Genomic DNA, 57,671 nt, shown 5'->3' with positions numbered 1-57,671 from the left:
CCGAGAAGCGCTGGAGCATTTCGAGCACCGCCTCGCGGTTGGTCAGGAAGACGTCGCGCCACATCGTCGGGTCCGACGCCGCGATCCGGGTGAAGTCGCGAAAGCCGCCGGCCGAATATTTGATGACCTCGGACTGCGTCACCTCCTCCAGGTCGCTGGCGGTACCGACGATGGTGTAGGCGATGAGGTGCGGCAGGTGGCTGGTGATCGCGAGCACGCGGTCGTGATGCTCGGGCGCCATCGTCTCGACCTCGGCGCCGAGCCGCCGCCAGAATTCGGAGACGCGCTCGACCGCGGCGGCGTCGGCGCCTTCGGGCGGGGTGACGATGCACCAGCGGTGGCGGAACAGCGTCGCGAACCCCGCCTCGGGGCCGCTGCGTTCGGTGCCGGCGACCGGATGTGCTGGAATGATCGTGGCGTTCGGCAGCGCAGCGGAGAGCGCGCGCGCGACCTCGGCCTTGCAGCTGCCGACGTCGCTGACGATCGCGTCGGCGGGCAGGTCGGCGGCGAAGTCTGCCGCGACCGCGCCCATCGCGCCGACCGGTACGCACAGGATGACGAGGTCGGCGTCGATTACCGCCGCGCCCGCGCTGTCGGCGACGTCATGGCAGATCTCCAGCCGGTCCGCGGTCTCGCGCACGCCGGCGTCGGCATCAAAGCCGGTCACGCGCACGGTCGGCATTGCCGCCATAACGCCACGCGCGATCGACGATCCGATCAGCCCCAGCCCGATGATCGTAACGCGGGCGAACGGCAACATCAGCGTTCGGTCAGCGCACGCAACGCCGCGATCACGCCTCTGGTCTCGGCCTCGGTCCCGATCGTGATGCGCAGCGCGTCGGGCAGGCCCTGCCCCGGTAGCCAGCGGACGATGTACCCGGCGTCCATCAGCCCATGATAGGCGGCGTCGGCGGTCAGCGTGCCCTCGAACAGCACCAGCACGAAGTTTGCCTTGGACGGTACCGCGCGCAGCCCCGCGTTCCCCATCGCTTCGATCTGGTCGACGAACCAGCCGCGCCATGTGTCGTTGTGCGCGCGCGTCGCGTCGACGAACGCGGTGTCGCCGATCGCCGCGACCGCCGCCGCCTGGCCCGCGGTGGTGACGTTGAACGGCGCGCGGATGCGGTGCATCGCGTCTATGACTGCCGGGCAAGCATAGCCCCAACCGATGCGCTCGGCGGCGAGGCCGTGGATCTTCGAGAAGGTCCGCGTCACCAGCACGTTCGCCTCGGTCATCGCCAGCGCGAGGCCGGCATCGTCCTCTTCGGGGCTGAGATATTCGGCATAGGCCTGGTCGAGCACCAGCAGCACGTCGCGCGGCAAGCCCGCATGCAGCCGCGCGATCTCGCTGCGGACCGTGAAGGTGCCGGTCGGGTTGTTGGGGTTGGCGACGAAGACAACGCGGGTACGCTCGGTCACCGCCGCCAGGATCGCGTCGACATCGGTCGCATAGTCGCGGTCGGGGACGATGATAGGTTCGGCACCGACGCGCCGGGTCGCGATCTCGTACACCGCAAAGCCGTAGCGGACATGGATGATCTCGTCGCCAGGCCCGGCATAGGCACCCGCGGCGAGATGCAGGATCTCGTCCGAGCCGGTGCCATAGATGATCCGCGCGGGGTCCAGATTGTAATGACCGGCCAGCGCCTCGCGCAGTTCGGCCGCGCTGGCGTCCGGGTAGCGTTCCAGCGTCCGGTCGGCGGCATCGAACGCGGCCTTGGCGGCGGCGCTGGTGCCGAGCGGGTTCTCGTTCGACGACAGCTTGATGACGGTGCGGCCATCGTCGGTCGTCGAACGGCCGGGGGTGTAAGGCGCGATGCCCAGGATCCAGGGTTTGGGAGCAGGTACGGTCATGACGGTGCTGTAGCGATGCGCCGCGCTATGAACCACCCCCATGGATGGGTATGAGGCGCCATGCCTGCACCCGCGCCCGCCCCTGCTCCTGCCCCAGCCGTAAACGACGATCGCTTCGGGCTGGCGCGCCGCGTGACGCTGCCGGGGCCGCTGCGGCTCGATGGCGGCGTGCTGCTGTCGCCGGTCGACATCGCGTATGAAACGTACGGCAATCTCAACGCCGACGCGTCGAATGCGGTGCTGGTCTGCCACGCACTGACCGGCGACCAGCATGTCGCGTCCGCGCATCCGCGCACCGGCAAGCCGGGCTGGTGGACGCGGATGGTCGGTCCGGGCTGCCCGATCGATCCGGACCGCGATTTCGTGGTCTGCGCGAACGTGCTGGGCAGTTGCATGGGATCGTCGGGCCCGGCGACCATCAACCCGGCGACCGGCGCGCCTTGGGGCATGGCGTTCCCGGTCATCACGATCCGCGACATGGTCCGTGCGCAGGCGATGCTGCTCGACCATCTCGGCATCGGCGTGCTGGCGGCGGTGGTCGGCGGGTCGATGGGCGGGATGCAGGCGCTGAGCTGGCCCGCGACCTTCCCCGACCGCGTCCGTGCCACCGTCGTGATCGCATCGACCGCGCGCCACACCGCGCAGAACATCGCGTTCCACGAGGTCGGACGCCAGGCGGTGATGGCCGACCCGAACTGGCGCGGCGGCGACTATTATGGCGCGGGCGATCCCCCCGCCGCCGGCCTCGCGGTTGCGCGGATGGCGGCGCACATCACCTATCTGTCCGAGGCCGGACTGACCGAGAAATTCGGGCGGCGGCTACAGGCGCGCGAGGCCAAGAGCTTCGGGTTCGACGCCGATTTCCAGGTCGAGAGCTATCTGCGCCATCAGGGGCTCGCCTTCACCGACCGGTTCGACGCCAACTCCTATCTCTATATCACGCGCGCGATGGATTATTACGACCTTGCCGAGGAGCATGGCGGCCTGCTCGCCAACGCCTTTCGCGCGACCAAATCACGGTTCTGTCTGGTCAGTTTCGACACCGACTGGCTGTATCCGACGCCCGAATCGCGCAGCATCGTCCAGGCGCTCAACGCCGCGGGGGCGCCGGTCAGCTTCGTCGAGCTGTCGAGCCCCTATGGCCACGACGCCTTTCTGCTCGAATCGCCCGAACTCAACCGCGTCGTCGACGGATTCTTGAGGGCTGGGGCATGATCGCGTTATCCGACGACAAGGCGCTGTTGCAGGTCGATCGCGTCCATGGCTGGCTCGCCGGCAGCTACTGGTCGCCAGGCATTTCGCGCGACCTGATCGAGCGTGCCATCGCCGGGTCGCATTGCCTGGGCGCGTACCGCGACGGGGTGCAGGTCGGCTATGCGCGGACGATCACCGATCACGCGACCTTTGCCTGGATCGCCGACGTGTTCATCGACGAAAGCTGCCGCGGTGAAGGACTCGGGCGGCGGATGGTCCAGTGGTTCCTCGACCTGCCAAGCTTTAACGGCATGCGCCGCGTCGCGCTCGGCACGCTCGATGCGCACGGCGTGTACGAGGCGCTCGGCTTTCACCCCCTGCTCCGGCCCGAACGCTTCATGGAACGGCTCGACCCCGGCGCTGCCACTCTGTTGCGGACCCAGTCATGACTTTGCGCGCCGATCTGGCCGTGATCGCGGAGAACGTCGCGATCGGATCGCGCGTGCTCGATGTCGGCTGCGGCGATGGCGCGCTGATGGCGGCGCTGCGCGACAATCGCGGCGTCGATGCGCGCGGGCTTGAGATCGACGCGGGCAACGTCGCCGCCGCGGTCGCGCGCGGGCTTTCGGTGATCCAGGGCGATGCTGACATCGACCTCGCCGGCTATCCCGATGGCAGCTTCGACTATGCGATCCTCAGCCAGACGCTGCAGACCGCACGCGCGCCCGACGTGGTGCTCGACGAACTGCTGCGGATCGGCCGGCGCGCGTTCGTCAGCTTCCCCAATTTCGCGCACTGGCGGGTGCGGCTGTCGTTGCTGTGGGGCGGACGGATGCCGGTGACTCGGCAATTGCCCGAAAGCTGGTACGATACGCCCAACATCCACCACGTCACGATCGACGATTTCCGCGCGTTCCTGAAGCCGCGCGGCGTTGCGGTCGAGGGCGCGTGGTTCCTGTCGGGCGACAAGCGGACGACGGCGGCGGCGGCGAATTTCCTTGCCGAACACGCGGTTTTCCTGCTGCGCCGGGCGTGACACTATTGACACCGTTGCGGGATTATTGATCCCGATCAGTAGTCGTGCGGAACGCTAACCACGATCGCGGGTTTGAGCGGCATGAGTAACACCGCGCTGATTGTCGAGGATGAGATCTTCGTCGCCCTCGACCTGGAGAGGATCCTGACCGACGCGGGCTATGCCGTGGTCGCGATCGCCGCGGACCGCGAGGCCGCCATCGCCGCCGCCCCGCAATGTTCGTTCGCGTTCATCGACATCAACCTGCGCGATGGCCCGACCGGTCCGGAAATCGCCGAGCGCATCGCTCGCGAGCATAACGTCAAGGTTGTGTTCGTAACCGCGAACCCAGGCCAGATCGATGCCGGCAGCCCCGCGCTCGGCTATATCCGCAAGCCGTTCAGCGAGTCCGCGATCCTGGCAGCAGCGGCGCTAGCCTGCGACGGCGCGCACCCCGCGACCGAGGACGTCGTTCGGTTGAGGGCCTGACCCTCCCGGTCGCTTTCGCGCGAACCCTGACTACCTACGCTGTACCAGCAGGAGACGATTCATGAATCCGACCGGCAACACGATCCTCATCACCGGTGGCGGATCGGGGATCGGCGCGGCGCTGGCGCAGCGGCTCCACGATGCGGGTAACAGTGTGATCGTCGCAGGGCGGCGGCAGGAGCCGCTCGACGAGACCATCGCTGGCCGCGAGCGGATGAGCGCGATGACGCTGAATATCGACGATCCCGCCGCAATCCGGGCGTTCGCGGACCGTGTCATCGCCGAGCACCCCGCGCTGAACGTCGTGGTCAACAATGCCGGCATAATGAAGCTGGAGGACGTCACCGCCAGCCGCGACCTGGCCGATGCCGAGGCTACCATCGTCACCAACCTGCTCGGGCCGATCCGGCTGATCGATGCGTTCGTCGATCATTTGAAGACGCAGCCGGGCGCGGCGATCGTCAACCTGACATCGGGTCTGGCATTCGTGCCGCTGGTCGCTGCACCGACCTATTCCGCGACCAAGGCGGCGATCCATTCCTATACCGTCAGCTTGCGCCGCGCGCTGGACGGCAAGGTCGCGGTGATCGAGATCGCACCGCCGGGGGTCCAGACCGGGCTTACCCCTGGGCAGGAGACCCGGCCGGGCTACATGCCGCTGGAGGCGTTCGCCGACGAGGTCATGACGCTATGGGCGCAGCAGCCGGCGTCGGGCGAGATCCTGGTCGAGCGGGTGCGGCCGCTGCGCAATGCCGAGGCGGATCACCGGTTCCCGGAAACGCTGGTCCAGTTGAACGAAGCCGCCGAACGCGCGCGTGCGGCGGGTAACAGCTAGCGGACCGTCGGCGTCGAGTGATCCTGGCGCGGGGCGGCGGCTCTTTTAGGAACCGCGGCCCCGCGCTAGACGGGCGCCATGGCGTTGCTCGATATTGCGGTTGCCGGGTGTGGACCGGCGGGGCTGGCCGCGGCCGTGCTGCTCGCGCGCGACGGCCACCGCGTCACCATCTTCGAACGGTTCGACACGCCGCATGCGGTCGGATCGGGGTTGATGCTGCAGCCGACCGGGCTTGCCGTGTTACGCGCGCTTGGCCTCGACGCGACGGTGATCGCGTCGGGCGCGAAGATCGCGCATCTGTCCGGGCAGGCCGGCGCGCGCAAGGTGCTCGACGTGCATTATGCCGCGCTGGGGCGACGGGCGGCGTTCGGGGTCGGGATCCACCGCGCCTCGCTGTTCGGCGTGCTCCACGATGCCGCGATCGCGGAAGCCATCACGATCGAGACCGGGCGGCCCTTGCGCGTCACCGAACTGACGGGCAGCAAGCGTCGGTTGCTGTTCGCCGATGGCAGCCGGTCCGCGCCGTTCGATCTCGTGGTCGATGCGCTTGGCACCCGTACGCCGCTGGCGCCGCCGACCGGCCATGCGCTGGCCTATGGTGCGCTGTGGGCGAACCTCGACTGGCCCGATGACGCCGGCTTCCGCACCGATACCCTCGCGCAACGCTATCGCCGGGCCAGCGTCATGGCGGGCGTGCTGCCGGTCGGGACGCCGCCCGGAGTATCGCGTCCGCAGGCGGCGTTCTTCTGGTCGCTGCGGGTCGACCGGCTGGATGCGTGGCGCACCGCCGGGCTCGACGCCTGGAAGGCCGAGGTTGCGGCGTTGTGGCCGGCGACGCGGCCGTTGCTCGAGCAGATCGACACGGCCGATCGCCTGACCTTCGCCGCCTATGCGCATCGCACGCTGGCCGCACCTGCCGAGCCCGGCATGATCCATATCGGCGACGCATGGCATTCCGCGAGCCCGCAGCTTGGCCAGGGCGCGAACATGGCGCTGCTCGACGCCTATGCGCTTGCGCTGGGTCTGCGCGCGTATCCGCAGGTCGACGCCGCGATCGCGCATGCGGTGGGGCTGCGAAGGCGACATGTCCGCCTTTACCAGGCGATGACCGCCGCGTTCACGCCGGTGTATCAGTCGGACAGCCGCGTCTTGCCGGTCGTCCGCGATCTGCTGGTCGGCCCGCTATCGAAGCTTTGGCCGGGGACGTGGATCCAGGCGGCGATGGTCAGCGGACTGATCGGCCAGCCGCTCGGCCGTCTCGGGCTTGGATCGATGCCCTGAACGCTACGGCCGCGCCGTGACGGCCGCGTCGGTCGGCGGGTCGGGCATCGCGAACGTCTTCGACAGTCCGTGGTACAGCTTCTCGCGACATACCCATTGGCTGGCGGCATCGGCGATGAAGGCGGTCGCGAACATCGGCAGCATCAGGCCGCGGCTGGCGGTGGTTTCCGACAGGATGATCACCGCGGTCAGCGGCGCCCGGACGACGCCGGCGAAATAAGCCACCATGCCGAGGATCACGATCGCGCTTGCGGGTTCGCCGGGAAAGATTTCGCGCAGCAGGTTGCCGACGCCCGCACCAACCGCCAGCGACGGCGCGAAGATCCCGCCCGGCAGTCCCGCGATCGCGGTGGCCGCGGTCGCGACGAACTTGGCGGGCCCGAACCACAGCGGCGCATCGGTCCCGACGATCATCGCGCGTGCGGCGGAATAGCCGGTGCCCCAGGTCAGCCCGGTGAACACGCCGAGGATCGCGACGACGGCCCCGCATGCACCGGCGAACTTGACCGGATTGGCGCGCGTCCAGGCGGTCACGCGGTTGCGACTGCGCGCCATCGCCAGCAGGATGCGTGAGAACAATCCGCCGGCCATGCCGCCGGCGATACCGGCGACGGGCGCGACGAGTATCGCCGATAGAAGGGGCATGTGCGCGCCGATCGCGCCGAAGTAGATATAATCGCCCTGAACCGACTGCGCGACCATGCCGGCGATGACGATCGCGGCGAGGACGAGCAGCGTGACGCGCTGTTCATAGGCCGACGCCAGTTCCTCGATCGCGAACAACAGCCCGGCGAGCGGGGTGTTGAACGCCGCCGCGACCCCCGCCGCGCCGCCCGCAATCAGGACGCCGCCGCGCAACGGCACGCGGACGATGCGGTGGGTCAGCCCCATCACCGCGGCGGCGAGCTGGACGGTCGGCCCCTCGCGCCCGACCGATGCGCCGCCCAGCACCGCGCCGATCGTCAGCACCGCCTTTGCAGCGACCGTCCGCACCGAGATCAGCGTCCGGGTGGCGTCGTTGGGATGCGCCTGCGCCGCGATCACCTGCGGGATCCCCGACCCGCGCGCGAACGGGGCATAGCGGCGGGTCAGCCAGACCAGCGCCATGAAGGTCAGCGGCGTCGTCGCCAGCGGCAGCCAGTGCCAGGTCTGCGCATAGCCGGCAAAGACCTGCGCGGCGCGATCCGCGGCTTCGGCGAACAGCGTCGCGACGAGGCCGATCAGGATCGCGCCGGTGAGGATCGCGGCACGGGTCCGGAACTGCACTGAACGCGGGCCCCGCGTACGCAGCAGCGCGCGGTACCGCGACGGCGTCCAGCGCCTTGCCGGCATCAGACGATGAAACAGAGCGGCCATGACGCGACGTCAGACGTCGAGGTTGGCGACGTTCAGTGCGTTGTCCTGGATGAACTCGCGGCGGGGTTCGACGACTTCGCCCATCAGCTGGGTGAAGATCTCGTTCGCGCCCTCTGCGTTCAGCGCGGTTACGCGGAGCATCGAGCGGACGTTGGGGTCCAGCGTGGTTTCCCACAGCTGTTCCGCGTTCATCTCGCCCAGACCCTTGTAGCGCTGGATCGCGAGACCCTTGCGGCCCGCCGCCAGGATCGCGTCGAGCAGGTGGCTCGGCCGCGAGACCTGGGTCGATCCGCGGGTCGCCGTCGCGGTCGTCACCGTTCCCGGAACGCCCTGCCCGGCATCGGCAGCGTCCTCGCCGCCATCGGCCGTCTCGGGGGCTTCGGTCGCCGGCGCGTCGTCGACGACCTGGACTTTGCCAGCGGGGACGAGGTTCGAGGTGCGCCTGAAGCTTTCGGCCTGTTCCGCGGCCAGTGCGTGCAGCTTGCGCGCTTCGGCCGAGACCAGGAAGCTGGCTTCGACGATGTGGTGGTCGGTGACGCCGCGCCACGCGCGTTCGAAGTGGATGCCGCCCTCCTCGGTCAGTCGCGCGGTCCAGCGCGCATCGCCGTCGTCCGCCTCAAGCCGCCGCGTGACGGTTTCCAGGCTGGTCGTCCGCGTCTCGCGCGACGCTTCGGGATCGAACATGCCGCCCAGCGCCAGCGCCTCGATGATCCCGGCATCGTAGCGCTTGGGGACATAGCGCATCAGCGTGCGCATCCGGCGTGCATGATCGACCAGTTCGCGCAGGTCCGCACCCGAACGCGCGCCGCCTGGCCCCTCGAGCACCATTGCCGAAACGCCCGCCTCGACTAGGTATTCGTCGAGCGCGGCGTCGTCTTTGAGGTACACCTCGGACCGGCCCTTGGTCGCCTTATACAGTGGCGGCTGAGCGATATAGAGGTACCCGCCCTCGATGATCTTGGGCATGTGGCGATAGAACAGCGTCAGCAACAGCGTGCGGATGTGCGCGCCATCGACGTCTGCGTCGGTCATGATGACGATCTTGTGGTAGCGCAGCTTGTCGGCGTTGAAGTCGTCGCGGATGCCGGTGCCCATCGCGGTGATGAGCGTGCCGATCTCGCGGCTCGACAGCATCCGGTCTTCACGCGCGCGCTCGGTGTTGAGGATCTTGCCGCGCAACGGCAGGATCGCCTGGAAGTGGCGATCGCGGCCCTGCTTTGCCGAGCCGCCGGCCGAGTCACCCTCGACCAGGAACAGTTCGGACTTGGCGGGATCGCGCTCCTGGCAGTCGGCGAGCTTGCCGGGCAGCGAGGCGATGTCCATCACGCCCTTCCGACGCGTCAGTTCGCGCGCACGCTTGGCGGCTTCGCGCGCTGCGGCGGCGTCGATGATTTTCGCGACGATCGCTTTTCCGTGCGCGGGGTTCTCCTCGAGCCACTCCGCCATCTTGTCGGCCATCAGCGACTCAAGCGGCTGGCGGACTTCGGACGAGACCAGCTTGTCCTTGGTCTGGCTGCTGAACTTCGGATCGGGCAGCTTGACCGAGACGATCGCGGTCAGGCCCTCGCGCATGTCCTCGCCGGTGAGCTGGACCTTCTCCTTCTTCAACATGCCGGATTTCTCGGCATAGTTGTTGAGCGTGCGGGTCAGCGCGGCGCGGAACGCGGCCATGTGCGTGCCGCCGTCGCGCTGCGGGATGTTGTTGGTGAAGGCGAGGACGTTCTCGTAATACGAGTCGTTCCACTGCAGCGCGACGTCCATCGTGACGTCGTCGCGGGTGCCGCTGATCGCGACCGGCTCGGGCATCAACGGCACCTTCGCGCGATCGAGATACTTCACGAACGCGGCGATCCCGCCCTCGTAGTAAAGCTCGACGGTCTTGCGCTCTTCGTGCCGAGCATCGCTGAGGAACAGACGGACGCCCGAGTTGAGGAACGCCAGTTCGCGGTAGCGATGCTCGAGCTTGTCGAAGTCGAAATCGGTGATCTTAAAGGTGGCGGGCGACGGGAAGAACGTCACGCGCGTGCCCTTTTGCCCCTCCGCCGCGGGGCCTACGACCTTGAGCGGCGCGACCGCATCGCCGAACGCAAAGCGCATGTAATGCTCCTGGCCGTCGCGCCAGATCGTCAGGTCAAGCCATTCGCTGAGCGCGTTGACGACCGAGACGCCGACGCCGTGCAGGCCGCCCGAAACCTTGTAGGCGTTCTCATCCGACGTATTCTCGAACTTACCGCCGGCGTGGAGCTGGGTCATGATGACCTCGGCTGCGGACACGCCTTCCTCGGTGTGGATCCCGGTCGGGATACCGCGGCCGTTGTCGGTGACGCTGACCGATCCGTCGGCGTTGAGGACGATGTCGATCCGGTCGCAATGTCCCGCTAGCGCCTCGTCGATCGCGTTGTCGCTGACCTCGAACACCATGTGGTGCAGGCCCGACCCGTCGTCGGTATCGCCGATGTACATGCCCGGACGCTTGCGGACCGCGTCGAGGCCCTTGAGCACCTTGATCGAGTCCGCGCCGTAATCGCCCTGGTTGGGCAGGTTGGGATTGTTGCTTTCGGGGGGTGTTGCCATGCCCAGTATATAGGCACGCGGGGGCCGAAACGGAAGCGAAATGGCCGTGTGCGGCGGTCGCCCGTCAGACCCGGCTGGGGTCCTGCTGCAACTGCCACACGATGCTGCCCCACAGGCTGCGGGTGTGCAGCGCGACGGCTTCGCGTGCGGCGCGGGCCTGGGGGGTGGCGGCATCGAGCTGATCGAGGCTCGCGACGTTCGCGTCGCGAAGCCGCTCCGCCTGGCCCACCGCGTTCGGATCGCCCGCAAGCACCGACAGCCAGACGCCCTCGACGGCAAGGCGCAGCGCTACGATCTGGGCTTGAAGGTCGGCAACGTCGTCCATGCTCGGTCTCTCCTGGATGAGTGCCTGCCCTCACGACCGCGACCGATGCTGTCAAGCCGGCCGGCGCGAACGCCGACCGGCCCGCGGTCAGCGCGCGAAGGAGTCCGCGCGCTGGCCGAGCAGCGTCACTTCGACGCGGCGGTTGAGGCGCATGCCCGCGGCAGTGGCGTTGGTCGCGACCGGGTCGCGCTCGCCGTGCCCGACGACGCTGAAGCGGGCGCGGACGACGTCCATGTCGTCGAACGCCTGGCGGACGCTGGCGGCGCGACGTTCCGACAGGTCCTGGTTGTGCGCATCGGACCCGCGCGAGTCGGTGTAGCCGTCGATCGCCACGCGGACGCCCGGATTGCCGCGCAGATAGCGCGCGAGCGGGCGCAGCTTCTCGATCGCGCCGGGACGCAGCACCGCGCTGTCGGTCTGGAACAGCACGTCCTCGGACAGCGTCAGCGTGGCGCCGCGCGGGGTCTGGCGAAAGCCATAGTCGCGCATCGCGCCGCGATCCCAGGTGGTGGTTTCCGTGATCACGGTCTCTCCGCCACGTGGTCCACCGCCCCGGGGCCCGCCGCCATGCCCTCGTGCATAACCGTCCCAGTCGAACCGGGCGCGGCGTGGGCCGGCGAGGCGGGCGAATTCGCGGTTGGCGTCGCGCGCTTCCCGCGGGCTGATCCGGCCGTCCCCATTGGCATCGAAATTGGGCATCACGAACGCGCGACCGCGCGGCGAATCCCGCAATTCCGGAAACAGGATCGGCACGCCGGCGCCGGACAGCCGATAGCCGTCGCGCGCCCAGGGCGGGTTGCTCATGTCGTAGCGGGCCTGTGCGAACACCGGCGTCGCGCCGGCGGCGAGCATAACGGCTCCGATGGCCGCACGTGCGATGAAATTGGTCATACTGGTCTCCATGGCCCCCGCCATGACCGGTGGCCTACGGCCCGCCGCTTGAACGCCCGGTGAGCCGCGCCGACAGCCGCGGTTCAGACCGCGATATGTGTCGCGCCCGTACCGACGTCGGCGAACAGCGCCTCTTCGGTCCCGGTCATCCACACCTGGCCGCGCCCGCGGAGCTGGTCGAACAACGCCGCGCGGCGTGCCGGATCGAGATGCGCCGCGACCTCGTCGAGCAGCAGTACCGGCGGCCGTCCGGTGCGCACCGCGACCAGATCGACATGCGCCAGCACGATCCCCAGCAGCAGCGCCTTCTGCTCGCCGGTCGAGGCGAGCCCCGCCGCTTGCCCCTTGTCGCGGTGCGTGACGACCAGGTCGGCGCGGTGCGGGCCGACCAGCGTCCGCCCCGCCGCCGCATCGCGTGCGCGGCCGTGGCGCAGCGCATCGAGCAGCCGCAACGCATCGCCGCTCCATCCCTCGAGCGCGAGCGCGGCCCGCGGGAACACCCCCGCTGCCTGCCCGGCCAGCGCGTCTGAAAGCAGCGCCACCGTCTCACGTCGCGCCGCGTCGATCGCCGCGCCGTGCTCGGCCATCTGCGCTTCCAGCGCGGACAGCCATTCGCCATCGCCATCCTCGGCGAGCACGCGGTTGCGCGCGCGCATCGCCGCGTCGTAGCGCGTGGCGTGCACGCCGTGCGTGCTCGACAGCGCCAGCGTCAGCCGGTCGAGGAAGCGGCGACGTTCGCCCGCGGGCTCGACGAACAGCCGGTCCATCGCCGGGGTCAGCCACAACACGGTCAGCCATTCCAGCAGCGCGTTGGCCCCGGTCGCAGCCCCCTGAATCCGGACCAGACGCCGTTCGGCGGCCCCCGCCTGCGTCCCCGTCGCCAGCGCGACGCTGGAGTCGATCGGTGCCAGCGCAGCGGCAGGCTCGATCGGGGCCAGCAGGTCGGCGGCGACGCCGAACCCGCCGGGCCCGCCCTGCCGCGCGATGTCCGACAACGCCGCACGACGCAGCCCACGCCCGGGTGCCAGCAGGGACACCGCCTCGAGGATGTTGGTCTTGCCGGCGCCGTTCTCGCCGGTCAGCACGACGAACCCCCGGCCGACCGCCAGCGTCAGATCGGCATGGTTGCGGAAATCGGTGAGGACGAGGCGCGACAGCATCGCGGTCGCCTTAGCCGCGACGGGCGGACGCGCCCACCCCCGCGTCGGGTATGGGGCTAGAGAGATATCCGAGGCCCCCACCCCCCGGCTACTGCATCAGCCCGGGACGCCCCAATTGGCTTCCTCGTTCGCAGCCTTCGCCGTGCGGACCAGATGCTCGACATAGTTCTGGAAGATCGGGACCGTGAAGGTGACCAGGGTCGGTTCGCCCTTCGGCTCCTTGAACGTCAGGACGACGAAGCGCTGACCGTCCTCGTCGAGGACAAGTCCGGCCTCCATCGCGCCGGTGCCGCTGGGGGTAATGATGGCCGCTGCCACGGGGAAACCTCGCTGGTCGTAAGCGTGCTGCCATAGCGGCACGCCGGTGTTTGGCCAGCGCGGCGTGCCCCCGGGTGGCGCGATCAGCTCGGCTGCGCTTCGCTTTCCGCTTCGTCGGGGCCGCCTTCGGTCGGCATCATCGCCTTCGTGTAGGCCGCGGATTCGTCGGCAATGCCTGCATCGATCGATGCATCGGCGGTGGCGCCTTCCAGTACGGCTTCCATGAACGCTGCCTGTTCCGCTGCGACGCCCGAGCCGGAGGGCTGGTTGGCGAGGTCGGCGAAGGTCTGCGGCTCTGGCTTGGTGTTCGGGGTATCGTCGGTCATCGCGAGCTCCTTTTCTCGACCCACAACGCCCCGGCCCCGGGATCGGTGCCGTTCGACGAGGCGCAGCGCTTGCCTGGAACCGTCCAGGATGCTGAATTCGCTGGGGCACAACAGGACGCTTGAGGGCAGGACATGGACACACGAACGATCCGGCTAGCGTGCGCGACGCTTACGATGGTCGCGACGGGATGCGCGCAGGCAGCTCCTTTGCGGTCTGGCCTGTACGAGGAAATGGTCCTCTCCGTCGACGCATCGGGTCGCCTGGTGGGCCGCTATTTCATGGAACAGGGCGAGGGCGTGGTTAAGCGCTGCGACTTCACCTTCGTCGGCCAGGTGCGGGGCGGCGAAGCGGCGGTGCGCGTCTTGGAAACAGCGGCCGGCCCCGTGCGGCATCCGGTCGGCCGGGTCACCGCGACGGCGGACGGCGTCACGCTGCGATTGCCGAAGGCGGGCAACCTGCCAGGCTGCGGGCTGGTGATCGGGCCAATGGTCGAGGAGCCCGGCGGAATGCCGCTCAGCCGGACCGGTGCTGGCGGCTGGACAGGCCTGGCGCAGGTACGGAGTCCGCGCGTCGCCTTGCGTGCGACGCCCGACGCAGCACCTGCGCGCGCGTATGTCGTCAGGGGCGACGTCGTCGGCGTGGTGGAGCGTCGGGGCAGATACGTCCACATCCTCTACCCGTCGGAGCGTCGGAAGCGATCGGAGGGCTGGGTTGCGGCGACCGACCTACAGCCGCTCGGGCAATAGCCTGGGCTTTTTGCGTTCGCGCGGAAGGATGAGATGAAGGAATGGTGGGCGATGACGGGCTCGAACCGCCGACATTCTCGGTGTAAACGAACAGTCTGTGACGGTTTGTCTCGTAAACGGCCGATTTCATAAGGGAACGAAGCAGAAACAGCCGTGTACATATCGGGGCTGTGCTGTCCACTTGCTGACCACCCAGTTGGCGTGCACCGATGACGGGTCCGCGACCTCATCGTTGGCTTGGCGCCTCGCGACTGCTCGATCCGAACGCCAACGTTCACCGCAAGGCGTCGTCAGCGGCTTAGATTATGCCATGTTCGATCGGACAGAGGATGCAGCTCACGATATCGGATCACGGGAGCCTTCGCACGGCGGTCGGCTTGTTGCCCACCTTGATGCGTTCATGCGTCCGGATCCATTCGCGAGCGTGCGCATCGATTTCCGCCAGGATGATGTCGAGCGATCCGAGCGCTGCGATGAGATATTGCGGGTCGTACTTCGCGTAGACCGCCGTCATCGGCTGCAGGTCGGCGGGCCGGTGGCCGAGGAGTACGGAGAGCTCCTCGCCCGGCACGCCGCGCCGACGCAGTTCGGTCGCGATGGTGTGTCGAATGGTCTTGGGGATGAGCTCCGCGGGCAGCTCCAAGGCGCGTCGCATGGTACGCCAAGCCCTGCCGCGGGACTTCGGCGCGGCCGCGTCGGGCCGCTCCGACGCTTCGGCTCGCCAGACGTCGAGCATACGAGCGAGCCGACCGGGTGCGGGAATGACAGGATTGTGCTTCTTGGTCCGCGGAGCCCCGTGGGGATGGAGATCGATGAGACCGTCCTTCCACTGCGCGACCGGATCGAACGCGAGAGCCGCCTCCGGCCGGCAGGCAGTACCGATCATCAGCCAGAGCCACCTGCCGAATCCCTTGTCGACCGTCTGGCTGTCGCCATGTGCCGCCTGCGACCCGAAGCCGATCATCGCACCCAGGGTCTCCAGTGACATCCGAAGATCCCGTGGTGGCGAACGATGCTCCTTCAGCACGCCCGGCACCTTCAACGCGACGGCTATCCGCTCGCGATCCACGGCGTGGTTCAGCGAGGCCCGGACGTCGTCGAGATTGCGCTGGACGCTTTCGCCCTTCACGCCTTTCGAGACGGTCGTCATCTCGCGGCCCAGCCAATCGACCGTGAAGCTGTGGGGACTCATCCTCCAATCGATGAAGCGCCGGAAGACCGCCCTCGTCAGAGCCGGGAACCGTACGCGGACTCCTACCTCGTCCTGAAGCAGGAATCCGATGAACGCGCGCAGGCTGCCGGCGATCGTATCCGGATTCCGAGCGTTGCACCCATGCTCGCGCCAGTACAGGAACAGGTGAGGAAGAACCTCCGCATCCTCGACGGCCTGCGGCCTCTTCGCTCGTGCCGTCTCCACGTAGGCATGGATGGCGGCCTTCGCGGCCTCTAGGTCGCTAGTCCGAGTGCTTTTATATACGACCGATCGTCTGTTGGCGGAGTAGATGGCGATCTGCCAGACTTCTGCCGCCCGGCCGTCGCGCCGCCTGTCGAGCCAATGCTCCCCGACGACGTAGGGCGAACCTTCTCTCGACAATTCTTCAGCTCCTCATTCTCGGCGTGTGTGGCCATCTCGAGCGCGCCCAGTCTTGCGAAGGCGTGCAGTTCGGCGTTCGTCAGGTGCACACCGGTACCGTTGCGGAGAGCACGTCGGAACTTCGCCGCGATGCCGGCAGCGGCCGCCTGCGCACTGAATGCGCTGGCGTCCGAAACGGTCTCGACGGCGTCGCCGAACGTCTCGTTCGCTTTCGTATCTTCCTGGGCCATGCCCTCTCCGTTCCGGCCTCCCTTCATCTTTCCCAACTCTTGTCGCAGGCTCTGCCGGACGCTATGTTGTCCCCGTTCCCGCGAGACCGCGGCGAGCACCCCTCGCGTACCGTCGAGGCGCTTGGCGAAACGGCGGCGTGGTGCGCCGCGTCGGCCGACGGGGTCGCCGATGGAAGCGGCGCACCGTCCGGCGATCGCCGATAGGACGCCGTCGCTTGCGGACAGGGTGCGGTGAAGCTCATGAAAAAGCCTTAGCAGCCATGCCGCTGCACAGGCGGCAGTCGCGCAAACTGTCTCATTGAAATTCGGCGAAGAGACTGCTCTAGGTCGGCTACTGGGAAGCCGCCGCAGTCCTGGGCGCGAAGCGGATGGACCGTGCCTGCCGTCGACTTGGGTCAATTCGACGAGCTCGGCTGATGAGCCCCCATTTGGACGGAGACGCGAAGTGGACGCAAAGCCTGATCCGACGCGGCAGGCGGCACGGACGCCCGCCTCATCCGGTCTACTGGCCGCAGCCATTGCAAGCCGAAGGATCGAGCTCGGATGGACCCAGCAGGAATTGGCAGAACTTGCCGGGCTGACGAGAAGGACCGTCTCGCGTGGCGAGACGGGTCTCCCCTTGACGCCCAGAACCCGGCTCGCGCTCGAGAAGGCCCTCGAGACGACGCTTCCAGGAAAGCGGCCTGTAGCGAAGGCAATCCTCCCTCGAACTGCCATCGTAGGAAAGTTTCTTCGCGAGATCCGTCTTGGGTTCCCTCATGGAAAGTCTCCGAAGGGCGCTCGTCGAGATCGAACGACCCTCGCGATCGCGGCTCAGGCGCTCTTCATATCTCCGAGCCAGCTCTCACGTCTCGAGCGCGGACTGGCTGCGCCGAGGAATCTCTTCGCTGTCGAGGGGCCGGAGGGAGATATCGTCGACTTGGAAACCAAAGACTGGAGGTCGGCCATCTATGGACCTCACCTGGCCAAGATCCGCGACCTTGCGTCCGGCGATGGCCGCAAAGGTCGCTTCCGCGACTGACGTGCCCAGCTTCAAAGGGCGCCGCCTGTGTTTCAACGAAGCGCATTCGCGACCAATCGCAGTGGGGACACGCTCTCTGCTCGGGCCGCCATGAACTCTCGACCCGGCCGCGGGAGGATGCTCGTCGGCTCTGGATCCGAAGGCGCCTTCCAGAAAGTGAAGGAGGCGAGCCGGCGGCGAACAGATCCGCTTGCAGCAGTCCCGATTCTACGAACCGCTCGTCCGCTTCGGTCGATGGAGGGCAAGCCAGACCGGAGCGGCACGGCACGCCTCTTCCACTATGCGCGCCGCCACGGGCGCAGCGCAGGGATCGCAGGAACCTGCGCGCGCCAGCGTTCCGACGACCCGGTCTCCACACTATGCAGTTCAGGCTATAGGAGGAGGCTCAGCTCACGAACGGCTGCCGCCCGATCAGGCTCACCGAGCCGTTCCTTGCAGGTCGGGCGGTCGACGAGATGGCGTTCGAGATCGAATTGGTCGTGCACGCTGGCGTGAACGCGCGATCGCGCTTTTGCGAGCATTCGGGAGGCTGAACCCGAACATACGTTTCACCGGCGGCGGGGATGCGTCGTTTCAACGGTCCGCCGCCGCCGCCACTTTGGCGAGTGTTCAGGCATGTTCAGCTGCCGAGTACGTGACGGACGGTAGAGAGCGCCTGGCCGGTCCGGGTTCGCAGTTCGGAGTCGATCGAACACAACGTCTCTATCCGGTTCTGAAGGATCTCCGCTTCACGCTCGTCCAGAATCGATGGTCGACCTACGCGTTTCCTGCAGCCCCGACTTCGATTGGCAAAGTCGCGGAGGAAGTTGTCCTTCCCCCGCATTGTCTCATCCCGCCTCGGGGGTCTTTGCCGTACGAGCCTTGCGAGGCGCTTTGGGAGCGTCGCTCTGGACCTTCTGCCCGGGCTTGCGACCTAGACCGATCGACTTCGCCATCGTGCGACGCGCTTCCGAGTATGCCGGTGCAACTATCGGGTAGTCGGCCTTGAGATTGTAACGGGCGCGATATTCTTCAGGTGTCAGGCCATTCGTCGCCAAGTGACGACGCAACGTCTTGTACGACTTGCCGTCGATCATCGAGATGATGTGATCGGGCGAGGCAAGCGACTTACGAGCAGTGACGGCGGGTTCAAACGTCTGCGTCGGCTCTTCCGGTGCTGCCGGCGCGGAAGCGGTCGAAAGCTGGGAGACCGCAGCATGCATCGAGACCAGGAATGCCGGGACGTCATCCGCGTTCGTGCGGGTGTTTGGATTGGCCAACCACGCCGCCGTCAGCTCCGCAGCCAATTCGATCGCGTTGATTTCTTCGTTCATGACTGTCTCGATTCAATGGGACTGAAGCAACCTAGGTCCATACCCGATCCAATTCAAGTTTCCACTGGGCGATGCGGAGTTGATGCGCAGTTCGATAACGACAAGACCGAAAGTCGAAAGAGGAAGCCGAAGATCCATGCCTGCAAACGCTGGGGAGAGGTCACGGACGCGATCGTGCGAGCTGTGAACGCGAAGAAGGAGAAGGTGGTGTTCACGCTATGGGGCCGGGACGCGAAGAGGAAATCGAGATACGTGACGGGCCGCAGCACGAGGTCTTCGCCACGAGCCGTCCTCATCCGGGGAGCAGATCATGCGGCGCAGCTGCAGCTTCGAAGCCGCGCCAACCCTGACCATGATGCCGTCGTGACGACGTCGTTCGGACAGTCCTCAGCCGGTCACATCGCTAACGACTTTGCCGGACGCCCCATTCTGCGGATGGCGGCAGGCGTCGAGCGGCGCCAGAGCCGTCGAGAACCATCCGAAGGCCTGAGCGGCAGATCCTGCACCTCCGGCGGAATGCTCCTGGATTTCGAGGTACCGTCGTTCGCCAAGTGCGGTTTTCCGATCGAGATCGCGTGAGTGTTCGAGGACGGCCTATCGGACGAACAGCTCATCAGACCTGCCCCGGGCCGGGATGACCGGAACCCCGACTCCGAAGGGGTCCACGGCATCCTCCGCCCTACGCTCGAGCGTCACGGCGCCGCGCACGATGTCGTCACCCGCCGGATGGTGGAAGTGCTCACAGGTCGCGACCTGCTGGCTTCGCCGCCCAGTTGGAACGGCAAATGGCTTAGCGCTATTCTGGGCGCCGCCGACCTTCCGCAGCACGTGCTCAGCCTGAGGCATACGGAGGCGGCGCAGCGGGACACCGCGAAGAACCTGCTCGCCGACGTGGGCCCGCCGGAAGCGCTCGACGCTGCGGTGGCACTGGATGACGACTCCCTTCGTCGCGGGTCAAGATGGCGTCCGCCAGGGGCGCTGGCATACGCTGACCGATACGGAGCAGGGACGCCGTTGCCGAACGGGATGCCCGACCTGCACGCGCAGGCGTTCTTTGCAGATCATGTCGAGACGATCTCTTCGGCGAGGGCAAGCGCGGACGCGATCCGCGGCGTCAGGTCGGCGATGGCGAAGTCCGGGTGAGCAGGCGAGCGCGGGATCGTCGTGACGAGCCATCCGGTCCAGTCCTCGTCCTCCATCCAGACGAATCCGCCGCCCCCCTCCGTCGCGAGAGCCTCGTCCGCCGTCTCCACCGAGAACGCGAGCTGGGTCTGGGACTGATCGAACGCGACGGCGCTGAAGAACGTATGGAGCCCTCTGACATGGCGGAAGGCGAAGCTGCCTTCGTTCCAGCAGGATTCCGGAGTTATCGCGAACTCCTCGTCGAGGGCTTCGTCGATGGTGGCGGGCCGCCACGCCGGACCGAGCCCGGCTCCCCAGGTGGCATCCCAAAGCGCGTGCATCGCGATGGCCCAGTCGTACTTCGTCAGCTCGGCGGCCGCGCGGGCCGCCAGATAGTCGGCGAGCTCGTTCAGCCTGAGGCCGGCCGGAAGACTCCCTGGGCGGGCTTCGAGCAACGCGTCGACGGCCGCCCGCATCGCCGGGTCCGTCAGATAGGCGTTCACCGTGGCGGGGACGTCGAAACTGCGTTCGGCTGCGTCAGTCATGAATGCGATCCCATAGCGTGCGGCGGAAGCGGCGGAACTCGTCGTCATCTGTTTCGTCATCGAGCTCGCGCTCGAACCGCCGAAGCAGCGACGACCAGTGGAGCAGGCTCCAGCGGCGGTTTCGCGCCAGGCGTGCCGTCGTGGTGCGCGAGCGCTTCGGAGCGAGTATCACGAGGCAGCCGGTCGCGGCACGGTCCTGGGTCTTCGATCTGACGACCAGTCCATCGGCTTTTGCGCGAAGTGCATACGCAGCGAGCGGATTGGATCGGAGATCGTGGCCGAACTTGGCTTCGACGACCGTTCCCCACGTTCGTCCATGAGCCTTTCCGGTCACGAGGAGATCGATCCGGCCGCCCCCGACTGGAACCTCCGCGAGTGCGCGGACGTCGGCAAGTGCCGCAGGCCAGCGGATGTCGTCGTCGATGGCCCTCAGGAAGGCCAGGGCACGGGCCGCGCCGCCCTGACGGATGAAGTATGCCAGCCCGCAGGTCGCCTGCGGCTCGGTGATGCGAAGCCAGTGCAGCGGGGCGTCGTGCAACGGGTGGCGTGGCGAGTCGAGGCCGAAGAACCGGGAGACCGCGACGAGGCGTGTTCCGCGGGGTTCGAGCAGCGCTCGTAACGGATCCACCACCCCTAGCGCGTCTCGCGCCTGCAACCCGATACGCTGGCCCCAGCTTCTGAGCGGGAGCAGGCTCCTGCTTCGCAGCCTGGGATCGAGAAGGATCGGGTTTAGCCAGATCGGCGGGAAGGTCATCCGATCGGTGTAGCTCTCGATCGACGGAGGGTTCAACGGCTTTGGGAGGAGCGCCAGCGCCGGGAAGAACTTCGAACTTCGTCGCCGTGCGTGTCGACTTCGGATTGGTTGCGGTCCGATGTCCGTAGGCGGCATTGTGCGGCCCGCGCACGATCGCCTGCATGTCGAGCCAGGCCAGATCGAGCTCCCGGTCCGCTTCCCGGCCCCCCGATCGACGCCGTTGCTTCGATCGTTCCCCTGTCGACCCGAGACCGTTCGCAAGTGACTGGACGATGCATCGGTTGGTAGGACGACCCCATGCGGCGACTACGACGCCGCCGCTCTGTGGGCGCGATCCGCAGCAGAAAATCTCGCGACATCGTTCCGGCGGGACCGTAAGCGGCCGGAAAACCGGCAATCGGGCCGCAAGGGCTGCCGGCCGTCCGACCCGCCGCGCTGCGTCTGCTCCAGTCGGCGAGCGCCCCCTTTCGCGAATGCCGAAGACGGCTCCGGACCTGAACCGACCGATCTCGCGCGAGGACCAGCCGCGCGACCCAGCCAAGATCCGGCAGGCCGACTCATGACGCGCCGGACGCGTCCCATTGATGGCCCTACGTAGGCACGTCATGACCGCCGACGGAGGTTTCCTGGCCTTGGCCAAGCGATCATGTGCACATCAAGCGAGCCTGAAAGCCATGTCTAGCGTGCACGAGGCGGGACTTGCTGTTAAGAAGCCGTCCAGACCTTGAAAGCGCCGAGATTAAGAGTCTTCGTTCGAAATTCCGTTTTCCGAACAAAATAATTCAACGGCGTGCTTTAGACTGTCATGCCAGACTTCATCTTCGGATCCTTCGACTCCCAAGAAATCGCTGGCAGCACCCTGATTTCCAAACGGATCGGTCATACCATCGTTCTCAACATTTATAAAGTTCGCAGATACGATAAGATATCTATCTGATGAAATATCCTTAAATCCAGAGAATCGAATTGCTACAACATCACTCGACCTCGCCCAGACATGGAATTCTTCATAGAACCTATAAGGTGTCATCTACTTTCCAATCTTGTTGAGAGCGGCATCGTAAGTCCTACTTATGATCGAATATCCCAGCAGATTACGGCGGCTCGCCCTTCCACGAAATAGCGAAGCCGTCATAATAGCTGAATCTCAGCATTGGTTTTACCCCCCCCCCCGCGACACCGTCGTCTTTCCGCAGGTTCGCACTCGTCGGGATCCGCCCCAGATTGTCGGCTCTCGGATCGGCGCTGCCCACGCTCGGACTGCTCATACTGCTCTCGGACTGGTCCTTCGACCGGCCCTGCCAGTTCAAGCGCGGAAGATGGCTTGCGGCCGAAGCGGCAGCTGCGGAACCGCATGCTGCCCGCGATCCTGACGGGACACCGAAGGGGCGCCGCGAGAGGGGGGCTTCTCGGCGGGGCACCAAGCGGGTAGGCTCGATAAATGACGTCGCCCAGGCCATCCGGGAGGGTTGTTTGTCGCCGATGGGCGATTGCTACTTCCCGGCGCCGTCGGACAGTTTGGTGAACAGTCCGATCTCCGCGTAACTTGGTTTACATGCGATTGGATCTGTACACCGAACTGATCGGTCGACGGCCGAACGTCCTGTGAACTAAAGCACTTTCAACCCGTCGGTGCGCCTAGAACGGCTTCCACGGCGTCACGCGGCGGCATCCCGCGTCGGGCTATCCTCCTCATCGAGGCAACGCGGCGCGCGAGGGACCGACGACTGAGCGATGGAGCGTCTTGATCCACATCGCGATGGCTGCGAGTGATCGATGCTGCTCCGGCTGTCTTAGGTAGATCGTTGTGTACTGTCCGACCGCGCAGGACCGGTCAACGCGCCGAGCCACCGGCATCATCCCGAACTCGTGACTTCGTGGATGGTCGCCCGAGTGCGGTTTTCCAAGACGTGCAGTTAATTCCAAGTTCTCAATTCCGGGATCTGCTGATGCCGAGCACTTATTGAAGATCAAGGCGGCTCATCAGATTTGCGGGCAACCCCAGCCGCTTCCAGACTTCCGGCTGCGCGAGATCCGAATGTCGTCGGTCGAGCATCCGCGTGAGAGCGGCAATCGCTCGACTCTGCACTCGCTCCGCTTCGATGGCCATCGTCGCGATATGGGCAAGGGCATCTTCGACCATTGGGGTGGAGGTCGATGCGGTCTGCGAGAAGACGATTATCGCGTGCTGGCCGACGGAATCACCAGGGGCGCCTGTCAGAGCGCAATAGTCGACGGGTCCCTTGCCATTGATTATCCTCGCGGCCGCGATCGTGTCCCGCACTGCGGGCGACGTGCTGGCGCTTTCGAGTCTCGGCTCGAGCCGCTTGGCGAATTCGGGTAGAAGAGATCCATCCTGAGCGACCATTGCGAGTGCTGCAACCATGATTCCGTCGCGATTGCTTGCGGCAAGCAGGGACTCGGCCGCAACGCCCAGGTGCGATCCTCGCTGGCCGAGGGACAGATCCGCATCCTCTCCCTGCGCTGCGACGTAATCTAGCAGGGTCGGATCTCCGAGCGCTGCCTCGTCGAGGATGCTCAGAAGATCTGCATCCAACGGGCGGCTCAACTTCGTGGCGGGTCCGAAAAGATGCATCCATTGCCGCGGGGTCAATGGCTGCTCCGTGGCTATCCGCGGCAGGATGAATCCGAGCATCCACCTGAGCAGTTCGAGCGAAGCTCCCTCGGGCGCTTCGAAGGCAGCGTTCAGCAGCATCTCCAGCCAACCGGGTTTCGCCGCGGGGCGATGGGAGAGCGATATGCTTCCGACATAGGGCATTCCGCAGTCGGCGATCCATGCGTCGAACAGGATGCCGCTGCTCCAGAATGCGAGATCTGCTTCGTTCATGCCCTTCTCTGCAAGCCGCTCCTGTCCGTCGATCCATTCCTCCTCGTCGCCGAAATCCCCGTCGTGCAGAGCGGCTACGACCTCCAGCGAAGGTCGTCCGTTGGCAACGATTCTGGCCAGACTCTCCAGCGGCCATGGTAGGTTGACGAGCTTGGCGAGCTGAAGCTCCATCGGATCTTCGAGCATGCTGACGAAGGCCGCCGTCGTTTTTACGGAAGGGCTGGTCAGGTAGTTAGCCACGCCATGGAACAGGGCCCAAGGCCTGGTTGCCGGAGCGTGGAACTCCGGAAGGAGCTTCTCGTCGGCCATCGGCGTCAGGCTAACGGAAAGGTTCGCATCGAAGGTCGGCAGGACGTCGACCGAGATGCTCTCGCTCTTCGTTCGGCCTAGCAGAGGTCTGAGAAAGGGGTACCGTCCAGCTAATTGTTCGACGAATTCCCGTTGGCTCGCGTCGAAACCGTGTCGCCAAGACCGTATTTCCGCGGGGGATGCTTCGTCCAGGTATGCTGAAATCAGTTCGGCGGTGCGGGATGGGACTGGAGGCATTTCTCCGCACATCATCACGTCGAGCCGAGCTTCGCCACACGTCGGCCAATGCTCCTGCGACAGACGATCGGCCCAGTCGTCACGTTCTTCGATGCAGGGCAGCAGGACCGCCCAGGCCGCACGGCGCTCGCTGCTCCGTTCCGTCGTCAGATGCGGAGAGAGCATTTTCCGCGCATCTTCTTCACCCAAGGAGGCTATGATCCCGGAAAGGCGACCGTCGGTTTTCGTGCAGACGGCAAGGAGTTCGAGGGCATGTCTGGACAGGAGCTTCCGATAGAGCGGCTGGTTCGTGCCGAGTCCGTCCGCCAGGAGGTCCAGTGATGTCAGCGCGCCCTGGCGAACGGCGCGCGTGCCGGAACTCTCTTCGTCGAGTTCGCGGTTGATGGCGAGCACGGCGTCCCTGAAGCGGACCGCGTCGGTTGCGGAGAACGCCTTGCTTGCGGCGATCCGGTATACGTGCTGCCAATGGGTCCGTCCGGCGATTTCCTGCAGACGGCAGCGAACCTGTTCGTCGCTGCCGCTCATGAGTTCGGCCGCGGCCATGAACTCCTGCAGCGACCTGACGTCGAATTCTATCTGTCCCTCGATGCGCTGTTCAAGGAACACAAGCCTGTCGGTTGCCGCGAGTATTATCGCCGAGGCCAGGTCTCGAAGGGCACTTCCGTCGTATCCTTCCTCCTCGAGCAGATCGGTGGTGACTAGTTCCAGCCGGTCTCTGCCGATGAAGGCGTGCGCTTTACCGCCGAGTTCCGCCTCGACATGCAGAAGCAGGCCGACACGCCCGAGAAGCCTGACGATGAGTGGCTCCTGCGCACGCACGATGTCGCCGCCCGGCCCGGTCTTTTCCTGTTCCCGCTTCATCACCACGGACAGATATTCCGCGAACAGGGTCCATCGGTCCGTCGGGGCAGTGCCTCGCTGATCGACGAGTTGAAAGAGTATCGCGACTTGGAGCGGGCTGACCATCAGCCTGGCGGTGGCATCGTTTTCGGCAGCAGCGGCCAGCCTGAGCAGAACGGTCTCACGGCGTTCTTGGTCGGGGAGTTTTGCGAGAGCGACCCTTTCCGCATAGGCCAGAGCCTGACGGGGCGTCAGGCGCGACATTTCGAGTCGAAGCCAGAGGGACGGATCGAGATCGTCGTTGTATCCTTGAGGCCTGGTCGTGATCGTCATCGCGATGTCGGCGTTCCGCGCGCCGGCCTCGTCCCAGAAATCGAGTATGGCTGCGATGACCTCTCGTCTCGCGCCCGAAGGCGGAACCTCGTCGAGTCCGTCGAGCATGATGAGGAACGGATACGCTTCCAGCCAATCTCGAAGGATCGCGACGTCGAGCGACGGACTCGATGTCACGGCTGCCATGCTCCGCCCGACGAACTCGAGCAGCGATAGTCGACCGCCTTCCTGCTCCGCCTTCGTGAGCGCGTCCGCGAACAGGGGCAGATCGATCCTCAGCGGATACCGTCGTACGCCTTCCAGCGGCACCTCGAGCTCCGAGAGCCTGGTGGCGATCGCTGCGACCGCCCGGACGGTGTCGGGTGCCAGCGATGCCGGCTTTTCCTCCCGCAGCAGGCGGAACCGCATCACCTGACCGAGGAATTGGGTGATCGTGGTCTTCCCCTGTCCCGGGCCGCCCAGGATTAGGAAACGGTTCGTCAGTGCGAGGTGCGAATCCGGCCGGCCTGTCTCGATCGTACGCGGGTCCAGTTTCAGAGCGACCGCGTCCAGAAGCGAATGCAGTATTCCTGACCCGTCCGTCGTTTGATCGGGCTGTGTCCTAAGACCCGACAGGCCGCGTGCCCTGTCCTTGTCCACCAGGAACGGAAGGTCGATGAAGAGGTCTTCGAGGAACGTCGGGGCGTCGCCGACGTGGCCGGCCTGCTGGAGACGGGTCGTGCGTTGAGAGCGAAGTTCGCGCTGCAGATATAGCAGCATCGTCGCACCGAATTTTGGGATCTTGGCATCGAAGGACCGGTATACCGCAGCGAGGGCCTCCCTTCCGCCCAGCCAGGCGCCATAGCTTCTGAAGAGATCAGGATGGAGATCGAGCAGGGTGGCGATCTTCTCCTCGTGCCAGACGTCGAAGTCCGTGACGCCGAGCGGCCTTAGATACTCGTCGAAGGCGTCCTGCAGCTTCTCCTGGCCGCCCTTCCGGCCAAGGCCCTTAACGCCGGAGAGACGGACGTTCGTCGCCAGCAGATAATGATCCGGGATATCCCGACCGCCCAGTTCGTAGCGTTTTGCCTCCGTCCGTAACTGCCTCACCAGCCATGACGCGTCGTCCTCGGCTCCTTGAGCGCGATGCCGGAACTTGGTTTGCAGCACGGTACGTCGCTGCCATGGCGATAGCGGGTTTGGATATGGGACCGCGCCGACGAATTCCGCCTCGCGCCCTCCATCGGCGCCATCGCCGAAGATCAGAAGCCCCGACCCTAGAACGGCTGCGGCGAGCGCCTGTGTGAACTGTTCGAAGGATCGGGACGAGAAGTCCACAAAGCTGATGTCGGGCATGGCGCACGTTCATCGGGCTGTGCCATACCGTCAACCCCGGCTTAGGGACTACGGCGAGCCCCTCGCAGTCGACGCGAGCATCTCACGCCGCCATTCAGGCGGACTCGGACGTCAGCATGATCGTGCATAGGAAGCATCGTGACTTTACTCGTGAGCAATCGGCATGGCTGATGCGTGCCCCAACTGCGGACGCAGTCTGACACTGGGCGATCGGCTGTGTGCCTTCTGCGGAGCGGATGGCTTGCCGCCGAACGTGAGGCTTGCCTCGCGGGCTGCCGAGGTCGCCGCGCTGGCCGAGCGCGAGGCGGAAGCAACCGAAACTGCAACCCGCAATGGAGCGACGGGTGTGCTCGGACGGCTGCGAACGCGAGCCGAGGACTCCAAGATGGTCATCAACCGGAAGCTGCGTTCCCTGTCACGGTGGGTGAACAGCGAGGACGAGCTCTACCTGAACTTCTATGGTCTCAGGAAACGGGGGATGAAGGCGGTCGACGACCGGTACAATCGGCAGCGCGTATCTGCCGAGAACACCGTCAGCCCCGGATTCTACGAGGATCTGATCGTCGGAGCGCTCACCATCGATGATCAGGGCATGTCGTACTATGGGCCCTGGAGCGTGATCATTCGGGACGACCACATCCGACCTCGCGCGAGCGTCTTCTGGGAGAACCCGTTCCCGTTCCTCAAGCGGATGAAGGTCATCTCGGGCGATGATGCGCCCGAGGGCTTTCGCGCGCCGTGGAGCGCACGCAGCCGGCTGGCAGTGGCGAAGCTCGGAGGCAGGCTGAATGCCGATGACGACGAGGATGCGATCGCGGAGACGTTCATTGGGCCCGATCGAGGCTCGGAACACTGCGATTTCATCGAAGTGCACGTCTATCATGAGCTACATGTCGATGGCATCGAACGGATCGAGGCGCCCGTGCTCGTGCCGTCGGGAGAGCGCACCGAGTGGGAGTTCCTGCGGAAGAAACTGTCGGCCAAAGGCGTTGTCTGCTAGATGCAGAGCATGAAGGCCCTTCTTTCCGGTCAGGCAGGCCTGGCGGTGGTTCTCAGCGCCCCGCCGAGCTTTCGGCCCGTACACGAACCGGCTTTCGACGGCACGGACAACGACATCGCGCCTGCATTCGCCGGAGTCGACGATCTCGAGGAGGTCGAAGTCATCGACGGCGACTTGGAGGCGCTCGACAGGTTGGCGGCAGAGGCATGGGCACAGGACCGCGCGATCTACAGGCTGTACATGCTTTTCAGCGATGAGCACATGGACCGGAGCCTGGAGAGCAGCATCGCGACCGAGTTTTGCGAACTCGTGCGGAAGCACAGTCTGGAAGAGGCGATGCAGTCCTGGCTCGAGGATGTCGACCTCGGACAGCGGCATGAGGAACGGGCGACGGTCCTTGCCGTGCGGTATGAGGATTTTCAGGGTCCGATGATCCGTCTCTACCCCGGGATCGCCGATCGTTTGCGGGCGGGCGACGCCAAGCGGACCATCCGTGCCGGCAGAGCCGTGTCCGTAGAGGCGCCGTTCCAACATGGAAAGGTGCGCGTTCAAGCAGCTTGGGCGACGAGATCGAACGAGGGGGCGGCCGCCCGAAGGGTTCTCTCGTCTAGGGCGCGCCCGAATTCGGTCGCCGAGCGTCGGGCGCTTGCGCTCCTGCAACCCATTCTCAAGGTCGCGCGGCAGGCCATCAGATCGTTCGGCGTCGGGCGTGCTACGACGATGCAGCACCATACCGTCGATCCAGCGGCGTTGCGGCTGCTGATCGAGACGACGGTCCAGGAGGCTAATGACGTCGTGCAGAGGGCCGGGCTGGCCTCGGACGTGCATAGTTATTCGTCGGGTGAGATCCGCAAAATGCTCGGGGTCAGGATCCGTGCCCGGGACCGTTCGTCTGCGAGGCTTCGAAGCAAGGAGCGTGCATAGTCGAACGCCGTGCGTCGCCCGCATCGTGCTATGCGGAACGTGGACAGGCTTGGAGCGTCGACCCGAACTGCGGCCGGATCGTCGCGAAGCCGGACCCGGCACGTCCCCAGATTGCATGAGTGGACTGTCGGATCGTCGGACGGCGTCACTGGCGAACCTTCAGCGAATTCGCCCCCTTCGGCGGCCCTGCATCGATCCCCAGCGAAGTTCGACAACGCGAGCCGGCCGCTGACGCCAAGCGGTCCGCCGGCTGCTCGACGAGCTTTCCCGAACGGCGACCGATGACTATTCGCTCGTTCCCTGTTTCGGGGCGCGGGCTCGTGGCGAGGCGGCCTTCTTCGTCGGCACGGCGTTTCCGGCCGTCGGGTCCGGCCGCCCTGCCGTCGGCTCTGGATCCGCCTCGGTCGACTGGGGAAGCAGAGGCGTCGTCAGGTGTGTCAGCACTACCGTGGCCTTCTGGCTTTCGGCATTCCGCAGATACTCGTTCCCGCAGAGGATCGCATACTTCAGCTGCTTTTCGGTAAGATGGGGGTGTATCACGTCCAGGTAGCCGTGCAGCGTCCTCATGCTCCGCTTGTCGCCTTGTTCGAACGGTGGCAGCGCCGAGAGTCCTCTGAGGACCAGTTGGTCGGAGAGCTGATCAAGGTCTTCCCACATGTCCTGGAAAACATGGCCGAGCCAATGCCACTCACAGAGCCATCTGGAAAAGCCGACTTCCTTCTTCAAGGAAGAAAGGCTCCACTGCCGCTTCGACTTCAGGCGTGCGTCGATTCGTCGAGCGCTGCTGCTGATTATCGCGCCCGCGAGCAGGCCGATCATGAGTACGAGCATCATGATCGGCACGTTCTCGACGATGACGGAAAGGATTCGCTTCGAAGCGCCGATGAGGGCGTCGAGGCCCGATGCTCCGAGATGGCTATCTAGTTGATTCCTCATCGCCCAGCTCAACGCTGCTGTGACCATGAGGGCGAGTAGTGCGACCATGTGCCGCCTGATTGTTCGTATGAGCATACCATGCTCTTTCCCCTAACGATTGTTAACAAACTCCTTGAAGAACACTGAGACTGCTTCGGAATGGACCTATCTCATCTCGTGTCGAGATTCGGTGCTCGGCACGAGACATCCGGCCAGACGACCGTTGCAGGACGTAGTCGTCGGCATGGCGCCTTGGCTCCGGCGCTTTCCCACCATTCGCGAACTCTACGACGAAGCCGTCAGGTTCCTCGTCGCACGAGCGGCGTCGGGAGCTGCACGCGACGCCTTCGCCGCGGCTGTCGAGGCGGATCTGATCGGAGGTGGCGACGCCGGGCGTCTCGGCGGTCTGCTCGATGCGGGCGATCGCGGCGACTTCCTCGGTCGCAAGGCGGCCGGCGCGGCACCCTCTCCGCTCGCAATCTCGCGCTGGCGGCGGCGAGCCTCGTCGTCGGCGGACTTTGGATGCCGCCGTCAGCGAATATGCCGGGCATTCGGTCGTCGCTCGACGTGCGGGAGCAATGCTGGTCCGAGCGGAAAAGGCCGTCATCGACATCGCATCGGAGCTTCCGCCCGACGTACGGGTCGCCGTGAGCAGGGTCGTCGCGGAGTCGCGAACGGCGGTTGGCAGATTCGCCTCCGGACCGTCAAAATGCCCGTCCGCCGGAGAGACCGAGACGCGAGGGGGATGAGCGACGCCATGCGCGAGCCGTCCGCGGCCGCGCATCAGTGAAGCGATCTGGATGCCCCTACAGCCCGAATCGAGGTGAGGAACCCATCGCGTCGGCGGGAAGGCCAAGCGCCAATCGACTGGTGCGCACTTGCATTCGGCCGGGACGATATCGAGTTAGACCCTCAGGGAGATGTCCGCATGCTTGATCCAAACTCGTTGCGCGAAGCCGACATCGCCTCGGTCCCTCGAAAGTCCGCAGGAAGTCGGAAGGCTCAGGGACGGCCCAGAATGATGATCGACTTCGCGTCCAGGTCGGCAGCGCTGTCGGCCATGCAGGGCCGCAGCGTCGTCCATGACCGTCCGGTCGGAAACAACGTCATGGCTGCGCGCTTGGCTTGGCCTCGCGACGTGCTCATGGAGCATGCGGTCGTCCTTGCCGAACGCGGCATGCCTATCGCGCATGTCTATGCCGCCGCGGCAGCCACGAGCGTCGACCGCGCCATACGAGCTATCGCCGCCGCTGAGCGGCAGGAGGGTTGGCCGGTGGAGAGCATCGACGAGTTCCGGGCGGGACGCCTGGCGGAATGGCTATAGGGCGGACAGCGAGCTATTGGAGGTGGCCTTCTGTTCGGCAGCCCGTCGCAACCGCGTGATGTCGACGTCGGTCGCTCGACCGAGCTGCTGGAGGGCGACCGCCAGCATCCCGCACGCGGCCGAACTCGTGAAGGCTGCGTCACGCTGCTGCTTGTACCGGACGCCCTTCTCCCTCGCGTGAGCGCCTTCGCGGCGGAGGATCTGTTCCCTGCCCAGTTGTTCGAGCTCCAGTAGGGCAACCTCCGGTCGCCTTGTATCCCGGCGCCATTCCTGCGCCCGCTTTATCTCCAGCCTCACGCGGGGCAGCGCGCACGCGTCGCCGCTGATGAGCGTGCGACTCCGCCCGGCTTCCGTCGCGACGTTGGGCTGCGATGGCCTGATCGGACCGCGTTTCGCTGCCGTTTTCAGCGCAGGTGCGCGTGGACGGTTGGCGACGATGCGATCAAGGGCTTCCAGGAACTCGCGCTCGAGGGATGTCGCATCGTCGGGGATCCTGACGGCATAGGGTTGCGTCATGGTTTCCTGCCCTTCTTCAACTGCTCCAGGAAGGCGGCGGCCTGTTTCTTCCGCGCTTCCGCGACCTTGTAGTCCGCTTCCATCCCCTGTGCCCGGGCGGTCTCCCAGATCTCGCCGTTGGCCGCCCATCGCTTCTCCCAGAAGGCCTGATGGCTCGCATCGATGGCGAACAGTGGGCAGCCGCCGCATGTCGACGGGCTGCGATAACGTTCATCGGGCGCTGTGTTGAAGAAGTTCGCGCGTCCGGTCTTCGCGTTGCAACGGGACAGATGCGGGGCGAACGCGATGCCGCACCAACCATGTTCCCCCGGAATGAGCCTGATGCCCAGTTCGTTGATCGTGGCCACGTCTTCGCCGACGGTCCTCCTATCGGCCTGGTAGAGCCTTTGCGTATTGAAGAGATCCGCAAGGCGGCCGCTCGTCGCCTGCTTCTGCCCCAGGATCGCCGCAAAGGCGCTGATGCCTTTCAAGCGCTGTTCGTCGTCGGGGCCACCCAGGAGGGTCGGATCGTTTCCGGTGTAGCCGACTTCGGTCGTGGACATCCGCATGTGATGCAGTTGGGACCGGATGGCCGGGAGAAGGTCGCTGTCGATGCGCAGCAGGTACTGGGCGTAGTTCTTGCGGTACTGCCTCACGAAGATGCAGCGGCCCTGGCTCTCCTTGATCTTCCGCAGATCGGTCCCGGCCATGTCCTTGCTCACGTCGGGCAGGCTCGTCAGGTCCGCGAATACCCGATAGAAGTCGTAGAGGGAGTTGGCGAGAGTGCCCACGGTCATCCGACGCACCTGACGTCCCTTGCGCGGCAGTCCACGACTGGGGAGGAGTACGATCATCGCTGATCTGGCTTCCCTGTCGAGCGCGTGGGCTCGCCAAGGCGCCATCAGGGTCTCCAGGACGTTGAGCGCTCGTGGCACCAATGGAAGGGGTCCGATACCGGTCGGACGAGACCCGAGAAGCCAGCGCGTCTCCATCGGCAGGATCTGTCCCTTCGTCAGGCTGCTCGTCACGACGAAGGTTTCGAGCAGCCCGTCCGATGACATCTCGGATGCCATGCAGTCTGGCCGAGCGGCGTCGATCGTGCGGCCCCCGGGGATGGCGACGACCTCCCGGATCCGAAGACCCGCGGTGGCGAGTATCACGATGACGCAGGCATCGCGCAGCGTATTGATCACGCGGCGGAGACCGAACGTCGGCGTGGCACCGTCCGAGTTGATCATCGGGTCGAGCAGATCGCGCGGCCAAGGCGTCCTCGAATTGCCGACGGTCTGGCATCGGTATGCTGCCAATGCCCGCTTGGCATGTGCGCGAGAGAATTCGGTTCCCAAGCCCCCGGTGTGTTCGTGCCAGATGTCCTGGGCCGCGAGTACGTCCTGCGAATGGAAGAGGACGATATTCGCGGCGGCGTTGACGATGCGCATGAACGCTTCCTCCGGCACCGGGGGAAGGGCTTTGATCACCCAATCGGAGATGGTCGTGATGATCCTGAGCGCCGAACCGCCATTCAGCGGATCGACTGCGGGAACGGCGACGCCCGCCGCCTGCAGCTGTTTGCGAGCCTTCCAAATGTAGACGAGCGGAAGAAGACGCTGGAGTGCCGCCTTCTTGATCAGGAATCGGCCCGATTCCACGTCTTCGCGCTCGCCGATGTCCTGAGCGGTCCATTCGACGTACTCGGCGGTCTTCTGCGGGGTCAGCCCCGAAAAGTCCGTCAGACCATGCGCGACCATGAACCGCAGCAGACTCGCGCAGCCGTACGCGATGATAGGAACTCCCGTCACCTTCCTCACGAAAGTGAGTTCGGGGTAGAATAGGCCTAGCCAGGCGAGACGCTTCATGTCCTCGATGATCGCCAGTTCCGCCAGCGTGGGGGCTTCATCGCTTCCCCGACCTGGCCACCAGCGTACCGCGATGCCGTCACGGGTGTAGCCGGGATCGCTGGTGTCGAGACGCCAGACGAGATCGCTCCACCGGCTACGGGAAGAGACCCATTTGTCAGGGGCGTCGAAGTTCAGGACGTCTGGGCCGTGGAGTATGTTGCTGGTGTCGTTCATCATTCGATCTCCGGCAGGGTTATGAATTCGAGTTTGAGGGCGGCTTCCCTTGCTTCGTCATCGAAGGCCGGCAGCCAGAAGTCGCGAAGGCGGCGCGCGATGGGTGCCCAGACGGCGAGGTAGTTCGCTGCCGACGCCGCAGGGTTGCCCTCCAGCCCGGAATCGATCCGGTCGAAAAGCAGATGGAGGTAGCCGCACGATCGCGGAGACTGGATGTCCACGACGGCGAGAGGACACGTCGGGCAGTGGCCGTACGCCTGACAGGATCGGCCGGGCTCCTCGCCGAGGACGGGACTGGCATGGCGGTCCGCGCATATGAATCCTGGCGTTGCGGCGCTTCGATCCAACTTGTCCGGCAGACGGCGGGCGTCGACCTTCCCGTCGGAACCGATGAGACGTTCGACCTCCTGGCTGGCCAGCGCCAACCGCTCCTGGTCCCGCTTCAGCGCTGCCGGCGACGTATAGTGGAGGGCCAATACGTCCGCTGATCGCTGTCCGCCGATGGCGCGTACGGCGCGCTCGTCCCCGTCCGAGGCGAGATGCGCCAGATCGTGCAGGCCCTTTCTGATCGCCGAGATGCTCGCCGCAGGGAGCTTTCGCTGCGGAAGCCATCGAACCAGGTGGGCCGACAGCGCGGTCTGTACCGCCGGGTCTCCAAGGTTGCGGATCTTGTCTCCGGTTCGTGCGAGCCATAGGTTTCCGGAGCCGGACCATCCGCGCAGCGCGAGCGTCCAGCGCTCCACGAAGGCCATGAGTCCATCGGGGTTGGTCGAGGCGCCGTCGATCGCGAAGCGTGCGATCTGGACCTCGTCGGCCCGACGTTTGTAGCTCTTGACGATGACCCAACGCGCTTCGCCGACGGCGCGGCGTTCGATGTCCGCGACCAGCATCCCCGTCAGCGTCGATCCGTTGAAGGCGGTGTAGTGGGCCATCAGCAGAAGGAACGGGATCAGGTCGGCGATGCGAGGAGTCAGCAGACGTACGGCGGCCGCGCCAGTGGCATCCTTCGACGCCAGCCGATCCAGTTCGGACAGGTCCGGACGGAAGCCGTCATCGATCAGCCGTCCGAACGCCAGCCTAAGCCGCTCGGCTTCCGCGACGACCGGGTTCGACATGCGGCCGTCGACGAGGTCGTCCAGGTCGCTGCCGATCGCCGTCCTGTAGTCTTCGACTTCGGTGCGGCATGCTCGCAGGATGGCGGTCATGTCCGCCGATGACAGGAAGGCATTCTGGGAGGGCAGCGTTGAATGCTGTCCCGCCCAAGGATCGGTCTTCCAGTCGAGTTCCAGTCCGATGAGGCCAGGAACGCGGGCCTTGGCGCCCGCTTGCAGCGCATTCATCGCCTTGCGGTAATAGTTTCTCCGCGTCTTCAGTGCGAACGTGTTCCTGCCGTCGTAGGGCGCGTTCAGCCAGTTGACGAAGCGGGCCATGAGCGTTCCGTCGAAGACGACCTCGCGGCTGCCGCCCTCGAGCAGAAAGCAGAGGATTCCGCATTTTATCGTCGACCAGAGCGTGGTTCTCGATGAGATCGCAGGCAGGTCGCATGCCAAGGACGTGTATGCATCCCGGAGAAGCGGTGCGAACGGCAGCGTCGGATCGAGCCCGGTGAGCGGGAATTTGTGCTTCGGCATGTCCCCGGAAGCGGCGAAACGAGCGATGATCGTGAGCTGGCCGTCGACTTGGACCTCCTTCGTCGAACAGGCGGTGAGCTTTCCGACGATGGTCCTGTCGGGCTGCACCCCTCCGACAGCGGCCATCCGCGCGAGCCGCTCCGCATTCCTGGAGCGCGTCACGATGCGAGCATTTCTTGCACGAGCGACTGGCGAAGGTCGATCGGCTGGTACTGCATCTCGTTGATGAAGCGCAGATAGACGTCGATCGTGGTCGTCTGGAATCTGTGACCGAGCCGCGTCTGAACCTCGAGCCAGGGGTTCTCGGATTCGTTGAAGGTCATGTAGAGGAGGCAGGCGCAGGTATGACGCAGATCGTGGAAGGTGTGGAGCCGCGCCGAGACTCCCGTTCCGTAGCGAAACGCCGGTTTCATCCTGCGCATGTCCGCAGCGAGCATGGCCTTCCGGAAGTCGCCCGAAATGGTGGCGGGAGTGATGCGCGACAGCGGAGAGCGTCTGGCGTGACGATGGTTGACGAACAGCGGCTCGCCAGTCCCATCGTCGCCTTCCGGAGCGGATCGCTCGTTCTCGATGAATATCTGGAGCTCTTCGACGAGCCAGCTCGGAACGAGCGCCGTTCGCCTGCGACCGCCCTTCGTCACGTTGAGCGTGATGGCGTACTCCCTTTTCGGCAGACGCGGATCGAGGCGCAACGCACGGATCTGATCGACGTCGAGGCCGCAGACCTCGATCCGGCGCAGCCCGGCGGTCAGAGCGATCATGCAGCAGCACCAGAGCCTGGACGTGCCCACGCGCATCCATTGGGAAGGCTTCGGACCCAGAGCCGATAGCATGACCGGCAGTCCCTCCGGCGGGATCGGACGAACGAGTTCGTCGGGACGCCTGCCGACTCTGCTGGCGGTCCGCCTGTCGAATACCGGGACGCCAGGGAGCGCATGCTTGTAGAAGGAATGAACCGCCGCCACGCGCCGCTTGATGGTGGCGCGAGAAAGGCTCAGATCGGTCGTCTCCAGGGGCATCGATGGCGTCTGACCAAGGTCCGACTCCTGCCGTTCGGTGTCGTCGGAGTCGTCCGCGGCGTCCGCGCACGCCATGCTGAAGACGAAGGCGTCGATCACCGCCTGGTCGACTTCGTGCCACTGCAGATTGTGGTACGCCATGAACTCGAAGTAGGCGCGGAGATCGTACGCGTAGGCACTGCACGTCTCTCGCGCACGTTTGCCGCGGGTGCGCGCCATCTGTGCGAGGAAGTCGAAGGCCGGCTGGATCACGGTTCCGGCCGTGGCGTTGACTGGGAACTTCAGCCACCCCGGGAGATCGCGGACGGTCTTCGGATCGATGCCCAGAGCAGCGGCGAGTTCGGGCAGGATGCCGGGCGCCCAGCGTACGACTGCGATCTCGTCGTACTCGACTCCGCCATTCCATTGATCTACCGTCGTCCTGGGGTCTTGCATCGGCAAGACGATCATCCGTTCGTGCTTCACTTCACCATTTCCATTCAACTTGTTCATCCCCCAGTCCGAGCGGACTCGGTCTGCGATTTGACCTTGGACCAATCTCGCCGTCGCAAATCGGTGCCACGCAAACTGTCTCACAGAAAAAGTGGTTTTTCCGCCTCCGCTGACCGACATCGTGGCCACGCGGTCAGGCCGGAGCCGCGGCCGGAAGTTCTCCCGACAACGACGACTATGGTCGGAGTTCGTCTCCCGAAGCCCGTGGCTTGCAGTCATCGCCATCGCGACAAGCGTCGTGGCGCCTGACCGCCATCAAACCGCGAAGCGCGGCTGCGCCGTCGACGATGTTCGGAAGAACGGCGGTCCGAAGGATCCTGGACGAGGTGCTCGACGAAATTCGCCGCGTGCATCTCGGGGCCGTGCTCGAAGGTCACCCTCGGGGGGGAAGCGCGACGTTCAGGTCGCGCCCCGGAACGAGTCGCCTAGTCAGGCTGCCGACAGAAGGTCGGGCGCCCAGGCTCCGGCAGGGCGGCGGCGAAGCAGCTTGCCGAATCGCACGTAGGCGAGCGTCAACTCGGGGATGGCTGCTTCGATGTTCGCCACGGTCGCGACCGGCTGCGGCTGCCCCTTCGCGTTGAAGCGGTAGCCTCCCTCGGTGAACGAGCGCGGGACGAGCCGTGCGCGGGCCGCACCCTTGGCCAGCGTCAGCATGCAGTGCTGATGGACGTGGATCTTGTTACCGACGTGAGCGGCGAACGCGATGTCCGCGAATGTCGGCGTCTCCTGCAGGATGGTCACGTAGATGACGCTCCTGAGGTTCTTCATCGCGACGCCGCCAAGCCACACCAGTCCGTCGCGGTCCAGTTCGGGACCGACCATCAGCAGCAGCTCGCTTCCGAAGTTCTCTGCCGAATGAGCGGCCGGCTTCCCCAGCAGCAGGCAGGACACCGCTTCGATGAAGCGTCGTGACGTCTCCTGGCTCGTCAGCAGCGTCCCATCCTCGAGGCGCATCTGCATCTGGGTCGTCTTCTCGTTGTCGTTCATCGTCGTTCTCCGGTCTTGCGGCACCCTGCCGCGCTCAGGATTTCATCTCTCGATTTTCCCGTGAACGGAGTTCCATACTCAGAAGGCTTCCCCTGCCTTTCCTTCCTGCCGCGAATGCGGGGAACGGCGGCGACCGCATCCACGGCGGTCGGCGGCGGCGCAGTGCCGATTCAGAGTTCGGAGCGGCCTCGTTTCGCTTGGCTGTCGCCGTCGATGGGAGTTCGGGAGCGCTTCGCGCGGCGCCGCCTCGTGACGCTCGCCGAGTGACCGGGCCGCGTTTCACGGTTTCGCGAGATGATCGTCGGATCCGGTGTAGCGCCAGGCGGCGTGAACGAACGCTTCGACCCGGATGATGCGGCGAGGATGCCGTTCACGGAGCTTTCAAGCTCCAGTTCGCTGATGGCATCGGCAGGAAGATGGGAAGAACCTGCCCCATCGGCGACGGCGCAGGCGTCGGGGTCACGCGCGTTCGTTCGCCCCCGGGGAGTCGGCTCCTTCGATCGGAAGAACCAGGGAGTCGATGTATCTTCCGAGCTCCGAGAGCCTGTCCCCGTTCAACGAGTAGACGACCGCTCGACCGGTCTTCCGCGCCACGACCGCATTGGCCCGGCTCAGTACGGCCAGATGGGAGCTCATGAGGTGTCGAGGGATGCCGATGGCGTCCGCTATCTCGCCGGACGCCATCCCCGCGCCGCCGGCGCGGGCGAGCATTGCGAGGACCTTCAGTCTCGTCGGTTGGGCCATGGCGCTCAGCATGGGAAGGGCATCGCTTTCGTGCATTCCCCGAACGTATGGGTCGAACCCCTCGGTGGCAACTGACGATTGCACGAAATATGCATCAATAATAGACGCATCAATTTCTATTGAACTATAAGGTCGGCGGACTATCTGAGGCTTGTCCGGACTAACCGCCCGCCGGATGAACGGATCGGACGCTCGGGGCGGTGGGAGAGCCGACATGCAGATGAACGTCCTGATGCCCAGCCAGCGGCCACGCGACACGCGTGCAGTAGCTTGTCACGAAGACCCGCTCGACCGGGACTCCGTCGACGACGCCGAGATCGTCACCACGCGTCGCAGCCTGCTCCGCGTCGCTCTCGTCGCGGCGGAGACCGCATCCCGTTTCGCCCGCGAACAGGTCGGGGCCGATCCGATGGCCTGGATGCTGACCCCCAGGCGGCTTTTCGACGGGCGCGCGGCGATCGACGGATGTCTCTGCCGAGACGAATGCCTGCGCGCGGTCCTGCTGCACGGACTTTCCATCGGCATGGATGCCGAACCGGCCGAGATCGATGCTCTGACGGACGAAGACGAGGGCGAGGACGTCGCGGAGGACATCGAGACGACTGGCGGCGATGTGACGGATCGGCGTACCGTCTCGCTCGAAGACCGTGGACTGCCGCGACCGCGCCTCTGGACGTCGTTCCTCGTCGTCCAGGACGAAACGGGAGCGGTGCAGGCGTTCGATGCGCTGATCGCGCCCGACCGCAGGGAAGCCGAGGCTCGTCTGCGGGCACGGCACGGTGCTCGGCTCGCGGACGGGATGGAAGTCGTCGAAGGGTTCGATCCGAACCTGCCCCTGGCCGAAGCGCTGATCTCGCCGGCGCTTGCGGACATGCTGTCGCAGGTGGCCGCCGACCCGGGATCGCCGCTTGCCGAAGGGCTCACGGTCTCCGTGATGCAGAGGTTCATCGCGTGAGCGGCGTCGCGGTCATGGGGCTGGCCAGTGCCGAGGCCATGGCCTCCGTCGTCGACCGGCACGACGACTACCGCGTGCTGCGGCGCATCCGCCCGATGGCCCGGTTCGCCGGGGCCCTGGGTAGGGGCGCCGGGACGCTCGCGGGCTGCGCTCTCGATGTCGAGACCACGGGTCTCGACCATCGTCGGCACTCGGTCATCGAACTCGCGATGCAGCGCTTCCGCGCCGACCAGACGGGACGGATCGTGGACGTGGGCCCGTCGTTTCGTTGGCTGGAGGATCCGGGGGTTCCGATTCCCGCGGAGATCACGGCGCTGACAGGGGTGAGCGATGCCGCGGTCGCGGGGAAGCGCATCTGCGATGCTGAGGCGGTCTGCCTGATCCTCGATGCGGACTTCGTGATCGCCCACAACGCGGGCTTCGACCGTCCCTTCGTGGAGGCTCGCCTGCCTGAAGCGGCCGGCAGGCCGTGGATATGCAGCATGCGCGACGTGGATTGGCGGGCTCGCGGCTTCGAGGGGCGGGCGCTTTCCCATCTGCTGTCGCAGATGGGCTGGTTCTACCAGGCCCATCGTGCCGACGCGGATGTGACCGCACTGCTCCATCTGATCGACCACCGCCCCTTCGGAAGCAGCAGGACGATGCTCGCGGAGGCCGTCGGAACCGCCGTGCGGCCGGGCTGGATGGTCGAGGCCGTCCGCGCGCCGTTCGCGGCCAAGGACCGGTTGAAGTCGAGAGGGTACCGCTGGGATGCGGTGAAGGGTCACTGGTGGCGGGAGGTGCCGCACGGAGACTTCGACGACGAGTTCGAGTGGTGTGTCGTCGCCGTCTACGGCGGCCGGGCCAAGCCGCGCATCAGGCGGATCGACTGGACGGAGCGCTACGCGCTCGACTGAAAGCGGATCCGTCGAGGACTGAGGTGGAGAGCAGCATGTCCAAAGCCATCGACGACGACGGAGGAGGCGAGCACCCGATCTACGGTGTGGAACTGCGTGAACGCGACGGCGGTGCGGAAGTCGCCATCGTCGGCATTCCTCGGCACGGCGAGGACGGCGGCATGGCGACCGACGTCTGGAGTGCCCGCTTCGGCAACGTCGACGCGGCGCGGATGATCGTCCAGGTGATGATGCGTCGCCCCGACCGCTGGGGTTCCTGGGTGCGCATGGCGAAGATCCTGGGCGGAGACTTTCTGACGGGCGTCATCGAAGCCGAAGTCATCGGAGCCGAAAGGCTGATCGCCGAGGAGGAAGCCGAACGGCGTGCCGACGACGAACGTCGGGAGAAGACGCGTGCGGCGGTGACGGTCCACCTGTCTCTCGTACTGGAGGGGCAGCCGCGCATAGTGGCGGTTCGTGATGGCGTCTCGTTCATGGTGCTGACGCTGGAGACGGTTGTCGGAGCGCGCCGTGTCTGGGACTGGGTGAGATGGCAGGCGAATGCGTTCCAGGACTGGTTCGTGCTGGCGCAGCTCTGCGGCGCCACTGCGCTCGAAGTGATGATACTCAACTCCATGAGGGCCGACGAGGAGAAGGCGAAGGCCGCCGGCCTCGCTTCCAGAGGGCTGCGACCGCTCCGCTACTGGCGGCCGGCCGGTCGCGCCGAACCCGGGGACTAGGTTCGACGATTCCGAGAAGGAGCGGCGGGGACGCGCGGGTGCATACATGCGGCGCGGGTCGTGACATGGTCGACGAAGAGAGGATCCAATATGGACGTGGCGTTCGGACTTTGGGCTGACGGCGGTGCCAGCCCCGATCACGGTGGCGGGCCGACCGGTGCGCTCGGGCAGCCCGTGGTCGGCCCCGCGGGGTTGATCGACATCCTGGAGACCGCCTTGGGACTCGGGGGTCCGCGCAGCGCGCAGGTCGTCCGCATCGCCTCCTTCCAGTCGACGCTCGAAGCGCTCGACGGCGACTACTTCTGGTCGCGTTCCCTGGCGATGGATCCTTGGGCGACTGCCAGGTCGCTGCTCGACTGGCGGGACGAGCTCGTCGGGCTCGGCTGGCAGGCCGATATGGCGTGGTCCGGCAGGCGGCTGGCCGATCTTTCGACCGCGTCCACCGCGGCGACCGCCCTTCCAGCCGGCTTGCCGGACCGCATCGCCGCCGTGCTCGTCGCGCTTAACTCCGTCGTCGTGCCGCCGGTCGCGCGCGTCCGCCTGATCGACGGCATCGACCTTCTCCCGTCGCCGCTCCGTCGCATCGTGGAACGGCTGCGCAGTCTGGGATGTGCGGTGGAGGATGTGCCGACCGTTCCCGCAGCGGCACCGGACACGTCGCTCGGTCGGCTGCAGCGCTGGATGTCCGACGGAACGATACCCACGCCCGGCGCCGACGGAACGGTGACCATCGCCACTTCGGCCAGCGAACCACTGGCGGCCGAGATCCTCGGCCAGTGGTTCGCCGGGACGGACGTCGGCGACGTCGCGCTGGTCGCGCAGGACGGCGACACCGATCTGCTCGATCACGGACTGACCCGTTCCGGCCAGCCTCGTGCAGGCCGGAGCCGTCCCTCGATCCACCGTGGATCGCTCCAGCTCCTGCTTCTGGCGTTCAAGGGATCGTGGGCGCCGTTCGACCCGCAGGCTTTGATGGAGCTCCTGATCTTTCCGAGCTCCCCGATACCCCCGCGGGCAGCCGGGCGGTTCGCCTCGGCGCTCGAACAGGCTCCCGGTCGTGGTGGGGCCGAATGGACCGATGCGTGGGAGATCGTCGCCGAAGCGGAGCGTCGGCGCTGCGAGGGCGATGCCGCCGAACTCGCCAAGGCGGCCGCGAGGCTCGAGCGGTGGCGCTCGTGGTCCGAGCCCAAGATGGCGGACGTGGGCACCGGAATGCCGCTCGCCCAGGCACTCGGCATCTGCGACCGCGTGACCGCCTGGGCGGTCCGCCGCTACGCGGCGACCAACGATCCCCTCTACGCCTCCACGTCGCTATTGGCCGGCGAAGTGCGTGCTGCGCTCGCATCGCTGGGTCGCCAGAGCCTTCCGCGTCTGCTGATCGAGCGGGTGATCGACCAAGCCCTCGACTTCGGCCACCCGAACCCGGGATCCCAGGCCGAGGCCGCGCGCTGGCGCAGCGTCCCTCACCCCGGCGCCGTATGGGCGCCGAGGGACGTCGTCGTCTGGTGGAACTTCGTCACCACGCGGGAAGGCGCCGCCCGCTCGCCGTGGACGGAGGCGGAGAAGCACGAGCTGAAGACGGCCGGCTGCCCGGCCGATGACGTCACCATGGCCGCGCGCGCCGCGAGTGTCGCATGGGAACGTGCGGTCCTGAATGCCCGCGACCGGATCGTGTTCGTGTCCGGAGGTCAGGGCTGTGAGGACGAGGACGGCATCCATCCGTTGGCGCATCGGCTCAAACCTGCCTTGGATCGCGTCGCGACCCGCGTCAGCATCGAGACCGCCCTGCGCGAGCCCGAGATCGCTCTGGCCGGCGCCATCATCGGCCGTCGCGCGGTCGAGCCTCGGGCCCTGCCCGCCGCCCAATTCGCCTGGACCGCCCCGGCCGGCTTTGTTGCGCGCGTGAGCGACGTAGCCGAGTCCGCCACGTCGTTGGAGAACCTGTTCTCCTGTCAGCTCATGTGGGCGCTGCGCCACGTGGCGAGGCTCCGTCCCGGCCGCGTCCGCTCGATCCCGGACGCCAACCAGCTCCTGGGCAACCTTGCCCACGCGATCGCGCGCGAGGTGTTCGCGCCCGGCGCTCCGCCCGGACCGGCGGATGCCGAGCGGCATGCCGCCGAGCTCCTTGAAGGGAGCATCGACCAGCTTGCGGCGCCGCTCCGCCATCCGGAGTTCGCGGAAGAGCTGAACTTCGCGCGCCGGCGTCTCCCGGCTGCCATGTCGGCGCTTGCCCGCTGCCTCACCGAGAACGGCCTCACCGTCGAGGCGACGGAGCAGCAGGTGAGCGGCACGTTCGAAAACCTCCTTGCGATGCGCGGCGCGGTAGATCTCGTAGCCCGCGACCGCGCTGGAGAAGCCGTGATCATCGACCTCAAGTGGTCGCGCAGCGAGCGCTCACGGGTGGACGAGGTGTCCAGTGGCCGTGCCGTCCAGCTGGCGACCTACGGGGCGATGGTATCGGGCGACCGACCCTATCGGGCCGGATACTTCCTGCTGAACCAGCGTCAGTTTCTGACGCTCGCCGGCAACGGCCTCGTCGGGCGCCAGATCGAAGGTGCGCGCACGTTCCCCGAGACCTGGGCCGCCATCGTCGAAGGGTGGCGGACATGGCGGACGGGCGCTGCGGGCGGGACGATCCTGGCCACCGGCGTCGAAGGGGTCGAGGATCGCATTCCGGCGGAGCTCGGCATCGCGCGCGACGTGCACTGCGAGTGGTGCGACTACGCGACCCTCTGCCGCGTCAGGGGGCTCGCATGACGGAGGACTCCATGCAGAACACGGTCGATACGATCATCGCGAGCGCCGGCACCGGCAAGACCTACCGGCTCGTGGAGGAGATCGTCGCGGAGGTCGTGGGCGGGATCGCGCCGCATCGCGTGATGGCCACCACCTTCACCAAGAAGGCCGCGGCCGAACTCGCCGGCCGCATCAGGGCGAAGCTGATCGAGGACGGCCGCGCCGACCTGGCGGCCGCGATGCTGTCTGCCCGCATCGGCACGGTCAACTCGGTGTGCGGATCGCTGATCGCCGAGTTCGCCTTCGAGCTCGGCCGCTCGCCGGTGGCAGAGGTCATTGCGGAGGATCGCCAGGCCGCCGTATTCTCCAGGGCTGTCGGTGCCGTCATAGAGGAGAGCGGCCCGAACATCTCGTCGATCGCCGAGCGTTTCGGACTGCCTGCACGCAGCTACGTCGTGCATGGCCGCACGGTCAAAGGATGGCATGACGAAGTCAGGCGCGCGGTCGATCTCGCGCGGTCGAACGGAATCTCGGCCGACCGGCTCGCACATTGCGCCGATCGTTCCGCGCAAGGTCTCGTGGCGCTGCTGCCGGATGCGGCTCAGGGCGAAACCGCCGAAGGCCTCGACGCCGCACTGCGTGCCGCCCTCGAGGTGTGCCGGTCCGAGGTGGACCGCACCCGCGCCGGTTTGAAGTCCACCACCCTCACGAAGGACGTACCCGTCGTGGAGAAGGCGCTTCGGACCCTTGCGTCGGGCGACCGCCTGCCGTGGTCCGATTGGGCCCGTCTCACGAAGATCGGAGCCACGAAGGCGGACGCGGCGCTCTTCGCTGGCGTCGTAGCGGCGGCAGCCGCCCATCCGCGCCATCCTGAGCTCAAGGCCGACGTTCGGCGCCACATCGAACTGGTGTTCGACTGTGCCGCCCGCTGCATGGACGCCTACGCCGAGCACAAGCGTGCTCGCGGTCTGCTCGACTTCGTGGATCAGGAGATGCTCGCGCTCGAGATCGTCTCGGACCCAGCCAACGGCCCCCGCCTCCGCGAACTGATCGGCGCGGTGTTCGTCGACGAGTTCCAGGATTCCAGTCCCATCCAGATCGCCATCTTCGCGGCGCTCTCGCGCATTTCCGGCCGCAATCTCTGGGTGGGCGATCCAAAGCAGTCCATCTACGGGTTCCGCGACGCCGATCCCGCGTTGACCACTGCGGCCGCCGCCGCGATCACGCGGAAGTCGGGGGGCCAAGTCTCGTATCTGCGGCGGTCGTACAGGACGCGGCCGCAGCTGGCCGACTTCGTCAATGCGGCGATCGCGCCGAACATGCTCCGTGTCGGCATGACCGAGGAGGAGATCTGCTTCGAGGACTGCGCGCGGAACGAGGACGCCGCGGCTCCCGCCGCGCTATCCTTCTGGCCGATGACGGGGAAGCGGAAGGACGAGCGCACCGCGATGCTCGCGGGCAGGATCGCGGGGCTGCTGGGAAACCGGTCCGCATGGCCGGTCAGCGACCGTGGCGGCGCGACGCTCGACGCGCGGGGCGGGGACATCGCGGTGCTGTGCCGCGGGAACGCGCAGGTCGGGGATCTGGCCGCCGCGCTGTCCGCCTACGGAATACGGGTCGCCGTCGAGCGCGCGGGCCTGCTCGACCAGCCGGAGATCGAGTTCACGCTCGCTGCGTTCCGCTGGATCGCGGACGCCAGCGACACTCTGGCGCTCGCGGAGCTGGCGCGCCTGGCGTCGGACGACGACGGCTGGTTCTCCGCGGCGTTCGACACGGACGCCCGAGCCGGCCTGGTCGCTCATCTGCCGTTCGCCGAGGGGCTGGCCGCGATCCGCGCGCGTGCTCCCCAGCTGACTCCCGCCGAAGTCTTCGACGCTCTTCTGCACGCCGATGCGGTTCTCGACACGATCCTGCGCTGGGGCGAAGCCGAGCAGCGCCTGCAGAACCTCGAGGCGTTGCGAGGGCTGGTCGAGAGCTATCAGGAGGAACAGCGCGTCGAGCGTCAGGCCGCGACTCTTGCCGGCGCCTGCGCATGGATCGCGGGCCGGGACGATGCGCGCCAGCCAGAGAGCAGGCATCCGGACTCCGTGAACGTCATGACCTATCACGGCGCCAAGGGGCTCGAATGGCCGATCGTCGTTCTGACGGAACTCGACGCGCCCGCGCGCGGCTCGCCGTTCGGCCTGATCGCGGAAGACGAGGCCGAACCCGATTGGAGCTTTCCGCTAGCGGGGCGCGTACTCCGCTACTGGCCTTGGCCCTACGGCGAGCAGCAGAAGGACGTCGGTCTGGACGTGACCGCGCCGGCCAGTGCGCAAGGGGTCGAGGCCATCGCCGCCGAACGGCTCGAGCGGACCCGGCTGCTCTACGTCGGGATGACGCGCGCGCGCGATCATCTCGCTCTTGCCACGACGGGGGGAGCGCTGCCTTGGCTCGACGAGCTTCAGGACGATGCTGGTCTACCGCTCGTTGCGAACGCGTCTGCGGCCGTCACCGTTGCCGGCGTGCCGTTCGGTGCGCGACCCTGCCCGGAATCGAGCGAGCCGACCGACGTCGAAGGCGCCGCAGCCATTGAGTATGGCCGGCCATCGGCGGACCGCATGACGCATCCGCCGCTGCGCCTGCGACCGAGCGACGCGGTGCTGCAGAACGCCGACGTGGTGGTCGCGGCGACTGATGCCCTTGGCCCGCGAATACCGCTCGTGGGCAACCCCGACCTGCAGTTGGTCGGCGAGGCGATCCACCGCTTCCTGGCGGCGGACGACGCCGGTGCGAGCGTCGATGAGCGCATGGCTGGCGCGACGACGATGCTCGACCGATGGGGAGTGCCACAGCTGGCGCCGGGCGACCTCGTCGCCATCGCTGATCGACTGCATGCGTTCGTCTGCGCGCGCTTCCCCGGTGCGACTGTGCTTCGAGAGTGGCCCATCCATGCCGAGGACGGGTTGCAGGTGCTGTCGGGACGGCTCGATCTGCTCGTCGATCTCGGCGACGGCTACGCGATCATCGACCACAAGAGCTTTCCGGGCTCGGTGACGATCGACGACGGACGCCTACGTACTTTTGCGGGGCAGGTTTCGGTCTACGCCCGCGCCCTTCAACGCGTCACGGGGAGGACACGGTTCGAATACTGGGTCCATCAGCCGATCGCGGCGATGATGACACAAATCGAATTCGGATGAGACGCAGGCGGGATGTCACGGGCGTGCCGCTCTCGTTTGTCCCAAGAAGCGGGTCGTTACTTGCCGTTCTCCGGTACGTCGAGTTGGCACGTCGATTAGCGCCGGCGTACTCCCGATCCGATCTCGGATGGCTCGGTTTGGCCATTGGGTGAGAGGCACCTGCCGGGCTCGAGCACCGATAGCCGTTCGAAATGTCCCGCAGCCAACCGAGCGACGTAGCCGACGCCATCATACCGGGTCTTATCAAGACCCAGATGAACAGCGGAATTCTTAATATCGACGGCGGCGGCCAGCGGGCGCCAGGGGAAGACTCATCGCAGGATCGCTGGTTATGACACGCCACCATCTGCTGGGCATCACGACGCTGCTTGCCCTGGCCTCGACGGCACCGGCTGCCTCGCAGGCCGTCCATACGCCCGCTGCCGGCAGCGCCGAACGTACCTCGATCGTCAAGACTCTTCACGCGGGCGACGATGGCCCGCAATCGCGGTTCACGTTCCGCGCGTTTCAAAGCGCGTCCGTGCAGTTTCCACGACCTCCCGTGGGGCGGACTGCGTGAACGACCTCCGTCGGATCGGACGTTCGACCGACGGGAAGGTTGTGACCACGAGAAGAGGTGCAGCTTTTGCTAGGCGGCGACGAGTTCCAGGATGCCGTCGTGCAGCGCGAGCGGGGCGTGACGCGCGACAGTTCGTGACGCGCAATCGGACATCTCGCCGGCATGGACTTCGAAGCGTGAAAGGCGCGCCGCCCCGAACGCGGTGGTGAGCGCGGTATCGGCCGCGTCGCGACCAGCCGCCATCAGGATGCGGCCGATGCGTGGGATGCGGTGGCGCGCATCATGGGCATACCAATCACCATCGAGGTACACCTCGAACCAGGCGTGGAAGTCCATCGCGACGTCGACCGGCGGCACGCCGATGTCACCCAGATATCCGCTGCAGTACCGCGCCGGGATGTTCATGCAGCGGCAAAGGGCGACAGCGAGATGAGCGAAGTCGCGACAGACGCCGACACGCTCCTGGTAAGCCTCGTAAGCCGTCCGTGTCGCGCGAGCGTGGCAATAGCCGTACGTCAGACGCTCGTGGACGAAGTCGACGATCGCACGGACGCGAGCCGCTCCCGGAGCGATGTGCCCGAACAGATGCCACGCTTCGGATGACAGGCGATCGGTGTCGCAGTAGCGACTTCCAAGTAGATAGGTCAGCACCTCTGCGGGAAGGCGCTCGACCAGTTGCTGTTCGGAGTGCGGCACCGGGTCGGGCTCGCCGCCGTCCTCGATCACGAAATCGGATGAAATCGTTGTCGTACCCGGGGGCAGCATCAGGCGGGTGCACGTGTTTCCGAACGCGTCGCGATAGTCTTCCCGATCGGTTGCTGCGCCAGTGGACATCTCGACGGGCGTACGCAAGTCGGCGAGCCGTGACGGGTGGACGTTGAGCATCGCAATCAGAGGCGTTGCTGCATCGCATTCGAAGGCCAACGTATAACCGGCTCGGATCAGCATGGCGCCTCGTCCATAGAGCACCCGCAACGATCCGATCCGGTCGCCGATGATGCCATCTGACAAACTCGCTGGATCCTGAGTGGTTGCCTTGTCTTTCGAAATGCTGGCGGGTGACCATCCGGAATACGTGATGGACATGCCGCCGACATGAGCGAATGTCCGACGGCGCGGAACGGACGCGTACAATCTGACCGGAAGCGACTGTGCACGCGTCCCACTCGCCTTTGGCCTGGATCACCTTGCTTGCGATCCGTGTTTGCTCAAGTCGTGGCTTAACGAGGGACAGTGCGGAGTCGGCCTCGTTGCTCAGCATTATCGCTTGGATCTCACGGTGTGCCCACTTGTTCGGCAGCCTGCTCTATCACGTCGTGGGTCCGGTGTTTTCACGATCGCGCTTCGATGAAAAGTCGCCAAGCGCTCGAATTATTCGGACGGGGAACTTCACGACGACTGGATGGGCAGCATCGATCCGCGCGACCGGCGGTGGTCTTCATCCCTTCGCTACGGACTCAGACGACCGACTGGCGCTCGCTGAAGGCGCGAACTTCATCATCGCCCAGAAGACCTGTCCCGCCGGCTTTCTCAGCGACGACAAAGGCTTTTCGGCCTTCGGCTCGTGCTCTTTCGCGTTTTTCGCCGACGACCGCGACGCGGTTCCTGGCGGGCCAAGACACGATCGACTTCTCGTAGCGCGGATGACCGGCGCGGCGCGACAGCCGACCTAGCGGACGAGAGCAAGCCAAGCCGGTGGGCTGCGACCGGTCTCCCTCGCGACTTGCGCCGCCGTGGAGACCTCGCGCAGATCGCACGCGGCGGAGAGCGCCATGGTCCCGACAGCCGCGCCACGGCTCCAGACGTGTGGCGCATATTCCTTCTGGCCTGCCGCCGCCCGATCGCGGTCGAACTGGATCCTAGATCGGACGAACTCGACATGCGTCTTGGCACCGAGCGCGTAGGGTCTGAGCCAGGCGACTGCAGCAGCGAGACTCGCGCCCGACCGCGCCTTCCAGTCGTACCAGTCCTCGCCGTGAGCCTTCGCGCTGAGCGCCGCCATAAGCAAAGGGTCGAGGTCGTAGGTGACGTAGTGCAATGCGTCGCGCTCGTAGAAGTCGAACACGGAGCCGTCTGCTCGGATGTTGGCGGACACTTGCCGTCGGTACGCCACGCGAGCGCGCCTGATCAGCGTCGGGTCGCCGCTGGCGAACGCCGCCATCGTCGCGAGCTTGACCCGGTGGCTCTGCCAATTGGTCCGGCTGTTCTTCGGCTGCCCATCCATCGCGTCCAGATACCCTGTTGCCAAGCTGCGCCAGAACGTCCCGAGCCTGGCTCGCGTGGATTGGGGAAGGTCGGGACCGGTGAGGTCGCTCGCCAGGATCAGCTGATCGAACCCCGTCTCGTCGATCGGATTGAACGAAGGACGGTAGGTCGTCGCCCACGCGAGAAGGTATCGGTCCGCACCTTCGAGATATTTCGGCTTTCCGGTCGTCCGCCAGGCGAGACCCATCGCCAGGATCGCGGGCTGATCCTCCTTCGCGTAGAGGCTTTCCTCGCGAATGCCCTGGTTCGGCAGCGTTCCCTCCGTGTGCAGATCCGCCCGGGCGCGCGGCTGGCGCGCGGTCGCCGCGTCCGCTTCCGCGACGATCCCCGCCACGGCATCGGGCGGAAGCGTATGCTGGCCGGCGGGCCCGAGCAGTGCGAAGGGCTGCGGTGCAGGGGACGCCCCTGCGAGCGTCAGCATCATCACGAAACCAAGCAGGGCTCTGGGCATCAGAACCGGGCCCGCAGCGTCGCTTGGAAGGTCCGCCCGTCGTAGTCGATGCGCCGGGGCAGCATGGGGTCCGCTTCGTATTCGGAGCGGGTGGCGTCCGTCACGTTGAAGGCGTCCACCGACAGCGAGATGCGTTCGGTGACGTTCACCGACGCCGAGGCGTCGAGCTGGCTCCGGGAATTGACCGTCCGCGCGTCGCCGACGAAGCTGTTGCCCGCCGCCAGATCGTAGTGCCCCCGCCAGTTGTACGTCAGACGCAGCCCGAAGCGCTTGGTCTCGAAGTACCCGATCACGTTGACGTTGTGCTTGGACACGCTCGGCAGAGTGATCGGGTTGCCCGAAGGATCCTTGCCGCTGATCTCGGTGAACGTGTAGTTCGCAGCGCCTCCGAGGAAGCGCAGCACGCCCGGCAGGAAGTCGAAGTTCTGCTGCGTGGCGATCTCCACGCCGCGAACCCGGATAGGCTGCTGGTTGGTGATGCCGCTGACCCGAACGATCGCGTTCACCGGCGTTCCCGCCGCACCGACGAAGACGTTCGAGCTGACGCAGTTCGGTCCGACGACGCTGAGGCTGCCCAGACCATAGTCGGTGCCGGCGATCTGGCCGTTCGACGGACAGAGCACGTTCGGATCGGTGATCGGACCGATGTAGCCTTGGATGTCCTTCTGGTAGGCGGCCACCGCGAAGATTCCTCCCGGTCGATTGTACCATTCGAGCGACACGTCGTACGAGTTGGCGGTATAGGGCTTGAGATCGCTGGCGCCCACCTGCACCGTATATACCGGATCGACCGGAGGTGTGATGGCCTCCGGCAACTGGACGTAGGTCGTCGGCACGTTGTCCCGCGGCTGGGGCCTGACGTAGGTCTTGTAGTATGCGAGCCGAAGCAGCAGCTTCTTGCTGATGTCCGCTGCGATCATCGCCGAAGGCAGGAGATAGTCGTAGCTGTTCTTGTACGTCCGCTGCGTCATGCGGTGGTTGAGCGGCCCCGTTACCGTCGCAAGGGCACTCGAACAGTTCGAACAGTTCAGCGCATCGATCGTCTGGCGTGTACGCTCGTAGCGTAGCCCGGCATTTCCGCGAATCCGCATGCCGATCGCCTCGCCGTCGAACTTCGCCATTCCGTAGATCGAGCCTACGTCCGTCTCGTTGACGAAATTGTTGTTGAAGTAGTTGGCGTCCCAGTAGTTGTTGACCAGTCCGTATGGCGTGAGAAAGACGCCCGATCCAGGAGCGATGATGAACTGTCCGGGCAGCCCGGTCGGGTTGGCGGTCGTACGAGGACCGGTGTTGACCGGCGTGATCGCCGACAGGACGCCGTTGATGTCCACCGTTCGCCAAGCCTGGGTGTAGCCGCCCGCCGTACCGCCGAAGAAGTCTCCGAGATACGGGTTCGCCTGCGACAACGAAGGTGTGATGTTCTGCGTCTGGGCTCCGAGCGACGTGTTGCGGGAGCCCGTGGAGATGAACCTGTTCCACTCGTAGCGGCCGCCGACCTGCAAGCTGGACAGGAAGCCGCCCTGAATGGTTCTCTCCAGATCCATCTGGGCCGCAGTCAGATGGTTCTCGGATCGGCCGTTGGTGCCGGTCACCCCGAACCGATCGCCGGCGACGGTCGCCGCCTGTCCGGGCATCGGCGCGCCCGCCTGAGTGGCCTGGTTTGCGGCGGACGGTATCGTGTACCCGCCGTTCGGAATGTGGGAGGCGTTCGGCGTGTTGAGGTCGATGTCGAAGTCGGACAGATCTTTCCCGCCGGTGAACACGCTCGCGGTGAGGCCGTTCAGACCGGCGGGTCCGAGGTTGCGGTAAGGGTTCTGGATGACGTCGAACTCGATCTGGTTCGCTTCCACGAGTGCGCGCGACACGGTGCCCTGCGCGCTGAAGCGCCAGTCGTCGGTCTTGTACTCGACCGTCGGGTTGATCGCCCAGGTCTGCTGGATGCCCGGTTCCGATCGTATCGAATCGTAGGTCTGGAGGTTCTCGGCCGAGAACTTGTTGATGTACGCGCGCGGACCGTTGGCAGTGTTCACGACGTACGGCGTGCCGAGGCTGGTGAGGTGCGCGACCGCCGAGGTGGCGTTCAATCCCGTGTTGGTGTTGTTGCCGGCCGAAGCATCGACGTAGAGCAGCTGGTTGGTCGCCTGGTCCAGGTTGCGCCGGGTGTAGAATCCGGTGACGCCCAGCTTCACGTTGTCCACCGCCTCCCATTCGAATCCGCTGGCTCCCGTCAGGAGGTTGCCCTCGTTGAAGCGTACGAACTGTCGCATCTGGCTGGGGTAGTAGACGCCGCCGGGATACTGCGCAGCCAAGGCGTCGTAGATCGGATTGGCACCGGCGGCCGCCTGGTTGCCGACCTGCACCGCACCGATGCGATTGCTCCAGGAGTTGACGGAGATCGAGTCGCGCCTGAACTTCTCGTTCTTGTAGGCGACGACGCCGAACGCCGCGAACCGGTTGCCGACGAAGTTGTAGCCGGCCGACAGGCCCGGGCTGCCGAGCTTCCCGAGGTCGTTGTACTCGTACGACGCCTTCATGAAGCCGCCACGCTTCCGGCCGAGGGCCGGCGCCACGCGCAGATCTATGTTCCCCGACAGTCCGCCGGCGATGTTCGAAGCGTCCGGCGACTTGATGATCGTGATCGAGGTGAAGATGTCCGAGTTGAAGGCGCCGAGCGGTGTGGACCCGTTCAGGATCGGATCCGCGAAGCCGACGCCGTTAAGCGTCGTGCGGGCGAACGTTCCCGGCAGACCGCGAAGCGAGATGGTCGCGTTGCGTGCATCCGCCTCGCGGTTGATCTGAACCCCCGGCAGGCGCTGTATCGCCTCGCCGACGTTCAGATCCGGGAAGCGGCCCAGGCCGTCGGAAGAGATGGAGTCCGTGATCTGGGCGGAGTTGCGCTTGGTAGCGAGCGCGTCCGCGTAGGACTGACGGAAACCGGTCACGACGACGTCGTCGGTACGCGCTGACGTGGCGTCCCCGGTCGCCTGGTCGACGCCTCCCGATGCCTGCGCGTCAAGCGGAGGAGCCGTGTTCTCCCCGCTCTGGGCTTGCGACGGCGTACCGGTCGTGGCCGGGCTGGCTCCGGAGGAAGGCGCCGTGCCGGGCGGCACCGGCTGCGGGGACTTCTGCGCCATGGCTGGATTGATGGTCGCGAGTACGGACAGCGCGGCACCCGCGCAAAGGAGACCCTTCGACATACCTCTTCCCTCTGATATCACGGGTCCTGGCCCACGCCCGGGTTGATCCCGGTGTCAGTACAGTTCAGGCCTTCATATTCCGTATGTCAATAGTTATCATACAACTCTCGACGCACGGTCGCATATGTATTGGATCGACCTCTGCGCTTCTCAGGCGGGGGTCCATCCGATGCTCGGAAGCATTCGAACGAATGTGCGAGCGGCGATCGACCTCTGAGCGGCAACTCGATTCCGATGAGGTTTTAGATGCCGAATTGCTCGCCCGGCCACAGCGGGAACGCTCCGACTCGGTGACGCTCGTTGTCGCCGAAAGCATACGATCACGAAACGCCAGGATTGTCAAATAGTTGTGCGACAACTCTAGCTGCTCGGTAACCGCTCCTGCATTCCTCATTTGGGTTCGGCGCTGCCATCCGAGCCGTTCCTGATCTGCCGGTGCGAAGCTGCGACCCCTATCTCCAGCCCGCGGATCTCGGCCAGTCCTTTCATCCGCCCCAGCAGCGAGTAGCCGGGGTTCGTCGTGCGCTTCAGATCGTCGAGGATGCGATGTCCATGATCCGGTCGCATGGGGATGCTGCGACGGGTCCTGGTCGAGAGCCGATGCACGGCCGTCACGACGGTCCGCCATGCTCGCATCTCCCTCCAGGTGGGGCGCCTCGTGGAACCCTCCGGCGGCTTCGCGCTGCACGGAGCGCAGATGAAGGAACCCGATCCTGTCGCCCAGTCGCTCGATCATGCCCGGGAGATCGTTGTCGGCTCGTACGCCGAGTGATCCGGTGCAGAAGCACAGACCGTTCGCAGCGCTCGGGACGGCTGCAAAGATGCTGGACAGATCCGCCTCCGTGCTGACCACTCTCGGCAGCCCGAAGATCGGAAACGGAGGATCGTCGGGATGGACCACGAGCGTCACGCCGGCGGCTTCCGCCACGGGACAGACGCCTTCAGGAACGCGATGTGGTTCTGCCGCAGCCGGTCGGCGTCGACGCCGTCATAGGTGCGGAGCGCAGCGCGGAAGGCTTCGGTGTCGAAATGCTGCTCGCTGCCGGGAAGTCCGGCGATGATCGTCCGTTCGAGCCCGACGCGGTCCTCCGACGACATAGCGCCGAAGCGATCGGCCGCAGCCGTCAGCGTCGCTCCGTCATAGTCGTGCGCGGCGCCTGGGCGCTGGAGGATGTGCACGTCGTAGGCAGCGACTGCGACGTGTTCGTATCGCAACGCCAGGGCGCCGTCCGGCATGGCGTAGGCGAGATCTGTCCGCGTCCAGTCCAGCAGCGGCATGAAGTTGTAGGTGACGACCCGGATGCCGCACGCTCCCAGGTTGGCGAGGCTGGTCCGATAGGCGTCGATCAGCGCGCTCCAGTCGCCGTTGCCGGTCTTGATCCCGTCGTCGACCGGAAGGCTTTCCACGACTGACCATTCCAGCCCGGCCAGGGCGATCTCGCGCTGGACGTCCTGGATAGCCTCGACCGTCCAGACCGCACCGTTCGGCACGTCGTGCAGCGCAGTGACCACGCCGGTCGCTCCGCACTGCCGAATGTCGGCCAGACGGACCGGGTCCGATCGCCCGAACCAGCGCATGGTCTGGGTCATCAGCACCGGGCGACGGTCCTGCGGATCGCTCATCGACCGGTCCGTTCGGCGTAGAAGTCGGCGAGGACGTCGAAGGCCATCTTGCGCTGCCCCGTCTCGGAGATCAGTCCCTTGCGGTTCCAGCCCTGCTGGAACTCGTTCTGCCGCCGCGGCGAGCGGAAGTCCTTGAGTATCCACGGCGACATGCCCCGCAGCGTCGGCATCCGCCTGGCCATCGCGAGCGTCGACCGATAGTATTCGGCTTGGAACTCCTCCGAAAACTTCTGCGGCGATCCACGCCCATCATGGAAGCCGGCCTTGGCGTCCGCTCCGAACTCGGAAAGGAGCACCGGTTTGTCGCTGGGAACGTGCCACTCGCTCGCCGGAAGGGCGGACAACGGGTCGCCGGAATACCATCCGTTGTACGTGTTGATGCTGAGCACGTCGAGCCGCGCGGCCAGCGGGTCGTTCATCGTCATCACCGGAGGCCCCTTCCCCCCGGCACGGTCGACGAGCAGAGCCGCGCTGACGAGCCTGCTGTCGTCCAGTTTGCGGACGTCGTCGATCAGCGTGCCGAGGAAGGCGTTGCGCGCGTCGGTCGCGGGCGTTTCGTTCGCAACGCTCCAGATCCCTATCGCTGCGCGGTTGCGGTCCCGGCGGATGTTCTCGGCGATCATGCGACGTGCGGTTGCAAGGGTGGCCGGGTCGTCCCACGCGATCATCCAGTACACCGGGATCTCGCTCCACACGAGCAGTCCCAGCTGATCGGCCATCCGTAGGGTCACCTCCGAATGGGGGTAATGGGCGAGACGGACGAAGTTGGCGTGCAGCCCCTCCTTCGCTTCCGTCAGGAGCGCCCGGGACGCGGCGGGGGTCATCGTCCGTGCCGGGTTCGATCCGAGCTCCTCTTCGTGGACGCTGATCCCTCTGAGGAAGATCGGACGGCCGTTGAGCAGGATGTCGGAACCTCGCGTCTCGACGGTGCGGAACCCGATCCGGTCCCGCCAGACGTCCTCGCCGGCGCTGACCGCGACGTCGTAGAGCTGCGGTCGATCCGGCGACCAGCGCACGAGCGAGCGCGGGGCCGTCGCAGTGGCCCGCCAGTCGCCATGGGCGTCCGTACGGCCGCTCATGGACGTCGCAAGACCGGCGATCGTCAAGCTGATCGGGCGGCCGGCGGCCTGCGGCCCGTCGAGGTGGACGTCGATCGCGAGCTGCCCGGTGCGGTTGAGCCGCACCCAGGCGTCGTCCACGTAGGTCCGCGGGGTCTCGATCAGCCGGATTTCGCGTGTGATTCCGCCGTAGTTCTCCCAGTCCGTCACGGGCGGTGGAACGGTGACCTTGGTCGCCGCCGAATCGACGCCGATGGTGATCTGGTTGTCGCCTTCGCGCAGGACTTCGGTGACGTCGAACGCGAACGGCGTGAAGCCGCCCTCGTGCTGACCGACCGGCTTGCCGTTCATGTACACCCGCGTCGTGTAGTTCGCGGCCCCGAACCGCAGGAAGACTCGCTTGTCGGCATTCTTCTTCGCAGCGAAGTGCTTCTGGTACCAGACGAGGCCCTGATAGTGCCGCATCTCGGCCGAGTGGGTCAGCCAGCTTCCCGGGAGCGTCGCGATCGGAGCGCGGTCCATGTCGAACTCGAACTCGGTTCGGGTGTCGCGGCGCATCGTCTCGCCGACGTCGATGTCGGCCCACCGAGCGTCGGAGGCGTTCGGGGCTTTGCCGTGAAAGCCGGCGAGCCCCGACCGATAGGGATCGACGGAATAGTGCCAAATGCCCGTGAGATCGATACCCGGCCGTATGTCCGCCGAAACGAGCACGGGCGCCCTGGACGCTGCCGCCGCCGGACGGGTCGGTTCCGCATCCTGTGCCGATGCCGGTGCGGCGAGCACCGCAGCAGCGACCACGAACCTAAGGTCTGTCATTGCGTCCCTCCGTTCCGAACTCGTGGCGAAGACCGGCATGTCGTTCGAAGAACGTGCCGACGTCGCGCTTCCATTCTTCCGTTCACCGATCCCTCGTCGGCAACCTCGGACGCCTGACGCCGGCTGTCGAGTAGCCCCCCGACGAAGCCGCATGGCGTCATCAGGCTGCCCACAGGACGGGCTGGCGGATCGGGAAGTTCCGTACGATCTCGGGGTCCTTGGGATCCGGATCGAGCGTGCGCCACAGCGCGACCCAGTCGGGTCGGTCGAGTGCCGTGCCGCCTAGGAGCAGACTCGGCTGGCGAACGGGCAACGCGTCGAAGTGTTCGACGTCCGCTGGATAGGGCCAGCGGGCCTTGTTCCTGATGAACGGCACCATGAAGCCGATGGCGTCCGCGACCGATCCGCTGTCGGCGCCACGGACGGTCCAGAGGGATGCGCCTCTGGATGACAGTATCCGGCATGCGGCCGCCAGGACGTCGAGGTTGAAGAGCGAATAGCTGTACGGCTTGGTTCTCGCGAGTTCGCGTGGCTGTCGCCCATCGACGGATATCTGGTCGGGCACGATCACCGTCGCGAACCTGGTTCGCAGGACGGCTAGGGTCGCCTCGTCCTCGATGAGGTCGGCGAACGCGGCACACTGGAGAAGCCAGCACGTGCCGTGATTGTTCTTCTGGTCGCGCTCCTCGATGCCTGCGGGGGACGTGGTCATCCAGCGGAGGTATTCGCGGAACCAGGCCTCCACGCCCGATCTAACCCTCGCGT

General features: G+C 66.0%; 49 protein-coding genes (2 of these 49 only partly in view). 21 read left to right on the top strand and 28 right to left on the bottom strand.

Annotation, left to right across the window (positions count from 1 at the left end):
* On the bottom strand, positions 1 to 760 hold the 5' portion of the coding sequence (locus SJY20_RS01945; protein ID WP_380784928.1) for a prephenate/arogenate dehydrogenase family protein. It extends 149 nt beyond the left edge of the window; only the first 760 of its 909 coding nucleotides appear in the window; its start codon is at positions 758 to 760; its stop codon lies beyond the left edge, outside the window.
* Positions 760 to 1,854, bottom strand: coding sequence for a histidinol-phosphate transaminase (gene hisC, locus SJY20_RS01940; protein WP_380784927.1), 1,095 nt, complete (start codon positions 1,852 to 1,854; stop codon positions 760 to 762). Before hisC ends, SJY20_RS01945 begins: the two co-directional genes overlap by 1 nt.
* Positions 1,855 to 1,914: 60 nt before the next feature.
* Here hisC and SJY20_RS01935 point away from each other — a divergent pair, with 60 nt between their 5' ends.
* From SJY20_RS01935 to SJY20_RS01910, 6 genes are all read left to right on the top strand, one after another.
* Positions 1,915 to 3,069 (top strand): homoserine O-acetyltransferase, encoded by a 1,155-nt coding sequence (locus tag SJY20_RS01935; RefSeq protein WP_380784926.1) that lies wholly within the window; start codon positions 1,915 to 1,917, stop codon positions 3,067 to 3,069.
* Positions 3,066 to 3,497 (top strand): GNAT family N-acetyltransferase, encoded by a 432-nt coding sequence (locus SJY20_RS01930; protein WP_380784925.1) that lies wholly within the window; start codon positions 3,066 to 3,068, stop codon positions 3,495 to 3,497. The genes SJY20_RS01935 and SJY20_RS01930 overlap by 4 nt, the downstream gene beginning before the upstream one ends.
* The gene (gene metW / locus SJY20_RS01925; RefSeq protein WP_380784924.1) at positions 3,494 to 4,084 is read left to right on the top strand and encodes a methionine biosynthesis protein MetW; all 591 of its coding nucleotides are present in this window, start codon (positions 3,494 to 3,496) and stop codon (positions 4,082 to 4,084) included. Before SJY20_RS01930 ends, metW begins: the two co-directional genes overlap by 4 nt.
* Positions 4,085 to 4,165: 81 nt before the next feature.
* Positions 4,166 to 4,552 carry a response regulator gene (locus SJY20_RS01920; protein WP_380784923.1) on the top strand — a complete coding sequence of 129 codons (387 nt, stop codon included), beginning with the start codon at positions 4,166 to 4,168 and terminating at the stop codon, positions 4,550 to 4,552.
* 61 nt (positions 4,553 to 4,613) lie between these two features.
* Positions 4,614 to 5,387: an SDR family oxidoreductase gene (locus SJY20_RS01915; protein WP_380784922.1), complete on the top strand. Its 774-nt coding sequence runs from the start codon at positions 4,614 to 4,616 to the stop codon at positions 5,385 to 5,387.
* A gap of 78 nt (positions 5,388 to 5,465) precedes the next feature.
* Positions 5,466 to 6,668: an FAD-dependent oxidoreductase gene (locus SJY20_RS01910; protein WP_380784921.1), complete on the top strand. Its 1,203-nt coding sequence runs from the start codon at positions 5,466 to 5,468 to the stop codon at positions 6,666 to 6,668.
* Between the two features lie 3 nt (positions 6,669 to 6,671).
* Here SJY20_RS01910 and SJY20_RS01905 read toward each other — a convergent pair whose 3' ends face one another.
* From SJY20_RS01905 to SJY20_RS01875, 7 genes are all read right to left on the bottom strand, one after another.
* Positions 6,672 to 8,024, bottom strand: coding sequence for a chloride channel protein (locus SJY20_RS01905; protein WP_380784920.1), 1,353 nt, complete (start codon positions 8,022 to 8,024; stop codon positions 6,672 to 6,674).
* A gap of 9 nt (positions 8,025 to 8,033) precedes the next feature.
* Entirely contained in the window at positions 8,034 to 10,598 is a 2,565-nt protein-coding gene (gyrB, locus tag SJY20_RS01900) for a DNA topoisomerase (ATP-hydrolyzing) subunit B (protein WP_380784919.1), read from the bottom strand.
* A gap of 64 nt (positions 10,599 to 10,662) precedes the next feature.
* The gene (locus tag SJY20_RS01895; RefSeq protein WP_380784918.1) at positions 10,663 to 10,923 is read right to left on the bottom strand and encodes a hypothetical protein; all 261 of its coding nucleotides are present in this window, start codon (positions 10,921 to 10,923) and stop codon (positions 10,663 to 10,665) included.
* Between the two features lie 87 nt (positions 10,924 to 11,010).
* Positions 11,011 to 11,814 carry an OmpA family protein gene (locus SJY20_RS01890; protein ID WP_380784917.1) on the bottom strand — a complete coding sequence of 268 codons (804 nt, stop codon included), beginning with the start codon at positions 11,812 to 11,814 and terminating at the stop codon, positions 11,011 to 11,013.
* Between the two features lie 83 nt (positions 11,815 to 11,897).
* On the bottom strand, positions 11,898 to 12,974 hold the full coding sequence (gene recF, locus SJY20_RS01885; RefSeq protein WP_380784916.1) for a DNA replication/repair protein RecF: 1,077 nt from the start codon (positions 12,972 to 12,974) through the stop codon (positions 11,898 to 11,900).
* 96 nt (positions 12,975 to 13,070) lie between these two features.
* Positions 13,071 to 13,292: a hypothetical protein gene (locus tag SJY20_RS01880; RefSeq protein WP_380784915.1), complete on the bottom strand. Its 222-nt coding sequence runs from the start codon at positions 13,290 to 13,292 to the stop codon at positions 13,071 to 13,073.
* A gap of 83 nt (positions 13,293 to 13,375) precedes the next feature.
* Positions 13,376 to 13,618, bottom strand: coding sequence for a hypothetical protein (locus tag SJY20_RS01875; RefSeq protein ID WP_380784914.1), 243 nt, complete (start codon positions 13,616 to 13,618; stop codon positions 13,376 to 13,378).
* Between the two features lie 132 nt (positions 13,619 to 13,750).
* Here SJY20_RS01875 and SJY20_RS01870 point away from each other — a divergent pair, with 132 nt between their 5' ends.
* Complete coding sequence (locus tag SJY20_RS01870; RefSeq protein ID WP_380784913.1) at positions 13,751 to 14,365, top strand: hypothetical protein; 615 nt, start codon at positions 13,751 to 13,753, stop codon at positions 14,363 to 14,365.
* Positions 14,366 to 14,714: 349 nt separating this feature from the next.
* Here the strand turns inward: SJY20_RS01870 and SJY20_RS01865 are convergent, their stop codons facing one another.
* Positions 14,715 to 15,959, bottom strand: coding sequence for a tyrosine-type recombinase/integrase (locus SJY20_RS01865; protein WP_380784912.1), 1,245 nt, complete (start codon positions 15,957 to 15,959; stop codon positions 14,715 to 14,717).
* 62 nt (positions 15,960 to 16,021) lie between these two features.
* On the opposite strand from SJY20_RS01865, the gene SJY20_RS01860 reads away from it, so the two are divergent.
* Entirely contained in the window at positions 16,022 to 16,393 is a 372-nt protein-coding gene (locus tag SJY20_RS01860; RefSeq protein ID WP_380784911.1) for a hypothetical protein, read from the top strand.
* Positions 16,394 to 16,634: 241 nt separating this feature from the next.
* The gene (locus SJY20_RS01855; RefSeq protein WP_380784910.1) at positions 16,635 to 17,210 is read left to right on the top strand and encodes a helix-turn-helix transcriptional regulator; all 576 of its coding nucleotides are present in this window, start codon (positions 16,635 to 16,637) and stop codon (positions 17,208 to 17,210) included.
* Between the two features lie 827 nt (positions 17,211 to 18,037).
* Here the strand turns inward: SJY20_RS01855 and SJY20_RS01850 are convergent.
* On the bottom strand, positions 18,038 to 18,523 hold the full coding sequence (locus SJY20_RS01850; RefSeq protein WP_380784909.1) for a MucR family transcriptional regulator: 486 nt from the start codon (positions 18,521 to 18,523) through the stop codon (positions 18,038 to 18,040).
* Positions 18,524 to 18,538: 15 nt separating this feature from the next.
* On the opposite strand from SJY20_RS01850, the gene SJY20_RS01845 reads away from it, so the two are divergent.
* Both SJY20_RS01845 and SJY20_RS01840 read left to right on the top strand, forming a co-directional pair.
* Positions 18,539 to 19,102 (top strand): hypothetical protein, encoded by a 564-nt coding sequence (locus SJY20_RS01845; RefSeq protein WP_380784908.1) that lies wholly within the window; start codon positions 18,539 to 18,541, stop codon positions 19,100 to 19,102.
* Positions 19,103 to 19,666: a transcriptional regulator gene (locus SJY20_RS01840; RefSeq protein WP_380784907.1), complete on the top strand. Its 564-nt coding sequence runs from the start codon at positions 19,103 to 19,105 to the stop codon at positions 19,664 to 19,666.
* Here the strand turns inward: SJY20_RS01840 and SJY20_RS01835 are convergent.
* The 3 genes from SJY20_RS01835 to SJY20_RS01825 form a co-directional block, all read right to left on the bottom strand.
* Entirely contained in the window at positions 19,585 to 20,190 is a 606-nt protein-coding gene (locus tag SJY20_RS01835) for a hypothetical protein (protein WP_380784906.1), read from the bottom strand. The genes SJY20_RS01840 and SJY20_RS01835 overlap by 82 nt on opposite strands.
* A complete protein-coding gene (locus tag SJY20_RS01830; protein ID WP_380784905.1) occupies positions 20,183 to 20,944 on the bottom strand; it encodes a hypothetical protein in 762 nt (253 codons plus the stop codon). The genes SJY20_RS01835 and SJY20_RS01830 overlap by 8 nt, the downstream gene beginning before the upstream one ends.
* Before the next feature lie 1,960 nt (positions 20,945 to 22,904).
* Positions 22,905 to 26,846, bottom strand: coding sequence for an NACHT domain-containing protein (locus SJY20_RS01825; protein WP_380784904.1), 3,942 nt, complete (start codon positions 26,844 to 26,846; stop codon positions 22,905 to 22,907).
* Positions 26,847 to 27,099: 253 nt separating this feature from the next.
* On the opposite strand from SJY20_RS01825, the gene SJY20_RS01820 reads away from it, so the two are divergent.
* Together SJY20_RS01820 and SJY20_RS01815 are read left to right on the top strand one after the other, a co-directional pair.
* Positions 27,100 to 27,846: a hypothetical protein gene (locus SJY20_RS01820; protein WP_380784903.1), complete on the top strand. Its 747-nt coding sequence runs from the start codon at positions 27,100 to 27,102 to the stop codon at positions 27,844 to 27,846.
* A 9-nt stretch (positions 27,847 to 27,855) separates the two neighbouring features.
* Positions 27,856 to 28,770, top strand: a complete 915-nt coding sequence (locus tag SJY20_RS01815) for a hypothetical protein (RefSeq protein WP_380784902.1) — start codon at positions 27,856 to 27,858, stop codon at positions 28,768 to 28,770.
* Positions 28,771 to 29,055: 285 nt separating this feature from the next.
* On the opposite strand, the gene SJY20_RS01810 is transcribed toward SJY20_RS01815, so the two are convergent.
* Positions 29,056 to 29,754, bottom strand: coding sequence for a hypothetical protein (locus SJY20_RS01810; protein ID WP_380784901.1), 699 nt, complete (start codon positions 29,752 to 29,754; stop codon positions 29,056 to 29,058).
* Between the two features lie 949 nt (positions 29,755 to 30,703).
* On the opposite strand from SJY20_RS01810, the gene SJY20_RS01805 reads away from it, so the two are divergent.
* A complete protein-coding gene (locus tag SJY20_RS01805) occupies positions 30,704 to 31,009 on the top strand; it encodes a hypothetical protein (protein WP_380784900.1) in 306 nt (101 codons plus the stop codon).
* Here the strand turns inward: SJY20_RS01805 and SJY20_RS01800 are convergent.
* The 6 genes from SJY20_RS01800 to SJY20_RS01775 form a co-directional block, all read right to left on the bottom strand.
* Positions 31,004 to 31,525 carry a hypothetical protein gene (locus tag SJY20_RS01800; protein WP_380784899.1) on the bottom strand — a complete coding sequence of 174 codons (522 nt, stop codon included), beginning with the start codon at positions 31,523 to 31,525 and terminating at the stop codon, positions 31,004 to 31,006. The genes SJY20_RS01805 and SJY20_RS01800 overlap by 6 nt on opposite strands.
* Entirely contained in the window at positions 31,522 to 33,576 is a 2,055-nt protein-coding gene (locus tag SJY20_RS01795) for a hypothetical protein (RefSeq protein WP_380784898.1), read from the bottom strand. The genes SJY20_RS01800 and SJY20_RS01795 overlap by 4 nt, the downstream gene beginning before the upstream one ends.
* Entirely contained in the window at positions 33,576 to 35,333 is a 1,758-nt protein-coding gene (locus SJY20_RS01790; RefSeq protein ID WP_380784897.1) for a hypothetical protein, read from the bottom strand. Before SJY20_RS01790 ends, SJY20_RS01795 begins: the two co-directional genes overlap by 1 nt.
* Positions 35,334 to 35,365: 32 nt before the next feature.
* Positions 35,366 to 36,718 carry a tyrosine-type recombinase/integrase gene (locus SJY20_RS01785; protein WP_380784896.1) on the bottom strand — a complete coding sequence of 451 codons (1,353 nt, stop codon included), beginning with the start codon at positions 36,716 to 36,718 and terminating at the stop codon, positions 35,366 to 35,368.
* Positions 36,719 to 37,147: 429 nt separating this feature from the next.
* A complete protein-coding gene (locus tag SJY20_RS01780; RefSeq protein ID WP_380784895.1) occupies positions 37,148 to 37,705 on the bottom strand; it encodes a hypothetical protein in 558 nt (185 codons plus the stop codon).
* Positions 37,706 to 38,164: 459 nt separating this feature from the next.
* Positions 38,165 to 38,485 (bottom strand): ArsR/SmtB family transcription factor, encoded by a 321-nt coding sequence (locus SJY20_RS01775; RefSeq protein WP_380784894.1) that lies wholly within the window; start codon positions 38,483 to 38,485, stop codon positions 38,165 to 38,167.
* Between the two features lie 178 nt (positions 38,486 to 38,663).
* On the opposite strand from SJY20_RS01775, the gene SJY20_RS01770 reads away from it, so the two are divergent.
* The 6 genes from SJY20_RS01770 (at position 38,664) to SJY20_RS01745 (ending at position 47,496) form a co-directional block, all read left to right on the top strand.
* Positions 38,664 to 39,404 (top strand): hypothetical protein, encoded by a 741-nt coding sequence (locus tag SJY20_RS01770; protein WP_380784893.1) that lies wholly within the window; start codon positions 38,664 to 38,666, stop codon positions 39,402 to 39,404.
* Complete coding sequence (locus tag SJY20_RS01765; protein ID WP_380784892.1) at positions 39,401 to 40,300, top strand: 3'-5' exonuclease; 900 nt, start codon at positions 39,401 to 39,403, stop codon at positions 40,298 to 40,300. Before SJY20_RS01770 ends, SJY20_RS01765 begins: the two co-directional genes overlap by 4 nt.
* 35 nt (positions 40,301 to 40,335) lie before the next feature.
* Complete coding sequence (locus SJY20_RS01760; protein ID WP_380784891.1) at positions 40,336 to 41,019, top strand: hypothetical protein; 684 nt, start codon at positions 40,336 to 40,338, stop codon at positions 41,017 to 41,019.
* A 90-nt stretch (positions 41,020 to 41,109) separates the two neighbouring features.
* Positions 41,110 to 43,776 carry a PD-(D/E)XK nuclease family protein gene (locus SJY20_RS01755; protein ID WP_380784890.1) on the top strand — a complete coding sequence of 889 codons (2,667 nt, stop codon included), beginning with the start codon at positions 41,110 to 41,112 and terminating at the stop codon, positions 43,774 to 43,776.
* A gap of 11 nt (positions 43,777 to 43,787) precedes the next feature.
* The gene (locus SJY20_RS01750; RefSeq protein WP_380784889.1) at positions 43,788 to 46,937 is read left to right on the top strand and encodes a UvrD-helicase domain-containing protein; all 3,150 of its coding nucleotides are present in this window, start codon (positions 43,788 to 43,790) and stop codon (positions 46,935 to 46,937) included.
* Between the two features lie 331 nt (positions 46,938 to 47,268).
* Entirely contained in the window at positions 47,269 to 47,496 is a 228-nt protein-coding gene (locus SJY20_RS01745) for a hypothetical protein (RefSeq protein ID WP_380784887.1), read from the top strand.
* 69 nt (positions 47,497 to 47,565) lie between these two features.
* Here SJY20_RS01745 and SJY20_RS01740 read toward each other — a convergent pair whose 3' ends face one another.
* The gene (locus tag SJY20_RS01740; protein WP_380788514.1) at positions 47,566 to 48,444 is read right to left on the bottom strand and encodes a transglutaminase family protein; all 879 of its coding nucleotides are present in this window, start codon (positions 48,442 to 48,444) and stop codon (positions 47,566 to 47,568) included.
* A gap of 341 nt (positions 48,445 to 48,785) precedes the next feature.
* On the opposite strand from SJY20_RS01740, the gene SJY20_RS01735 reads away from it, so the two are divergent.
* Positions 48,786 to 49,169: a hypothetical protein gene (locus SJY20_RS01735; protein WP_380784886.1), complete on the top strand. Its 384-nt coding sequence runs from the start codon at positions 48,786 to 48,788 to the stop codon at positions 49,167 to 49,169.
* Here SJY20_RS01735 and SJY20_RS01730 read toward each other — a convergent pair.
* The 6 genes from SJY20_RS01730 to SJY20_RS01705 all read right to left on the bottom strand — a co-directional run.
* A complete protein-coding gene (locus SJY20_RS01730) occupies positions 49,166 to 50,212 on the bottom strand; it encodes an alginate lyase family protein (RefSeq protein ID WP_380784885.1) in 1,047 nt (348 codons plus the stop codon). The two genes, SJY20_RS01735 and SJY20_RS01730, sit on opposite strands and share 4 nt — an antisense overlap.
* Positions 50,212 to 53,409, bottom strand: a complete 3,198-nt coding sequence (locus tag SJY20_RS01725; RefSeq protein WP_380784884.1) for a TonB-dependent receptor — start codon at positions 53,407 to 53,409, stop codon at positions 50,212 to 50,214. Before SJY20_RS01725 ends, SJY20_RS01730 begins: the two co-directional genes overlap by 1 nt.
* 390 nt (positions 53,410 to 53,799) lie before the next feature.
* Positions 53,800 to 54,024: a mannonate dehydratase gene (locus SJY20_RS01720; RefSeq protein ID WP_380784883.1), complete on the bottom strand. Its 225-nt coding sequence runs from the start codon at positions 54,022 to 54,024 to the stop codon at positions 53,800 to 53,802.
* A 291-nt stretch (positions 54,025 to 54,315) separates the two neighbouring features.
* The gene (uxuA, locus tag SJY20_RS01715; protein WP_380784882.1) at positions 54,316 to 55,032 is read right to left on the bottom strand and encodes a mannonate dehydratase; all 717 of its coding nucleotides are present in this window, start codon (positions 55,030 to 55,032) and stop codon (positions 54,316 to 54,318) included.
* On the bottom strand, positions 55,029 to 56,906 hold the full coding sequence (locus tag SJY20_RS01710; RefSeq protein ID WP_380784881.1) for a glycoside hydrolase family 2 protein: 1,878 nt from the start codon (positions 56,904 to 56,906) through the stop codon (positions 55,029 to 55,031). Before SJY20_RS01710 ends, uxuA begins: the two co-directional genes overlap by 4 nt.
* 160 nt (positions 56,907 to 57,066) lie before the next feature.
* A protein-coding gene (locus SJY20_RS01705) for an alginate lyase family protein (RefSeq protein WP_380784880.1) crosses the window boundary here: on the bottom strand, positions 57,067 to 57,671 show its 3' portion. It continues 568 nt past the right edge of the window; the window shows 605 of its 1,173 coding nt (coding positions 569-1,173); its start codon lies off the right edge, out of view; it ends in the stop codon at positions 57,067 to 57,069.

This window comes from Sphingomonas sp. R86521 (genome assembly GCF_042466235.1).
In the GTDB taxonomy this organism is placed as follows: Bacteria; Pseudomonadota; Alphaproteobacteria; order Sphingomonadales; family Sphingomonadaceae; genus Sphingomonas.
The sequence above is the reverse complement of the archived record's forward strand: the minus strand, read 5'-3'. Positions and strand labels throughout refer to the sequence as shown.

Excerpts from the sequence above, each read along its gene's own strand:
- hisC (WP_380784927.1), bottom strand. The coding sequence starts at position 1,854 with ATGACCGTACCTGCTCCCAAACCCTGGATCCTGGGCATCGCGCCTTAC.
- SJY20_RS01935 (WP_380784926.1), top strand. The coding sequence starts at position 1,915 with ATGCCTGCACCCGCGCCCGCCCCTGCTCCTGCCCCAGCCGTAAACGAC.
- SJY20_RS01930 (WP_380784925.1), top strand. The coding sequence starts at position 3,066 with ATGATCGCGTTATCCGACGACAAGGCGCTGTTGCAGGTCGATCGCGTC.
- metW (WP_380784924.1), top strand. The coding sequence starts at position 3,494 with ATGACTTTGCGCGCCGATCTGGCCGTGATCGCGGAGAACGTCGCGATC.
- SJY20_RS01920 (WP_380784923.1), top strand. The coding sequence starts at position 4,166 with ATGAGTAACACCGCGCTGATTGTCGAGGATGAGATCTTCGTCGCCCTC.
- SJY20_RS01915 (WP_380784922.1), top strand. The coding sequence starts at position 4,614 with ATGAATCCGACCGGCAACACGATCCTCATCACCGGTGGCGGATCGGGG.
- SJY20_RS01910 (WP_380784921.1), top strand. The coding sequence starts at position 5,466 with ATGGCGTTGCTCGATATTGCGGTTGCCGGGTGTGGACCGGCGGGGCTG.
- SJY20_RS01905 (WP_380784920.1), bottom strand. The coding sequence starts at position 8,024 with ATGGCCGCTCTGTTTCATCGTCTGATGCCGGCAAGGCGCTGGACGCCG.
- gyrB (WP_380784919.1), bottom strand. The coding sequence starts at position 10,598 with ATGGCAACACCCCCCGAAAGCAACAATCCCAACCTGCCCAACCAGGGC.
- SJY20_RS01895 (WP_380784918.1), bottom strand. The coding sequence starts at position 10,923 with ATGGACGACGTTGCCGACCTTCAAGCCCAGATCGTAGCGCTGCGCCTT.
- SJY20_RS01890 (WP_380784917.1), bottom strand. The coding sequence starts at position 11,814 with ATGACCAATTTCATCGCACGTGCGGCCATCGGAGCCGTTATGCTCGCC.
- recF (WP_380784916.1), bottom strand. The coding sequence starts at position 12,974 with ATGCTGTCGCGCCTCGTCCTCACCGATTTCCGCAACCATGCCGATCTG.
- SJY20_RS01875 (WP_380784914.1), bottom strand. The coding sequence starts at position 13,618 with ATGACCGACGATACCCCGAACACCAAGCCAGAGCCGCAGACCTTCGCC.
- SJY20_RS01870 (WP_380784913.1), top strand. The coding sequence starts at position 13,751 with ATGGACACACGAACGATCCGGCTAGCGTGCGCGACGCTTACGATGGTC.
- SJY20_RS01850 (WP_380784909.1), bottom strand. The coding sequence starts at position 18,523 with ATGAACGAAGAAATCAACGCGATCGAATTGGCTGCGGAGCTGACGGCG.
- SJY20_RS01845 (WP_380784908.1), top strand. The coding sequence starts at position 18,539 with ATGGGACTGAAGCAACCTAGGTCCATACCCGATCCAATTCAAGTTTCC.
- SJY20_RS01835 (WP_380784906.1), bottom strand. The coding sequence starts at position 20,190 with ATGACTGACGCAGCCGAACGCAGTTTCGACGTCCCCGCCACGGTGAAC.
- SJY20_RS01830 (WP_380784905.1), bottom strand. The coding sequence starts at position 20,944 with ATGACCTTCCCGCCGATCTGGCTAAACCCGATCCTTCTCGATCCCAGG.
- SJY20_RS01825 (WP_380784904.1), bottom strand. The coding sequence starts at position 26,846 with ATGCCCGACATCAGCTTTGTGGACTTCTCGTCCCGATCCTTCGAACAG.
- SJY20_RS01815 (WP_380784902.1), top strand. The coding sequence starts at position 27,856 with ATGAAGGCCCTTCTTTCCGGTCAGGCAGGCCTGGCGGTGGTTCTCAGC.
- SJY20_RS01810 (WP_380784901.1), bottom strand. The coding sequence starts at position 29,754 with ATGGTCGCACTACTCGCCCTCATGGTCACAGCAGCGTTGAGCTGGGCG.
- SJY20_RS01805 (WP_380784900.1), top strand. The coding sequence starts at position 30,704 with ATGATGATCGACTTCGCGTCCAGGTCGGCAGCGCTGTCGGCCATGCAG.
- SJY20_RS01800 (WP_380784899.1), bottom strand. The coding sequence starts at position 31,525 with ATGACGCAACCCTATGCCGTCAGGATCCCCGACGATGCGACATCCCTC.
- SJY20_RS01795 (WP_380784898.1), bottom strand. The coding sequence starts at position 33,576 with ATGAACGACACCAGCAACATACTCCACGGCCCAGACGTCCTGAACTTC.
- SJY20_RS01790 (WP_380784897.1), bottom strand. The coding sequence starts at position 35,333 with ATGGCCGCTGTCGGAGGGGTGCAGCCCGACAGGACCATCGTCGGAAAG.
- SJY20_RS01785 (WP_380784896.1), bottom strand. The coding sequence starts at position 36,718 with ATGAACAAGTTGAATGGAAATGGTGAAGTGAAGCACGAACGGATGATC.
- SJY20_RS01780 (WP_380784895.1), bottom strand. The coding sequence starts at position 37,705 with ATGAACGACAACGAGAAGACGACCCAGATGCAGATGCGCCTCGAGGAT.
- SJY20_RS01775 (WP_380784894.1), bottom strand. The coding sequence starts at position 38,485 with ATGCACGAAAGCGATGCCCTTCCCATGCTGAGCGCCATGGCCCAACCG.
- SJY20_RS01770 (WP_380784893.1), top strand. The coding sequence starts at position 38,664 with ATGCAGATGAACGTCCTGATGCCCAGCCAGCGGCCACGCGACACGCGT.
- SJY20_RS01760 (WP_380784891.1), top strand. The coding sequence starts at position 40,336 with ATGTCCAAAGCCATCGACGACGACGGAGGAGGCGAGCACCCGATCTAC.
- SJY20_RS01755 (WP_380784890.1), top strand. The coding sequence starts at position 41,110 with ATGGACGTGGCGTTCGGACTTTGGGCTGACGGCGGTGCCAGCCCCGAT.
- SJY20_RS01750 (WP_380784889.1), top strand. The coding sequence starts at position 43,788 with ATGCAGAACACGGTCGATACGATCATCGCGAGCGCCGGCACCGGCAAG.
- SJY20_RS01745 (WP_380784887.1), top strand. The coding sequence starts at position 47,269 with ATGACACGCCACCATCTGCTGGGCATCACGACGCTGCTTGCCCTGGCC.
- SJY20_RS01740 (WP_380788514.1), bottom strand. The coding sequence starts at position 48,444 with ATGCTGATCCGAGCCGGTTATACGTTGGCCTTCGAATGCGATGCAGCA.
- SJY20_RS01730 (WP_380784885.1), bottom strand. The coding sequence starts at position 50,212 with ATGCCCAGAGCCCTGCTTGGTTTCGTGATGATGCTGACGCTCGCAGGG.
- SJY20_RS01725 (WP_380784884.1), bottom strand. The coding sequence starts at position 53,409 with ATGTCGAAGGGTCTCCTTTGCGCGGGTGCCGCGCTGTCCGTACTCGCG.
- uxuA (WP_380784882.1), bottom strand. The coding sequence starts at position 55,032 with ATGAGCGATCCGCAGGACCGTCGCCCGGTGCTGATGACCCAGACCATG.
- SJY20_RS01710 (WP_380784881.1), bottom strand. The coding sequence starts at position 56,906 with ATGACAGACCTTAGGTTCGTGGTCGCTGCTGCGGTGCTCGCCGCACCG.